At 36.2% G+C, this 57671-nt stretch carries 38 protein-coding genes (1 of these 38 running past the window's edge); 16 read left to right on the forward strand and 22 right to left on the reverse strand.

Features of this window, described 5'->3' with window-relative positions; translation table 11 throughout:
• The 3 genes from ACXR6G_RS19630 to ACXR6G_RS19640 form a co-directional block, all read right to left on the reverse strand.
• Positions 1 to 8043, reverse strand: an 8043-nt coding sequence (locus tag ACXR6G_RS19630; RefSeq protein WP_458363154.1) for a C25 family cysteine peptidase, incomplete at its 3' end; no start/stop codon positions are given.
• Positions 8044 to 8659: 616 nt separating this feature from the next.
• Positions 8660 to 10900, reverse strand: a complete 2241-nt coding sequence (locus tag ACXR6G_RS19635) for a TonB-dependent receptor domain-containing protein (protein ID WP_458363155.1) — start codon at positions 10898 to 10900, stop codon at positions 8660 to 8662.
• A gap of 253 nt (positions 10901 to 11153) precedes the next feature.
• Positions 11154 to 11519: a hypothetical protein gene (locus tag ACXR6G_RS19640; protein ID WP_458363156.1), complete on the reverse strand. Its 366-nt coding sequence runs from the start codon at positions 11517 to 11519 to the stop codon at positions 11154 to 11156.
• Positions 11520 to 11789: 270 nt separating this feature from the next.
• On the opposite strand from ACXR6G_RS19640, the gene ACXR6G_RS19645 reads away from it, so the two are divergent.
• A complete protein-coding gene (locus ACXR6G_RS19645) occupies positions 11790 to 13013 on the forward strand; it encodes a class 1 isoprenoid biosynthesis enzyme (protein ID WP_458363157.1) in 1224 nt (407 codons plus the stop codon).
• Here ACXR6G_RS19645 and ACXR6G_RS19650 read toward each other — a convergent pair.
• Positions 13008 to 13484: an RNA methyltransferase gene (locus ACXR6G_RS19650; protein WP_458363158.1), complete on the reverse strand. Its 477-nt coding sequence runs from the start codon at positions 13482 to 13484 to the stop codon at positions 13008 to 13010. The two genes, ACXR6G_RS19645 and ACXR6G_RS19650, sit on opposite strands and share 6 nt — an antisense overlap.
• Before the next feature lie 127 nt (positions 13485 to 13611).
• Positions 13612 to 14334, reverse strand: a complete 723-nt coding sequence (locus tag ACXR6G_RS19655) for an RDD family protein (RefSeq protein WP_458363159.1) — start codon at positions 14332 to 14334, stop codon at positions 13612 to 13614.
• 175 nt (positions 14335 to 14509) lie between these two features.
• Here ACXR6G_RS19655 and ACXR6G_RS19660 point away from each other — a divergent pair, with 175 nt between their 5' ends.
• The 6 genes from ACXR6G_RS19660 to ACXR6G_RS19685 all read left to right on the forward strand — a co-directional run bounded on the left by ACXR6G_RS19660 (position 14510) and on the right by ACXR6G_RS19685 (position 20791).
• Complete coding sequence (locus ACXR6G_RS19660; protein ID WP_458363160.1) at positions 14510 to 15487, forward strand: stage II sporulation protein M; 978 nt, start codon at positions 14510 to 14512, stop codon at positions 15485 to 15487.
• Positions 15488 to 15514: 27 nt separating this feature from the next.
• Positions 15515 to 16363 (forward strand): hypothetical protein, encoded by an 849-nt coding sequence (locus ACXR6G_RS19665; RefSeq protein ID WP_458363161.1) that lies wholly within the window; start codon positions 15515 to 15517, stop codon positions 16361 to 16363.
• Positions 16356 to 17108 carry a DUF4129 domain-containing protein gene (locus tag ACXR6G_RS19670; protein ID WP_458363162.1) on the forward strand — a complete coding sequence of 251 codons (753 nt, stop codon included), beginning with the start codon at positions 16356 to 16358 and terminating at the stop codon, positions 17106 to 17108. Before ACXR6G_RS19665 ends, ACXR6G_RS19670 begins: the two co-directional genes overlap by 8 nt.
• An 80-nt stretch (positions 17109 to 17188) precedes the next feature.
• A complete protein-coding gene (locus ACXR6G_RS19675) occupies positions 17189 to 18388 on the forward strand; it encodes a hypothetical protein (RefSeq protein ID WP_458363163.1) in 1200 nt (399 codons plus the stop codon).
• A gap of 18 nt (positions 18389 to 18406) precedes the next feature.
• On the forward strand, positions 18407 to 19387 hold the full coding sequence (locus ACXR6G_RS19680) for an AAA family ATPase (protein WP_458363164.1): 981 nt from the start codon (positions 18407 to 18409) through the stop codon (positions 19385 to 19387).
• A gap of 72 nt (positions 19388 to 19459) precedes the next feature.
• Positions 19460 to 20791, forward strand: a complete 1332-nt coding sequence (locus ACXR6G_RS19685) for a DUF58 domain-containing protein (RefSeq protein WP_458363165.1) — start codon at positions 19460 to 19462, stop codon at positions 20789 to 20791.
• Between the two features lie 192 nt (positions 20792 to 20983).
• Here ACXR6G_RS19685 and ACXR6G_RS19690 read toward each other — a convergent pair whose 3' ends face one another.
• The 5 genes from ACXR6G_RS19690 to ACXR6G_RS19710 all read right to left on the reverse strand — a co-directional run bounded on the left by ACXR6G_RS19690 (position 20984) and on the right by ACXR6G_RS19710 (position 27344).
• Positions 20984 to 22387, reverse strand: coding sequence for a 4Fe-4S binding protein (locus ACXR6G_RS19690; protein WP_458363166.1), 1404 nt, complete (start codon positions 22385 to 22387; stop codon positions 20984 to 20986).
• Between the two features lie 102 nt (positions 22388 to 22489).
• Complete coding sequence (locus ACXR6G_RS19695; RefSeq protein WP_458363167.1) at positions 22490 to 23767, reverse strand: multiheme c-type cytochrome; 1278 nt, start codon at positions 23765 to 23767, stop codon at positions 22490 to 22492.
• A gap of 104 nt (positions 23768 to 23871) precedes the next feature.
• Positions 23872 to 24522 carry a response regulator gene (locus tag ACXR6G_RS19700; RefSeq protein ID WP_458363168.1) on the reverse strand — a complete coding sequence of 217 codons (651 nt, stop codon included), beginning with the start codon at positions 24520 to 24522 and terminating at the stop codon, positions 23872 to 23874.
• Positions 24523 to 24529: 7 nt separating this feature from the next.
• Positions 24530 to 26329: a HAMP domain-containing protein gene (locus ACXR6G_RS19705; protein WP_458363169.1), complete on the reverse strand. Its 1800-nt coding sequence runs from the start codon at positions 26327 to 26329 to the stop codon at positions 24530 to 24532.
• 343 nt (positions 26330 to 26672) lie between these two features.
• Complete coding sequence (locus ACXR6G_RS19710) at positions 26673 to 27344, reverse strand: MBL fold metallo-hydrolase (protein WP_458363170.1); 672 nt, start codon at positions 27342 to 27344, stop codon at positions 26673 to 26675.
• 225 nt (positions 27345 to 27569) lie between these two features.
• Between ACXR6G_RS19710 and ACXR6G_RS19715 the strand changes: the two genes are divergently transcribed.
• Positions 27570 to 30464, forward strand: a complete 2895-nt coding sequence (locus ACXR6G_RS19715; RefSeq protein WP_458363171.1) for an ATP-binding protein — start codon at positions 27570 to 27572, stop codon at positions 30462 to 30464.
• Positions 30465 to 30641: 177 nt separating this feature from the next.
• Here ACXR6G_RS19715 and ACXR6G_RS19720 read toward each other — a convergent pair whose 3' ends face one another.
• Positions 30642 to 31499 carry a restriction endonuclease gene (locus ACXR6G_RS19720; RefSeq protein WP_458363172.1) on the reverse strand — a complete coding sequence of 286 codons (858 nt, stop codon included), beginning with the start codon at positions 31497 to 31499 and terminating at the stop codon, positions 30642 to 30644.
• 256 nt (positions 31500 to 31755) lie between these two features.
• Here ACXR6G_RS19720 and ACXR6G_RS19725 point away from each other — a divergent pair, with 256 nt between their 5' ends.
• Positions 31756 to 32319: a DUF4251 domain-containing protein gene (locus tag ACXR6G_RS19725; protein WP_458363173.1), complete on the forward strand. Its 564-nt coding sequence runs from the start codon at positions 31756 to 31758 to the stop codon at positions 32317 to 32319.
• Positions 32320 to 32413: 94 nt separating this feature from the next.
• On the opposite strand, the gene ACXR6G_RS19730 is transcribed toward ACXR6G_RS19725, so the two are convergent.
• From ACXR6G_RS19730 to ACXR6G_RS19745, 4 genes are all read right to left on the reverse strand, one after another.
• Positions 32414 to 33073 carry a hypothetical protein gene (locus ACXR6G_RS19730; RefSeq protein WP_458363174.1) on the reverse strand — a complete coding sequence of 220 codons (660 nt, stop codon included), beginning with the start codon at positions 33071 to 33073 and terminating at the stop codon, positions 32414 to 32416.
• Between the two features lie 362 nt (positions 33074 to 33435).
• On the reverse strand, positions 33436 to 33636 hold the full coding sequence (locus ACXR6G_RS19735; RefSeq protein WP_458363175.1) for a DUF5320 family protein: 201 nt from the start codon (positions 33634 to 33636) through the stop codon (positions 33436 to 33438).
• Positions 33637 to 33671: 35 nt separating this feature from the next.
• Positions 33672 to 33941, reverse strand: a complete 270-nt coding sequence (locus ACXR6G_RS19740; protein ID WP_458363176.1) for a hypothetical protein — start codon at positions 33939 to 33941, stop codon at positions 33672 to 33674.
• A 419-nt stretch (positions 33942 to 34360) separates the two neighbouring features.
• The gene (locus ACXR6G_RS19745; RefSeq protein ID WP_458363177.1) at positions 34361 to 38572 is read right to left on the reverse strand and encodes a GEVED domain-containing protein; all 4212 of its coding nucleotides are present in this window, start codon (positions 38570 to 38572) and stop codon (positions 34361 to 34363) included.
• 913 nt (positions 38573 to 39485) lie between these two features.
• Between ACXR6G_RS19745 and ACXR6G_RS19750 the strand changes: the two genes are divergently transcribed.
• From ACXR6G_RS19750 to ACXR6G_RS19775, 6 genes are all read left to right on the forward strand, one after another.
• Entirely contained in the window at positions 39486 to 41027 is a 1542-nt protein-coding gene (locus ACXR6G_RS19750; RefSeq protein ID WP_458363178.1) for a hypothetical protein, read from the forward strand.
• 15 nt (positions 41028 to 41042) lie between these two features.
• Positions 41043 to 41762, forward strand: a complete 720-nt coding sequence (locus ACXR6G_RS19755) for a 3-oxoacid CoA-transferase subunit A (protein ID WP_458363179.1) — start codon at positions 41043 to 41045, stop codon at positions 41760 to 41762.
• Complete coding sequence (locus ACXR6G_RS19760) at positions 41753 to 42412, forward strand: 3-oxoacid CoA-transferase subunit B (protein WP_458363180.1); 660 nt, start codon at positions 41753 to 41755, stop codon at positions 42410 to 42412. The genes ACXR6G_RS19755 and ACXR6G_RS19760 overlap by 10 nt, the downstream gene beginning before the upstream one ends.
• A gap of 35 nt (positions 42413 to 42447) precedes the next feature.
• Positions 42448 to 43803 (forward strand): aspartate aminotransferase family protein, encoded by a 1356-nt coding sequence (locus tag ACXR6G_RS19765; RefSeq protein ID WP_458363181.1) that lies wholly within the window; start codon positions 42448 to 42450, stop codon positions 43801 to 43803.
• A 13-nt stretch (positions 43804 to 43816) separates the two neighbouring features.
• Entirely contained in the window at positions 43817 to 45019 is a 1203-nt protein-coding gene (pcaF, locus tag ACXR6G_RS19770; RefSeq protein ID WP_458363182.1) for a 3-oxoadipyl-CoA thiolase, read from the forward strand.
• A gap of 63 nt (positions 45020 to 45082) precedes the next feature.
• On the forward strand, positions 45083 to 45574 hold the full coding sequence (locus ACXR6G_RS19775) for a GNAT family N-acetyltransferase (RefSeq protein ID WP_458363183.1): 492 nt from the start codon (positions 45083 to 45085) through the stop codon (positions 45572 to 45574).
• 168 nt (positions 45575 to 45742) lie between these two features.
• On the opposite strand, the gene ACXR6G_RS19780 is transcribed toward ACXR6G_RS19775, so the two are convergent.
• Positions 45743 to 49447 carry a M1 family aminopeptidase gene (locus tag ACXR6G_RS19780; protein WP_458363184.1) on the reverse strand — a complete coding sequence of 1235 codons (3705 nt, stop codon included), beginning with the start codon at positions 49445 to 49447 and terminating at the stop codon, positions 45743 to 45745.
• Positions 49448 to 49449: 2 nt separating this feature from the next.
• The gene (locus ACXR6G_RS19785; RefSeq protein ID WP_458363185.1) at positions 49450 to 50325 is read right to left on the reverse strand and encodes an ABC transporter ATP-binding protein; all 876 of its coding nucleotides are present in this window, start codon (positions 50323 to 50325) and stop codon (positions 49450 to 49452) included.
• Positions 50326 to 50755: 430 nt separating this feature from the next.
• Between ACXR6G_RS19785 and ACXR6G_RS19790 the strand changes: the two genes are divergently transcribed.
• Complete coding sequence (locus ACXR6G_RS19790) at positions 50756 to 51145, forward strand: FKBP-type peptidyl-prolyl cis-trans isomerase (protein ID WP_458363186.1); 390 nt, start codon at positions 50756 to 50758, stop codon at positions 51143 to 51145.
• A gap of 90 nt (positions 51146 to 51235) precedes the next feature.
• Here ACXR6G_RS19790 and ACXR6G_RS19795 read toward each other — a convergent pair whose 3' ends face one another.
• From ACXR6G_RS19795 to ACXR6G_RS19815, 5 genes are all read right to left on the reverse strand, one after another.
• A complete protein-coding gene (locus ACXR6G_RS19795) occupies positions 51236 to 51751 on the reverse strand; it encodes a hypothetical protein (protein WP_458363187.1) in 516 nt (171 codons plus the stop codon).
• A gap of 568 nt (positions 51752 to 52319) precedes the next feature.
• Positions 52320 to 52634 (reverse strand): hypothetical protein, encoded by a 315-nt coding sequence (locus ACXR6G_RS19800; protein ID WP_458363188.1) that lies wholly within the window; start codon positions 52632 to 52634, stop codon positions 52320 to 52322.
• An 825-nt stretch (positions 52635 to 53459) separates the two neighbouring features.
• Positions 53460 to 55925: a DUF294 nucleotidyltransferase-like domain-containing protein gene (locus ACXR6G_RS19805; RefSeq protein ID WP_458363189.1), complete on the reverse strand. Its 2466-nt coding sequence runs from the start codon at positions 55923 to 55925 to the stop codon at positions 53460 to 53462.
• A gap of 51 nt (positions 55926 to 55976) precedes the next feature.
• A complete protein-coding gene (locus ACXR6G_RS19810) occupies positions 55977 to 56606 on the reverse strand; it encodes a metallophosphatase domain-containing protein (protein ID WP_458363190.1) in 630 nt (209 codons plus the stop codon).
• A gap of 330 nt (positions 56607 to 56936) precedes the next feature.
• On the reverse strand, positions 56937 to 57671 hold the 3' portion of the coding sequence (locus ACXR6G_RS19815) for a CsgG/HfaB family protein (RefSeq protein WP_458363191.1). It continues 192 nt past the right edge of the window; only the last 735 of its 927 coding nucleotides appear in the window; its start codon lies beyond the right edge, outside the window — the gene reads right to left on this strand; it ends in the stop codon at positions 56937 to 56939.

Raw genomic sequence — 57671 nt, forward strand, 5'->3', positions numbered from 1 at the left:
TGGAGCAACATTTACATTCTTAACTGTAATAACAACTGTTGATGTTGATGTCAAATCACCATCGCTAACTGTTAACTCAAATGTATAAGCTTTGTCTGCAACCACTTCAGGAGCAGTAAAGCTTGGTTTTGCAGTGTTTGCATTGGTAAGGGTAATTCCCTCATCGCAAACCCATGCGAAAGTCAAAGTAGTTTGAGCATCAACATCCGAAGAAGCACTCGCATCAAGATTAACTACATCACCTTCGTTTACGGTTTGTGGATTTCCTGCATTTGCTACCGGAGCAACATTTACATTCTTCACAGTGATAACAACTATTGATGTTGATTTCAAATCACCATCGCAAACTGTTAATTCAAAAGTATAAGCTTTGTCTGCAACCACTGCTGGTGCAGTGAAACTTGGATTTACTGTTTTAGATCCTGTTAAATTAAGATTTTCTACAGATGTCCAAGAATAAGTCATTGTTGTGTTAGCGTCGACATCACTAGAAGCACTTCCATCCAATGTTACAACATCACCTTCGTTTACTGTTTGCGCATCACCTGCGTTAGCAACTGGAGCTTTGTTTACATGATTTACCGTAACCACAACAGTGGCTTTCTCCTCAACAAAGCCATCACTAACCGTCACCTCAAAGTGGTAAGCTGTAGCAACCTCCACCTCAGGTGCTATAAAGCTTGGATTGGCAGAGTTCATATCGGTTAATTTAACACCTTCCTGACAATACCAAGAGAATGCTAATGCTTGTCCATCAACATCTGAGGATTGGCTTGCATCAAGACTTACTACATCCCCTTCGTTGATCGATTGAGCTTCGCCGGCATCAGCAACAGGATTATGATTCACTGCAGGTATATGGTTTATGGTAACCACAACTTCAGCAGTAGCTTCCAATGTGCCATCGCTAACGGTCACAACAAAATGATATGGGATTGGGGCATCCACATCAGGTGCTGTAAAGCTTGGTGTGGCGGTTTCAACTCCTGTTAATGCGAGACCTTCTTTTGATGTCCAAGAATAAGTCAATGTTGTATTAGCATCAGGATCTGTGGATGCACTTGCATCCAATACTACCACATCGCCTTCTTTCACAATTTTTGCATCACCAGCATTGGCTATAGGAACATCATTTACATCTTTTACTGTAATAGTAAAAGTATCTTCCTCGAATAAACCAGCCTTATCCGTTACTTTAGCAGTAATACTGTACTTAGCTTTTTCTTCGAAATCAAGTACTCTTGTAGTGTGAATTATTCCATCTACAATTTTGAAAGTTCCATTGGCATTGTCAAGCAGCTCAATAGTAAGTTCATCTCCACGGTCAGAATCATAAGTGTCAAGTAATCCGACTTCTGAATCAGCAGCTTTGTTTTCATCAATCTCCAAAACTTCGCCATACATAGAAAAAGATGGGGCTTCATTCACATCTACAGCTACAAAAGTTAGGGGCTGATTAAATGTATAACCACTCTCCACTTCTGTTACTTTAAATATTAAATGGAAATTATTGGACGAGTAAGATGATACATATATAGAATAAGTATTCAATAATAAATTACTTCCTTCTAAACGTACATCAGCATTCTGTTTATCTTTGCCTTCTCTGATACATGAAACCAACTCGTAGGTAAACGTATTTAAAAGGTCAGCCTTATCTTCATCTGTAACACTAAGTGTTGCAATTACATCATCTTTTCCTAAATCATCAGGAATCTCCAATGAAGAAGCAATTAATTCTGTTGGAATGTCATTAACATCCGTCACAGTAATTTCAAACTCATTAGAGATAAACAAACTACCCTTATCTGTCGATTTAATCTTAAGAGAGTAAGAATCTTTCACCTCAAAGTTAGCGCTAGCTTTTAAGTATAAGCCATCATTTATAATTGTAAACATGGCGTTATCCAATACATCTCCATCTAAAGAATAAATGAATTTCTCAGTTGATTTTGTATCTGGATCAGTCGTAGAAAGTGTTGCAATTTTTGCATCTACGCTAGTGTTCTCAACAACATTACTATTATCAAGTGCTATCGATATAGGAGCTTCATTTACATCCAATACATGAATGGTATAAGAACGGGAATCCATTCCTTTTACATCCATCTGGATTTTATAAATACTCTTTGATTCAAAATCGAAACCTGCCTTGGCAAACAATTGTTTATCCTTAATAGAAAACATATCATTATCCTCAGTTCCATCAGCTAAAGAATATTTACAAACTGCCAAATCAGTTGTAGCACCCAATACCTTAATATCGGCAACTAAAGCGTCAGCTCCTTTGTTTTCTTCAATCTCATACTTAGAAAGAATGATATCAAAATCAATTTTAGATTCTGTATCTAAATCTCCTGTCGATAAAGATTCGATAGCTGTAGCTGTTGCTTTAGTACGAACCTCAAAAGTATTATCTCCATTCAAATAAATGGTCATAGCCGCATAGCAGTCTTTCCATTCTGTTAAATTGTATAAGTATTCCATTGTTTCGTCAGCACCTACAACGCTTGCTGGCTTTCCCGAAGCATCAGAAACCGTAACAGCTGGCGCATCCGCTTTAGTCATAGCCGTAATAGTTGCTACAGGACTATCTAAAGAAAAACTAAATGGTTTTGCTGATTCAACAGCTGAAATCGTATTCCAAACATTTGTTTTATAAGCCCAGAAGTAAGTTTCTGCACTGAAAGCAAAACCACTAAAAGAACATGCAACATCAACAGGAATTGCTTTCATGATATCATCCCCATCAATCTTCCAATTTCCATTTAGTGCTGCTGCAGCAGTTACTCCTTCAGCTTGTTTATTCTCATAAGAGAAAAACAAAGAAGCATCTTTCGAAGGCATTTCTGATAGACTTGCAGTCACTACAGAACTAACAGCTCCTTTTCCAATAGGAAGTTCAAAGCTTTGGTCTGCTATTGATCCAGCAAATTGCTTTTCTACCTTAGCATTGTTAATCGTTTCAACATGCTTAGTTCCGGTTGCAGCCAATTCACAATCTTTTGCAAGGAATAAGTTACAAGCATCAACAACGAAATTGTTACTCACCAAACTAAGTTTACTTGCTATAGATATATCATTCTTAACAAGGACATTTGCATCACCTTCACATGACAAGTCAAACAAGTTTGCATTAAGATCCAAAGTCTGATCACCAAGAGCATTTAATACCAAAGAACCATCAGTTTGAACCAAAGATCCTTTACCGATAGCATTCCCTTTAATGGAACTTGAAGTAGAACTGATATCCAAACTTGCACCATCAGCAATCTCCAACTCATTAATAGAAAGCGTAGATAAAGCTATAGCCTTATTCTTACACATAACAGTACCTGCAATGATATTTAATTTATCAGTTACTGTGAAGTTTTTCGCCGTTTCCTGCTCATCAGTAATCAAATATACCGTTTCGCCTGGCGTATTTACCGTTAAGTTTTTAAATTGCATATCGACATTGGAAGCAGAAGCTAATATTGTATGAACAGGCTTACCTGCTAAAATATTCACCTGCCCTAGAACGCGATCTGCCCATCCAGTAATACTCATTGCAAGATCTCCACTCACATTCATTACAAAGCCTTCGGCCATGGCACCCGTTACACCAGAACTTGAAAACTTAGCATCTCCAGTAGTGATTACACCAGCATTTAAATTAATGGTTCCCCTTACCCATGCACTGGTTGCTTCACGCCCCCAATAGCTCATACTTAAGTTACCGCCATTAATATCAACCTGACTGCTTGCAAGCGTATTGAAAGCTCCTGTCACAGCAATATCACCACCGTTAATAATAACAGTTCCTGCAATATCAATATTTTCATCAACATTAAATGTAACACCATCTTCTATTGTAAAGCTGGCCTCATCATCTACTGTCACCGATTTAACATGAGATTCGCTACTCAGTACTGGGTAATTTATATCCCCAGCTTGAATCATTACAGCTGTCGTTACAGAAGGAAGTTTCCCTTCATCCCAGTTACCTGCATCTTCCCAGACAGTTGAATTCTTACCTGTCCAAAGACCTGGAACAACTGCGTTGATATCAACATTGATTCCATAATCTTCAACAGAATAATAGCTAACACTCCCTCTTGATTTTGGTAATGTTTTACCATATCCATAAGCCAAACGCAGAGTGGTCGCTCCCATTAACGCATCCGCTGGTACAGTAACCATTTTCGATAAAGTACCTGCTCCCGAATGAGCTCCAAAATCTACAACTTCACTTTCACTATCGAACCAACCATCATGATTCCAATCAATCCATGCGCCCAAATAATACTCGTAGTTTCCACCTGGATCGAAAGACACTGTCACCTTATACGACTGATTCGGTTTTAGATCAGTTGAAATATTGGTAAAATCATTGTATCCAGCTTCAGGACGTTCGGTAGTGTTATTTATGGTATTTAAATGGAAAGCCGTAATACCTTTTTCACCACTCTTAATAGTATAAGGCAGATATTCTCCAAATGGAAGCGTATTCGCATCAATCACGGGTACATCACCATCAGTATAGTAATCGATACTTATCCCGTCGTTGGTATAAGGATAGATCTTATAGAAATAATGAGTGTCATAATCAAGCTCTGTGGCTACAGCAAATTCCTCTGCAGGATCGACATACATACAATTTGCCTCTTCTACAACACCATCAACTGGCGCTACAATATTTGCAGCATCGTCTTTTGCCCATTTAATCATATATCCCCAAGGCTTAATGCTACTTTTGGAATCTAACCAAGAAATAGCCTGCCAAGTACTTAATGATAACTCTGCAGCAAATTTAGTAACATGAGCATCTGGTTCCCCAAAAAATGTTTCGAAACTAAGTTCCTCTCCATAAGAAACACCATATTCATTAGCAATAAAGGCTCTATATGAATAACTTGTCCCTTTATCCAGACCTTTTGCTTCTATAACAAACTCTTCTGTCGAGCTATTATCTACTAGCTTTATGTCTTCCACTGTAGGTAGAGAATGTTTCGAAAGAACAATTCCTCTCTCTGTTACTGTACCTCTACCATCAGAAATAAATTTAGCTTTCAATTTCGCGAAATCGAATCCACGTTCTGTAAACTCTAAAGTTTTAATTGTTGCTAAACCAGGCTTTATCAAAACTGCATAATCCTCAGTCTGTCCATTTTCAGCAGCATAACAAGCATCAGTAATAGCATTACCTGTATAATCAGAAATCACACGTAAACGCAACATTTTATTTAACTCCGCATCATATGGCACAGTTAAATCAAACTGATTCTCACCTTTCAGATCTTCAAGTTCAATTAACTCCTCACTTACATCAAGAGTACCATCACCATTTTTATCCAAATAAACTTTTACTCGTTCAGGATTTGTTCCACCAACGGTAACTTTAGCTTTATATGTCTTACCAGGGATCAAAGTAGTATAATGAATCCCAGAGAAATCTTTATAACCTTTATCTTGAACAGCAGAACCAGAACTTGAGTTAATCGTATTTAAGGCAAAAGCCTTGATACCAATACCGTAATTATTATCTAGATTTGTTGTTTGTCCAAAACAAGAAACTTCTTGTGTACTTGCATACACATTGATTGCTTTTTCTTCTTCAAATTCTGAATTTCCATTCTCATTTGTTGCAGTCAATTTCACATCATAAACCCCTTTAGCTGAAAATTTAACCACAGGATTCTGAGATGTAGCAGATGTTTCATCTTCAAATTCAATTTCAGTTGTACCAAAATCCCACAACCATGAAGTAGGTGTGTAAGTTGATAAATCTGTAAATTTAACAGCTAGGTTATTATCACCTAAAACAAGCATTGATTTTGATACTGAAAAGCTAGCTACAGGTGAGCTAGTACAACCTTCTACTACATATTCCTTATACACAGGACGGTGATTTGGAGCACTTATAGTAATTACTAGCTTATCGATATTATCAACAGCAGCAAAGTTAATTTCAGCAGCACCATTCACAACACTTGCCTTAGCCAATAGTTTGTCACCTTGTACTACAGTAACTAAAGCATCAGGATTACTAATCTTTAACACTGTTAGTGAAGTTGCACCACACTCAACACTTGCTGGTAAATCAGCAGTAAGAACCTGAGGAGCTTGCGTCCACATTTTCATTGCTGGATCACCAAAAAGGTGGAATAAACGATAGGTATACAATCTATTCGCTTCACCTGGCGCCCAGGTTTGATCCATTCGCATCAGCCCCATATTCAAAACATCACCTAGTGAAGTTACCGAATTTTCAAATCCTGATGGATCTGGATTAGTAACACCTGCTCCAGTACCAAAAGATGGATTAATACCTGGATTAGGCCAAATAGCTTCTACCATTCCAAGTGACAAACCATCATTAGGACCTGATAAAGAATAATATGCAGCTCCAAAAACAGCTACAGCACCACCATCTTTTTGTCTTAAGAATTTCTCTGCAAAACATTCAGGTAATTGATATTCACCTGTATGACAGTTAATAGAAAAAACCACTGGCAGTTTGTTACCATTTTTAAGGTCGCCAATATGATCCGTTAAAAATTCAGGGTGAGCCCAACCAGTACCTCCAGCATAACCATGATCACGATGGAATAAATAAAAGCGACCATCGTTTATTGCTGTAGCGATATCGTCAGCTCCTCCATCCCAGGCAAAGCCATTCTCACGCAATAGCTCATCAGGCAAAGCCTCGCCATTTGAGAAATAACCATTATCAAAATGGGTAGGAGTATTCTTAGAATCGGTATAATAAATTCGATCTACATCGTAGCCTTGAGCTGTAACATAATCACGAATATCTTCACTTGTGTGACAAAATCTACGAGCGGCAAAACCATCTGGAGCCTCCCCATCGTATACATCCTGAAATTGAGCACAATTCAAACCTTTATGATAAAAACTCGCATCATCGACAGGGTTTTTCTCATAATTTATAATTTTGTCAATAGTAACCTCAGATTGTTCAACTGTTGCTACAGAAATACGTCCATGAGCAATATCCGGCGTATAATCATCTGCACCATCCATACATGAATAGTATAAATCTGAAGCATATGTTTCACCTTTAGATGTCTGCAAATTCATCCCAGGAACCTGCTCATTATCACCAATTAAAACAAAATAACTTGGTTTAGGAATCCATGTATTATACCTACTATGAATAGCCTCTTTAATTTCATCAGTTGTCCATGAATCTTTGGATACAATTTCTACTTTATAACCAAGACTAGCTTTCCATGATGCCAATTTTTTAGCCGCATGATCAAACATGGAATGGGTGATGATAATATAGTCTTTAGAAGCATCATCACCTTCTGAATCCATTTGTAGATTCCTAGTTTCCTGTTGAACATTCTCAGGGTTAATAACCATTCTCTTAAGAATATTCAAATCACCCGTCGTGGTATTCACACGAGTTTTATCGGTCCCAGTATGTATTTGGTAAACCATTTTTGAATAAACTCTCAAGGTCTTGGTCACCGGGTTAAACTGAACCGGACAAACTTGTACGCGAAGCATACGAGCATCCTTCATAATTTGATCAGAAACAATACTGACCACATTATCAGGAAAAAAAGCATCCTTTTCGTACACCGAAGCATCCTTTTCAAATTTGGGTGAAGGAGCACCCTGTGTATCCATTGGCAATTCCAATGCCGGATGAACATTATAACCCGAATAGTCGATATATTCAGAATCAACAAGTTCAACCGAAGGGCGAATATTCTTTGATACAGCAATCATATCGTTACGCATTGGTAAAGCCGGGGCTCCCACCTGTCCTAATTTTCCAAATTGGTCGATATGTAAAAAATTATACATTTCCCCCTTTTCTGCTTTTTCTGCAAGCATGGCGCCAGGAAAAGTATACGAGATTTGCAAATACCCTGCACGCATTGATTCCAATGTTCGACTGGGTTTAATGGATTGTAGCGCATCAACAGATTGTTGATTGCTTTGGGTAAATGGCAGAAATTTATTCTGACCAAAAGCCGAGCTACAAAGGATCATTAATAAGATCCCTAAATAGTAATGTTTCTTCATGTAATTGTTTAATTAAGTTAGTTAATCGGTTTATTTAATATGAATCATCACAACTCACACTAAAGCAAACATAAAAGAACAAAATTGATAACACAAAAAAAACATACCAAATAACATAAGAACAATTAGATTCAAAAGATAACAAAACATAACACACAGTACACAACAAGGCATAAACACTCAAAACACAAGTATACCGCAGTCTTCAATATTCAATCAGACTCAAGCTTGTAATCCAATTAGAACAGGCTCTCAACAATGTAGAATCATTAAAAACTACACTCTCTGGATGCAATAAACATCCTAAATACTGACCCTCAATCCAATATGATCAAGATCAGGCAAACAAACAAAGTAATTGTAATTTATAAATAAAATAAATAGAACATAAGCTAGGAAAATAAAATAACAACAACAGTAGTCTACAACTACATAATTCACAAAACAATACACAAAATAAGAACATTCACATTAACAATTTTCATTAGTTATGCATAACAAAGACAATAGATTCATAATCTATATAAAGGTCTAGTATTATTCATATAAAAGCATTCACTTAAATCGATATAGCTATAATTTAGCTATCGCGGTATTTATTTTATCACAATCCTATTTACAATAGACCAATTAATAATGTCAGGTAAAAGCTTCTTCCGGGTGCGTAAATAGATTGTTGACTACTTTTTACCGATCGGTTAAGATGTTCGTAATACGCCTCATCAAAAATATTACGCACGCCTGCAATCATTTGCATTTTATCATTAAATGAATAGGAGGCTTTAAAATCTAACAAACTAAAGGCAGGACTAACCGTTTCACCAAAATCTGAAGAAATCCGGTTTTGTTTGATGACATGACGCAGCATGAACTCTGAATGGAATTTATCTTTATAGAAATGTCCTCCTAGTGCATATCTCAAATCAAGAGGTGGTATTTCTGCTAGGGCCTGATTCCTATCCTTATTCTTGCCATAGGTATAGGCCACATTCGCTTTGTGATAAACCACAGAACAAATCTTTTGATACCACGAAAGTTCAAAACCTCGCATAATCGCTTTATCGATATTAACGTATTGCTTTACGCCAGGAGCAGTCGCCAATAAAGGGGTTAATTCCTCTCTTATTTCAGAGCTCACATAGTCACGTAAATAAGATGTGAATAAATTGACTGAGAGTTCTGAATTCTCCCTCTTCCAAGTGAAATTATAGTCAAGCTGATAATTCACTTCCGACTTTAGTTTCGTATTCCCAATTCTTTCATAGGGATCTCTATCGACAGGCAGATAGTTTATAAACCGTTCAGTTAAACTACCGCTTCGCTCTGCCCGACCTAACCATAAACCCATTCTAACTTCTTTAGAAATGTCATAACTAGCGCCCAAACTAAGCGATATGTTTAACTTATCTGATGGATCATCCTTATTGGTATCAATAAACTTTGTCGCTTTATCACGGCTTTCTGCCTGATTAAACTCCAAGCGTGTTGAAGCAACAAAATAGACCTCATCCCATGAAAAATGAGATTCTCCAAATAAGCCAAACTTTCTAATGCGGCTATCTTGCCAGATATTATCCCAAATGGTGTTGCCAGCCATTGGCCCCATTAACATTTCACGAGAACGATTACCTTCTGATTCTTCCGATTTAAAATCAAATCCAGCAAAAAGAGAACTCTTCTTAAATTCAAAACTGGCTTCGGAACGAGCTCCATAATTCTTAGTTTTTGCTTTGGTAATAGCATTTACCATACGTGGGCTTAAATTTTTCCCCAAATTATCCATCGTATGATCAACAAAAGAGCCATAAAATGAGGTGGAGAGAGAATTTAGTACTGAATTTTTAAAATTAATCTTGTGTTGAATATTCATCAGCCAGGTATCATCCTCACGTAAGTCCATATTCAATGCTGGAAAGTCTACATCTTCAGCATAGTTATTATTAGCAGTAAGTTTCAAGCTTTGTCGGCTTGATAACTTAAAGACCGAACTCAAACCTATATTTCGACGATTGAAACTAGAAGGAATCTTATTCCCATCACCGTCCTCATAGTCATCCCCCTCATTGTAAGCTGCCAATAAATTTATATTATAGAAATCCCCTTTTATACCAGCAAGCGCTTCTGTACGCTTAATATTACCATTACTCTCATAACTTCCACTAGTCCTTCCATACAGCCTAGTTGTATCAGTAAAACTAGCTGGTGAGGATTTAAAATGAATCGTCCCACCCAAGGCGTTCCCAAAACGAAGAGAATGTGGGCCCCTAATAATTTCGACTTGTTCAACCATTGCCAATGGAATCTGACTGGCCGGAGGATCCATACGATTTGGACAAGCAGCTGTAGCTGACAAACCATTATCCATGACAATATTCAACTGATCGTATTTAAAGCCACGCATAACCGGGTCGAAGCCATAACTACCACTCTTTCGTATGCCACCGATAAAAGCATTCTGATTCAAAAAATCACCTGCATCATGTGAAAGCTTATCGCTATTATTCACCTTTACAACATGACTATCGCCTTTTCGATTGCTTCTGGCAATTACTGTAGCTGGCATTAAAGAAATATAGGATTCCCTTAAGTTAAGTACACCTGATTTGAGCGCACTAAGTACAGCTTTATTACCAATTTCAATTTTCCCATAATTGACATGAGATATCAGCAAAGTGGCATCAGCAATGGGCTGAATAGAAATGAGCCCCTTTTCACTAGATATCCCTTTCTGATTGTGATATAAAAAATGAGCATTAGCAATTGAATGACCTGTCGTCTTATCTTGAAGTCTTATTGACTTTTGTGCATAAGCTTGCATACCTATAATAAGGAAGCAAAGGATTATAATATTTTTCATTTGTTTTAGATTTTTAAACTTTGGTCAGATGGTAGTCGCCATAACAGTTAGACTTTTATGTATAGAAGAATTCTGAATGGCTCGTTTCATCTTCGATTTATTTCATCCACAACATAACACTCGAGCATACAAATTCTAAGAATCAATAAAACGGATAGCATTAATTACGAGGCTATGGAAGGTTTTATCAAATAAAATTGAGTTTAAATGGAGGTCTAGATTAAGATAGATCTCATTTCAGAATTTTCTAAAATTAAATTTGTGGAGGATGAAAAATATCATAATAATACAGAGAAGGACAGAACTGGTTATATACTAGATAATCATTCTCCATAACTTTTAAATCGGGTCTCGGAGTATCCAGTATATCATTAGGTATAATGAGTTCAAATACCTTCTTAACTAATATTTTTTCATTAGATGACTTCTCTTCTTCATTTTGCTCTAACTGTTTTTCTAAATGACAGCATCCATTACATTCCAATTCTGGTTTATCCTTATTTGTACAGATTGAAGCATAATAATCTTGATTCAAGCGAAAGTTCAAGCGAATGATAATTTGCTCAAAGCTTTGTATCGAGAATAGAACAACAAATAGATATACAAGTAGCTGTTTCAAAAGAAATTTTGAATGATTGAATAATTAAAGATACAAAGCTTTCTTTTGAACAAAAAAAATATTCATTCATATTCCAATAGAATAATTCTTTTAAGATATTGATAAACTAGATAGAGTTATATTAGGTTTAAATCAATCAGTATGATTCTAATCATTAGAAATGTTAACTTGAACTTGTAAATTGACTTTTACAGCGATATTAATTTTCTACTCCATCATTTTTTATTCTATTTGTTATAAGTCGAATCTCAGAATCAAAAAAAACACATCATGACCTTTCATTCAGCCCTGCGCAATAGAATACAAAATGAATACACGGCCCAATGGTTGAATTGTCCTGATCATTTCCCTGAGTCTAAGAGACAATTCTCATATATCGAAAAGCGAATTTGGGAGATCAAATTCAATCATTTTTTGCGTGTTATAAAAAAGGAATTTAAGTATCAGAAACCCAACAAAACGAAGATACTAGAGCGATCTAAGGTCTTTTTTGAAGAGAATTTAGCTTATCCTCATGAGCAATTAACGCTCATCTTCTCTAATGAGATGCTTAATGCCACAAAAGACTTTATTCGAAAGGCCTGGGAGTTTGACAAGGAACTAAGTCAGAGTGAGATTTTCCAAGCCCTGCGTAACGTATGGGTTATGCTTGGTTTGCAATCCTTCTTTGGGAAAGAAATCAAGATTACACCTTCACTTTTGGCATATAGCTTACTCTATCCCTACACAGATAACCTAATTGATACGCCAACGATAAGTAAGAATGAAAAACTAGATTTCTGCGAACGTTTTGCACTTCGATTAGATGGCAAACCTGTTGACGCTATGTCTCTAATAGAAAGTCGAATTTTCGATTTAGTTGGAATGATAGAAAGTGAGTTTGAACGAAAAACACATCCTGAACTATTCGAAAGTTTGTTAGCCATTCACCATGCGCAAACCCAAAGCTTAAAACTGGTGAATACAAAAACAGATTTGTCAGAAGATGAGCGTTTTCAAATTTGCATAGACAAGGGAGCCACCTCGGTTATTGCTGATGGCTTTTTGGTTATGGGTAATCTGGATGAAAATCAATACCATTTTCTCTACGAATATGGAGCTTATCTTCAAATTCTGGATGATTTGCAAGATGCCCGGGATGATTATGAAGAAGGTATCATGACCTATTTTTCTAATAATCTATCAACAACTAAGTTAGACCACTTGCTTTGTAAAACTTATTATTTGGGAAAAACCTTCTATCAAAATATTGAGAAATGGTACCCTAATGAACTTTCTTTTAAAGGCCTTATCCAGCGCAGTTTTGGTTTCTTACTTTTGGCTTCTGTCTATCAGAATCAAGCCGATTTTAGTGAAGCCTTTGTTCAAAACATTGAAAAACATGCCCCATTCCGCTTTTCATTTCTTCAAAAGAAAAAAGTAGAATTGGACCCGCTTCGTCATCACCTAATAAATAAGGTAGAAGCTTATAGAGCCAAAGAATTTGCTTTATAATTTTAACTCAAGACTTCCGAACTTCTGCTTCAAGTTTCTATCGTACATGATAATACTACCTGCAACTGATACATTCACACTCAAAGGCGTATCAAACTTCACCAAATGATGCGATTTATCAATGGCATTCTTAGTTAGGCCATTATCCTCAGCACCTAACAAATAAACACAGCGACGAGGGTGCTTAAATTCTTCCAAGGCAACTGCCTTTTCATCAAGTTCAACACCTACTAAAACAGCCCCTTTAGGAAGGTGCTTGTAAAAATCGTCGAAATTCTCGTAATGAAAATATGGCATGGCTCCCACAGCCTTGTGGGTATCGCAAGCTTGCTTTGCATAGCGTTTACCTACTGTAAATATAAAGCTAGCACCCATATTCTGAGCCGATCGCCAAAGCACACCCAAATTCTCAGGTGTTTTTCCATTCTGTATGCCTATTCCAAAAAATCCTTGTTCTAGAGTATCTATCATGAGTTTCTTCAATGTCTATATTATCGCGCAAATATAAAGTTATTCATGCATAGAGCAAATAATAAAAGCTGCACTTTTCAGTACAGCTTTATATATATTTACAATTCCTCATTATGATTCATATATATTACATTTTTTTTGTACGATACAAATAATTATAATCTCTTAATAAGCATACAAAAAACAAATCGGGTTTCATCTGAGTTACAATCTCTAACTGTTCCATCACCCTTTTACGAGCACGTAAACCAAATTGAACTTTCTCCACTGGATCATCAAGGCTTTCTAGCTGTATTATAACTTTTCTAATTAAACGCAGATCCTTTTCTGTTAATCGACTTGCCTCAGGAAAACTCAAGTCATAATCTTCCGGTATCTCCTCGAGTATCGTATTCTCCAATTGAATTTTCTTTCCAATACGAATGACACATGTTTCAGCAAGTAAATCACCCAAACGTTGTCCTTTTCCTCCTATTACAACTGTAAGTATAGCACAGACATAAGAGGTTAGTAACATATCTACAAAACGAAACAGCCATCTAACAAAATAATGACTAAATCTAGGAGCACCACCATCAATTCGGCTTACCTTAATTTTCATAATTTTTTTTCCTGGACTTTGTCCATCCATAAAGGTTTCAAATAGCAAGGAATAAAACATGGGAACAATGAGAAATACAATTAAGTATGGTGACGAACCTCCCGCAGAACCTAAAATAAATGCCAATATCATAAATAAAACACCCAAAAATAATCCATCTAATAAGGATGCTACAATTCTTTCTCCTACGCTGGCAACCTTATAACTTATCTGTACGTTTTGAGAAGTTTCTACTCTTATGTTTTCCATTCTAATAATATTTTTTACTTTTGCTAAGATAGTTATCATAAAGAAAAATCAAAGCATATATTCTTCCAGATCATAAAATAAAAGAATAAAACTCTTGATTTCAAGCTCCTATGATAACTAACAAATATGTTTCTTTATTAATGATAATGGGAATGCTAATACAAATTAAGAAAGTATGAAGGAAGTTGTGTTTTTAGATATCAACGCTAATCGATGGAAAACATTTGAAGACATGTTAAACAATCCAAAGAAAATGGAGAGTGATAATATAGCTGACCTGTACATTCAACTTACCGATGATCTATCATATGCCCAAACCTACTATCCTGAATCAGAAACAACGATCTATCTGAATCAGCTTTCTGCCAGAGTTCATCAACATATATACAAAAATAAGAAAATGAAAACCGGACGTCTTAAAACGTTCTGGACAAGAGAATTGCCTTTAATCATGTACGGTGCCAGGAAACAGTTGCTTTATGCTTTCTTAATCTTTGTTGTATCTATGCTTATAGGTATAATATCTGCTAAAAATGATTTGAATTTTGTTCGCATCATTATGGGAGATAATTACGTGAATATGACAATCGAAAACATTAAGAAAGGAGATCCTTTAGCAGTTTACAAACAAAGTGGAGAAACAATGATGTTTCTTCAAATTACAATTAATAATGTAAAAGTAGCCTTTATCGCATTTCTCTTTGGCATATTTACTGCATTTGGAACCGGTTTCATGCTCTTTAAAAATGGGGTGATGTTAGGTAGTTTTCAATACTTTTTCGTTCAACATGATCTATTTTGGGAATCAACTCGTGTTATTTGGATACATGGTGCTCTCGAAATATCAGCAATCATTTTAGCTGGTTGTGCAGGTATGGTCATGGGCAACAGTTTAATTTTCACAAAAACCCTTCCGCGAAAAACATCACTTAATATCGGCGTAAAAAAAGGATTAAAAATAGTCGTTGGAACAGTCCCTCTATTTATAGTGGCTGGCTTTCTTGAAGGCTTTGTTACTCGACATACCGAAATGCCAATCACTATAAGTTGGATCATCATTCTACTTTCTTTTACATTTATAGTTTGGTATTTTATTATATACCCCTACCAATTGATAAAAGCAGACAAAAAGCTGCTAAACACTGGAAACTAATTTTAACTATCTATTAAAACTTAATTTATGAACGAAAACTATCTTAATCTGCATGAGAAGCGTGAATTTGGTGATGTTATAAGCGCTATATTCTTGTTTCTAAAGCAGAATCTTGGACGTATTTTTAAAATTTTAATCATCTATGCTGCACCTTTCGCACTATTATTCGGTATTAGCTCTTCTATAGCGAACTATAAGCTTTTATCTTCATTGGGAAGTGGAAACGCTCTTGATCCATTCGCAAGTTTCAGTTCTGCTATGCTATTAAGTTACTTCTTTATGTTCTTATCATATACCATGGTTTATGGTGTTATTTTGGAGTATATGAAATTATACCAAGCCGAAGGATCTCAATTCGATTTAGCACGCGTGGGAACAGAATTGATAAAGGATATCCGTAAAATTTTATGGACCAGTTTTATTGTAGGTTTGCTAACAGTGGTAGGCTGTATGTTTTTCCTAATACCGGGTATTTTCTTAGGTGTATGCTTTGGTTTGGTATTACCTATGCGTGTTTTCGAAAACATATCCTTAGGCGATGCTTTAGGCCGTAGTTTTAAACTAATTAAGAGTAATTGGTGGTGGACATTTCTTATTCTGTTTATCGTTTGTTTGATTGCAGGTGTATTACAAATGCTTTTTGGAATTCCTGTAACAATTTACCAAGGTATTTCTACTCTACATATGTCACAAAACGGAGGTATGGAACTTAACCAGCCTTTAATGATATTACTTTATACAATAGCATCACTCGGGGCAGTAATGCTTCAAACACTCCCTATAATTGGCATAGCATTCCAATACTTCAACCTCGTGGAAGAAAAAGAGAGTGCTAATCTTCTAAAAGAGCTTGAAACCATAGGTGGAAATGAATAATAACTTTCGATACATATTATTGGTATTCTGGTTCCTCTTAACTGCAGGAACTGGAATTACTTTTGCCCAGCAAAATCAAACTGCTGATACTCTTAATTTCGATCATGGACAAGAATCAATTTGGAAGAAGGAAATTGGTCATGGTCTTATTGAAGAATATCGTCAGATGCCAGAATATATCTACGATTTGGAGCCTGTAGAACAAGAAACACCTTGGCAACGATTTAAAAGGTGGGTTTCTCGACTCATTTCAAGCTTTGCTAAAACGCTTAGTTTTCTATGGTTTCTACGTTATATTTTGATTGGAGGTTTATTTGTTTTCTTTATCGTCGTGCTTATGAGAGGTACCCTAACGGGATTGTTTCGCCCAAAAAAAGCTGTATTACCAATGTCTTATAGTTTAAGCGAAGATCCAACTCGAACCGATTGGGAAAAAATGATTGCCGAAGCTCTTGGGAATAAAGCATACCGCCTCGCTACTCGATTTCATTTTTTGCAAATACTGAAACTACTTAGCGATTCGGGCTGGATCCATTGGAAACCGGAAAAAACCAACCGCGATTACCAATATGAGATAAAAGATCAAGATCTTAATAAACATTTCAAGGATCTTACTCGTCTTTACGAAGCTATTTGGTATGGTAATTTCCCCATTTTAGAAGGTGATTATATACAAATTCAAAATGATTTTACTGATATGAAAAAAGTCATGCAAAACAAGGATAAACCAGTTGCTTCGGCTTAAAATTAGAAATATCACTTTGCGTATTAAGATGAAAACGAGCTAATTTATTTGCACAAAAAACGATCACAATCCCAAAAGATATGAAGCTTCACTTCTCCAAAAACATGATTCCTGCTTTAATACTGCTTATTCTTGTCGTATTACTGGAGCTGTTTGCCCCTAAACCTCTCGATTGGACACCTAATTTTAACAAAGATGACCAAAGGCCTTTTGGAGACAAGATTTTAGTTGAACTTATCGAAAAAGATATATTTCCCCAACAAGAAATTGGAATTCGATCTGTGCCCATCTATAACTATTCTGCAGAGGATAGTCTTAATGCAGGTAAAAACTACATCTATATTACAAAAAATCTGACTTTAGCCCCTTGGGATGGTAAAAGATTACTTCACATGGCCGAAATAGGTAATCAGATTTTCATAGCTGCCGACTTTATTGGAGATTACCTTGCTGATACTCTAAAGCTAAAGATCGAGGATAACTTAAATTGGAAAAATATAGCAAAGCTTAAAGAGCAGAAACAACATTTTGAGCGCTCAGAACTCAATAACAAACAACCGTATTTATATAAAAGAGGACACGGACGAAGCCGAATTGTAGGCTTTCCAAAAGAAAAAGTTGTCGTTTTAGGACGAGACAATAAAAACAATATTCAATTCATTAAAATTCCTTTTGGAAAAGGGAATATATTTTACCACACTCAACCTCTCGCATTTACAAACTACAATTTACTCCTAAATAACAATGCAGAATTGGTTTATAAAGCTTTTAGTTACTTGCCCCAACAAACAGCAATTTGGGATGAGTATTACAAACCTTTATCACAAAATGCTAACCAATCTCCTCTATCATATATCCTTAGTAGCCCTCCCATAAAATTGGCCTACTATTTACTTATTATTAGCTTGATTCTTTTTATGTACTTCAATGGCAAACGCCAACAACGAAGCATCCCCATAATCAAGGCACTTAAAAACAGTAGTCTGGACTTTATTCATACCGTGGGGCGCCTCTATTATAATAGAAAGAATCATAAGGATATTGCACAAAAAAAATTTCTGTATTTAAAGGAATATCTACGAAGTAAATATCATATAGAACTGCATGGTGATAAAGAAAAATACCTGCATCAACTCAGTTTGCGCTCAAGCATATCGGAACGAACACTAATTTTACTGTTTGAGCAGGCAGATTTGCTATTAAAAAAAGAACAAATTAATGACGAGGATCTCGAAAACTTCCACGCCAAAATAGAATACATTTACGAAAATTGTCAATAAGATTAAACCACATAACAAATGGAAAGTAAAACACTATTTCAAAATAGAATCGACCTTGAGGATCTAAACCAAAAAGTAAATCAGATAAAGCAGGAGATTGGAAAAGTAATCATAGGTCAGGAGAAAATGCTCGACCTTTTAATAGTATGTCTTCTTTCCAAAGGACATGTCCTGATTGAAGGTATACCAGGAGTGGCAAAAACACTTACTGCAAAATTAATGGCAAAATGTGTTTCTGCCGATTTTTCGCGTCTTCAATTCACCCCCGACCTGATGCCTTCCGATGTTCTAGGAACCACAATATTTAATATGGCCAAATCGGAATTTGAATTCAATAAAGGTCCTATTTTCTCAAATATTGTCCTAATTGATGAGATCAACCGTGCCCCTGCTAAAACACAGGCAGCATTATTCGAAGTTATGCAGGAGAATCAGGTTAGTATGGATGGAACAACCTATCAACTGGATGATCCATTCTGGGTTCTAGCAACTCAAAATCCTATCGATCAGGAAGGAACTTATCGTCTTCCTGAAGCACAACTTGATCGATTTCTGATGAAAATCGAAGTGGGCTACCCAAGTATTGAAGAAGAGTTGGAGATTCTCAACACCAAGCACGACAGAAAAGGGAGATGTGATATGGAAGAAGTAAGTTCTCTAATAAGTGTAAATGAGATATGCAATTTTAGAGATCGCATACAGGCTTTGCATATTGATGAGAATCTTCGCAAATACATCGCTACGATTGTTCACAAGACAAGGAATCACCCAGCCCTGCTTTTAGGTGCATCACCTCGAGCTTCTCTAGCTGTAATGATTGCTTCCAAAGCTTTTGCAGCCATGCAGGGACGCGATTTTGTGACACCTGAAGATATACTTGAAATGGCCATACCATGTCTGCACCATCGCTTAATTCTAACTCCTGAGAAAGAAATGGAAGGTGTCAGTTCTGCTCAAGTCATGTCTCAAATTATCGAAGGCATTGAAGTTCCTCGTTAACACTAAAGATCAATTAATTCAAATCGAAAAGAGCTTCACCTCTATTTCATTGTAGCATACAAAAGAAAGCAGATGAATTTCATCAAATCACTATATCTAACCGAACGGTTCTATCTGAGTATGATCGGCATTATCGTTCTAGCTCTCCTTGGGCATTTTATCCCACTACTTTTCCCATTTGCTAAAATCATTCTTCTTTTGTTTTTGGCATTAGTTGTTGTGGATAGTTTAATGCTATATCGTAGCAAAAAAGGACTATCCGGGAAGAGAATTTGCCCTGAAAAGTTATCAAATGGAGATGAAAATCCAATAGATATAAATATTGAGAACAACTACCCCTTTACTGTAAACATAAAGGTGATAGATGAAGTACCCCTTCAGTTTCAAATGAGGGATTTTGAATCGATTATCAGATTGAAAGCAGGACATGGAAAAACCATTAGCTATAATCTTCGACCGGTAGAAAGAGGCGAATATCAATTTGGGCATATCAATTTGTTTGCTGCGACAACATTGGGTTTCCTCGAACGCAGATATCAGGAAGAACAAAAGAGGACTCTACCTGTTTACCCATCCTTTATGCAAATGCGACAGTATGAACTTTTAGCTATTTCGAATAGATTAAGTGAAGTAGGCGTAAAAAAGGTTCGCCGAATTGGGCATCAAATGGAATTCGATCAGATACGTGAATACGTCAGAGGTGATGACTTTCGAACGATCAACTGGAAAGCTACAGCTCGAAAAAGCCAGTTAATGGCAAATCAGTATCAGGATGAGAAATCACAACCCGTATACTCAATTATAGACATGGGTCGATCGATGAAAATGCCTTTTAATGGCTTATCTCTTTTAGATTACGCTATTAATGCCAGTTTGGTTATCTCAAACACAGCCAGTCTAAAACAAGATAAAACAGGATTGATAACCTTCAATAAGGAGATTGAAGCTATTGTGCCAGCAAACAGCCAGCGCACCCATATTCTAAAAATTATGGAAGTACTCTACAATCAGAAAACGTCCTATTCTGAACCTAATTTCGAATTGTTACATGCTACTGTTCGTCGTCGTATACCGCAACGAAGTCTTTTAATCCTGTTCACCAATTTTGAGAGTTTAGAGTCGATGAAACGACAACTTCCTTATCTAACAGCTTTATCGCGTCATCATTTGCTTGTCGTTATTTTCTTCTCTAACTCCGAAATTAAAGAATTGATCAAAGAACCAGCTAAGACACAGGAAGAAATTTATATCAAAACCATTGGTGAAAAATTCATTTATGACAAAAAACAAATTGTAAAAGAATTAGAAAAATATGGTATTCATTCGCTAATGAGCGATCCACAAAATGTCACGATCAATACGCTCAATAAATATCTGGAATTGAAAGCCAGAGGGCTTATTTAATAAATGGTGAAATATTAAAACAAAGAAAGCTGTTCATTTAGGAACAGCTTTCTTTGTTTTACTTGATCAAATTATTTAGTTTAAATGTGTAAACTAGCATTAAGAATCTGAAAAAAAGGAAAGTTCCTAAACCTCTTTAATTTATTTCCAATAGATACAAAAGCACCAGTTAGTTATATTTATAATATCCTTTTATTGAAATCTCCATTGAAGAATGGTTGCTAAAAATATCAAGCCGTAAACAGTAGGAATCAAATACATGACAGCTTTGTTTTTAATATTTAAAGTGCTATTGAGTTTCTTAATCGTAATACTACTGACAAATATGCCTAATCCAATTAATAAGACTAAAAGAACCGATATCATTAATTGAGGCTGTTGCCCCAATGTAAACATGCTAATTTGTCCCTTAAGAAATAGTTGCGTGTTTTGTAGGCCGTCTATATTCGAAAACACATGTTCAAAATACGGAATTCGAGATGTCATTTTTAACACAGCCTTACACAAATGAGCGGCAGCCATAATAGGGAGAAATCCGGCAGCAAATGATTTTAAATACTGAAGAAATGAAATTTTCTCTCTGAATATTTTACTGATAATGTAAGGAATAGTCCAAATGATAAAAGGGAAAATAACAAACAATACGACAGACTTTAAAAAGCCAGCGACAAAATGATTTGAAATATCTAAGCTGTTGTTTAAAGCTTTTGGGGTAAACATTAAAATAGATTTAGTTACCGACCACTCACTTAATATTTCGTAAATCACAAAACCAGAAATAATCATGGTAAAAGCCAGTTCGGCCGCTGTCAATTCTAATTTCGAAAACAAACTTTCCTTAAGCTTCAGTTTTACAAACCCTGGATTTGGACGCGTCGAAAAATTCTCAGAATTGTTTTTATCACAAACTTTACGGCAGCCTCCACACAAAATACATTCCGCGTTATCAGCAATATTCTTCGGAAATAAATCAACACCACAACTCTTTTCATTAACTCTGTACAAATGCGTTTTACTAACACATGATTTATCTTTACAGGATACACAGCTATCGTTAGCTTTTACTCGCCATCCCAAAAATGAAAAACGAGAATACAAGCCTAAAAGAATCCCTATGGGGCAAACATATTTACAGAAAGTATTCTTCTTATAAATTAAGCCGATCAAAATAGAAAGCCCTACAATTACCGAAAGATAAATAGCCATATACATGGGACTACGGTGAATCGCAAAGCCATTGATTCCTACAAACAGAATTAGAACGTAAAAAATAGTGATCATCCAGCCTGACTTTAACCATGCTGGTCTTTCTTTTTTTAATCCGATTAGTGATGCAAATGAAGTTATCATTTCTATAGGACAGATCATACACCAAATTCTACCGAAAAAGATAGAAGAGATTACCAAAAATGGCCACCAATACGACCATACAATCAGGTTAGCCAAATTGAAATTTCTGAGTTGCTTTAAAAAACCAGCTTCAGTCGCGTGAGCAGAAAAACCTATATATATCAATGAAAACAGAACAAAAAGAACCAAAGTCTTAATAAGTAAGCTAAAATATTTAAGAGAGATTAATTGATTCAGAATCTTCATAAGGAGTGTTCTTTGTTATAAAAAAAAGAGGGATAGCTCCCTCTTTTTTATCTTTCATTATGCAAATATATCAATATAGTAATTGACTATTTCAAGTTTTGTTTACTTATGCATATCTTTTGCTGCACTTAAAGCTTTCTCTAAAGTTATGTTAGGAATATTATCAGGTATCTTTCTATTATGACATCCAAGACAAGCATACTCAAGAGCTAGTGAAGCAGGTCTGGTTTCATCATCACGAACCCATTTACCATCTTCAGTAAACATAGACTCATCCTTAACTGTAATTTTCATTAAGTGTGAACGAACATCACCTTCGTATCCACTATCACCTGTTTTTGCACCAGATTTAGCAGCAAGTGGCATATGACAGTCAATACAGTTAGCCAAAGCACTATGATTAGTAGTTTCTGTTTGAGTGTCATGACAAGATGTACACGTTTTCTTAATACCATCACCATCCCAAATAACACGTTTATGAGGGTCGTGACAAGTCGTACAACTCATTCCACCATCGATATGCTTCGTTGTTGTAAGCTCATCCCACTGCTCATGGTGCTTAATAAATCCACCACTTGCATTAATAGGACTCTTGTAATCTCTGTTATGACATGTACCACATAAGAAGTTAACATCATTTCCAGCAGCGTCAGGCTTTTGAATAATACCGTCAACTTCTAATCCACCCATTGAGTTATCAAGATGAGCCATTTCATATACTTTATCAATATTTAATTTTGTTGGTCCTTCGATATGTGCGCTACCGGGTCCGTGACATGACTCACAACCAATGCCGCTTTCAGTAAAAGTTCCTAAACCTTCAACACCAGCAAGCCATGTTCCCTCTTGTGTTCCACCAGTTGTGTGGCACTTAAAACAACTGTAGTTATATGTTTTTTTATCTCCAGGATGATAATTAGACCAGCCATGGTCTTCGCCACCATAAAAGTTAAATTGATTGTGCCCCATACCTGGGTTAAACTGACTGTCTTTAGTTCCAATAATTTCTCCGTCAACACCAACGAATCTAACTTTCCAGCCATATCCACCAACTACACCAGCAATATTATCCCAAGTTACATTACCATCAGTTAAATTAGTTAACCAAGCAGACTGAAAGTTATCAGCTACATCAGGATAAACCGGACCTAGGCTACCAGGAGTAAGAGAAAATTTATAAGGGTGTCCGGAATCTTTCCAGTCTTCAAAATGGTCAGAGTGACATGTTTTACATGATTCAGATCCAACATAAGACATTTCACTAGGATCTGGAATAGGATTAACATCAATATCATCATCGTCGTTGCTACAACTTGAAAAGCCAAGTCCAAAGACAAACAGACAGGCGACCATATAGAATAAATAATTTCTTGATTTCATAACAGAAAGGTTTAGGTTTTTTGATGATATAAACTTAGTGCTTCTGTTATTTGTGTACAATCGCAAGTTTTACGTAATTTGGATACCATAAACTACGTAGTTTTCTACAAATCAATCATATTATGCTTGATTGCAAAGCGTACCAATGCAACTGCTGATTTAAGATTCAGCTTTTGCATTAAATTTCTTCTATGTGTTTCAACAGTTCTAAGACTTATATTTAATTCATCCGAAACCTGATGATTCGAGAGGTCATTGGCAAGTAGTTTAATGATTTCAATTTCTCTCTTAGTCAAATTCTGTTCTGGCTTTTCATTATCATTGTCTTTCACAGAATCATCCAGTATTTCATCGAGCATGAGTGCTGATATTCTGTTTCCTAGATGTTTTTTTCCAGACGTAACGGCATTAATAGCATTTAATAGCTCTTCTTTTTTCGAATTCTTCAATAAATAACCATCAGCACCTGCTTTCATTACTTGTAGAACATATTCCTTCGACTCATGTTGAGTGAGCATTAAAATTTTAGTATCCTGATATTCTTTTTTTATTGACTTGGTTGCTTCTATTCCATTAAGTTCTGGCATGGAAATATCCATTAACACAATGTCTGGCTTAAGGCTCTGAACTTTTTCAATGGCTTCTATCCCATTATTTGCCTCACCGACTATCTTAATATCCTTTTCTTTCTCCAGCATGGCCTTAATACCATCAATAATAATCTCATGATCGTCAACCAATAAAATTGTCTGCATAGTAAACTTAGTTTAAGGGGATTTCAATTAATACTTCGGTTCCATTTCCTATTTCTGAGCTCAAGGAAAATAAACCATCAAAAGCGGCAATTCGTTCCCTCATACTTATCAATCCAATGCCACGGTTAGTAGTCTCCTTTATTTTTGCCTCATAATCAAAACCGACACCATTATCAACAATTATTAGTGAAACAAAACCCTCATTCTTAATCAACTGGATATTCGTTTCAGTTGCATGTGCATGTTTTAATATGTTATTAGTTGTTTCCTGTACAATTCTATAGAGTACGTTTTCTATTTTCTCATCAAGCCTAGCATTTATATTAAATTTTGTGAATTTAAAAAGTCCAGGATATTGCTTATTTAATTCATCAGTCAGATTTTCGATAGCAACTGCAAGTCCAAAATCTTTTAACAGAATAGGTACTAAATCGTGTGCAATACTTTTCGACTCATTTATTGCCTCATCGATCTTATCTTGAATTGTATTAATATGTTGATTCAATTCGCAATTATTCTTCAAGTCTGGCGGAAAGTTATTATCCAGATAATAGGATATTCCTGTAAGAATCACCCCCAAGCCATCATGAATATCTCGAGCAATTCGTAAGCGTTCTTTCTCCTGAGCTTCGTTAATGTCAATTAGATGTTTTTTTCGGATTCTATCCAATTGATAATTCATCTCCTTTTGTTCTCGTATATCGCGGGCTACATAAACGACTCCTACTAAATCCCCTGCTTTATTTTTAAGAGTTGAACAAGAAAAAAGGACTGGAATTCTCTCATTTGAACTGCTAATATAAACCCTCTCTTTATTACAATCACAGTCTTGTTCACAAAGGGTGCTACTATTAAAATCAATTAGTTTATTTTCTTTTCCCATTAATACTTGATTAATGTGTTTTCCATTTAACTCGCTTTTTGTATAGTGTAATAAATTTCGTGTGGCTGTATTGCTTAAACTAACTAGACCATTGGTATCAGTTACAATTATTGACTCTGACATACTTTTCAGAATATCATTAAAATAGTTTTTTGAAATTGTGGTTTTATTTAACTCATCTACCATTAAATTAAACGATTCCCCAAGAATTTCAAGCTCATCATTTGTTTTCATATAGGTTTTAACGGACAGGTCGCCTTTGGATATTCTCTTGGTACTCTGAACAAGTTCTTTTAAGGGAAGGGTGATTCGTTTGATAAATTTAGCAACAGATACATATCCTATGACAGTAATCAGAATTAAGAGTGAAAGAATTGTTATTGTACAATGAACTGCAGCGGTGGAATTTATTTCAATATACTCATCAATTTCATTCTTAGTTTCTTTTAATAAGGATTCAATTTCTTTGTCTACCTGTACTAGCATTAAATTAATTTGTTCTACTAATTCCTGATGGGTTGATGTGTTAACACCAATAATATGAGATTTGCTGATGATGTGTTCAAAACGATCCAGATAGTTATCAAATCCAGAAAACAAGGCTTTATTGTGAGAACTTGACAATAGTTTATTGCAATTAGTTAAAGTTTTTCTTGCAGAATCTAACTTGGTATGAAAGTCTTTCAAATCAGATTCTTTATGATACAGCATATAGGTGTAGGCAGGTGTAATCGTTTTATTGAAGGAATCACGAAGATCGTGCACTGCATCCAATTCGATATATTCAAAAACAATTTTTTCTGAGGTCGTATTAAGTACTCTAATACTTATTAGACCAGCTATTCCTATCAGAATAATAAACAGAATAAGGAGGGTGAATTTTTGGGAAAGACGGCTACCTATTTTGTGCTTTGCTTGTTCCATCAATGACGTTTGTTAATTAATAGAAAACCGTAAACTGGGGACTGGTTTTCATTATAGATTAGATTTTATTCTGAAGCGAATAAGTTGATTATTCCCTCCTAAGATAATAATCATTTGGACTTTTAGCTGATTTAGAGAAAATTAAAAGCTAGCATCTCTTTTAGGCACATGAAATATTCATACTTGAAAATACGAGTCCTTAGGGGCAAATAATGATTACTTGAGTAGAATAATACTGGCACAGAAAAAAAAGACAAGTTTATAACTCATCCATTTTATTGAAAAATTCCAATTAAATAATATCCTTTTAGCTGACTAAATAAAATGCTTTATCGAAAAGCATTTATTGCAACCATCCATTATTCTCTCTTTCGTGTCCTATACTCGACTCATATCCATGACCAGGATAAATCAGAGTACTATCTGGAAGAATCATCAATTTGGTTTTGATGCTATTGAGCTCCATTTGCGTGTATTTTTCATCCTCCTCATCGGTCTTTCCAGGAGTACTGCCTATACCTTCCTTTTGAAGTGTATCACCTGTTATCAGAATATTTGCAATGTGCAAAGCGATGCTCCCTTTTGTGTGTCCAGGAATATGATAAACCTTCAAATTCTCGAAACCTGAAATATTGGGTATAACAGCCTCATCGAGAAATGTGATTGCAGTCTTATCCCGATACATATAAGCTTCTTTGCTATAAGCATAAATTGGCACCTTGTACAGATTCTGATAATGTGTATTCCCTCCCACATGGTCACCATGTCCGTGCGTGTTGAAAATGCCCTGCACCTTAAGCTTATTCTTATTAATAAAATCTTCTATTTGCTGATCAATTTTACCAGGATCAACAATAAGAGCTTCTCGTGTATCAGTATTGTATAAAACATAGCCATTTTGCCAGAAACCATTACCATGATCAATATCAATCATTTGTATCTTATACTGATCACCAGCTAAAGAACTCACCGAGAGAGTTAGTGCAAATAAAATGATAATAAATACCTTCTTCATAGCTTAAAATTTATTATTGTTAGGATCAACCTAAACAATTCAGACACATCAATATAGGTAGTAAATGTGGAATATTGAAAAAAAAATACTTTTTGAGAAATAAACCATGGCCTAATAGAAGAACTGAGAAATCTGTATATTATTAACATTTCCCCAATTTATTATGCTAATTATTTACTATATTGATAGACCGCTTAAAGTTCCTTTTAAACTATTCATAATACGATGAAAAAACGTCCAGAATCAGAACTTATCACCACCAATTCAAACGACTTAGCTGATACAGTACGTATCATTTTTGAAAAAACGACTTCTGAATATGGTAAAGAATATTTTAGCCAAATGGTTCTTCAACTAGCTAATTCACTTGGGGCAGATTATACTTTCATTGGAGAACTTGATAAGGATAAAGTTGATTCAATCTATACCCTCGCATTTTGTAGAAAAGGAGAAATTATTGAGAATAGATCTTTTCAACTTGAAAATACCCCTTGTGAAAATGTTATCTGTAAATCACACCATGTCTATACCTCAAATGTAGCCCGTCAGTTCCCGCAGAATGAATTTCTTAGCCAAAATAGCATCGAAGCCTATCTGGGCATTCCGCTTTTCAATTCCCAAAATGACACAATTGGCGTAGTCGTCTGCATGTTTGAACATGCTGCAGAATCATCGCAATTTGTACAGGATGTTATTCAGGTATTTTCTTCCCGAATTTCCTCAGAAATTGAACGTATCCACTTAGAGGATGAGTTACGAAGAAGTGAGAATCGCTTTCAGCATATTGCTGATAATTCGGCCGCTTGGAACTGGGAAGTAGATCAACATGGAAAATTTACATACACAAGTAACAAAATAAAAGAAATTCTAGGCTATCATCCCTCAGAACTCGTAGGTAAAAGATATTTTTATGAATTCTATTCTGAACTAAATTTGAAGGACTATAAGAATTTTGTTTTTACAACATTTCAAAAGAAAGAATCCTTTATAGGATTTGAAAATCAAAAATTAAATAAAAATGGCGAAACAGTTTGGTTTAAAACCTTTGGAGTACCTATTATCAAACATACCGGGGATTTATTAGGATACAGAGGAACCTCCATCGACATAAGCGAGCAGAAAAAAACGGAATTTCAGATTCAAAAGCAGAACGAATTTTTAAGGACAGTTTTAAATTCTCTTAATTACCCTTTCTATGTTATTAACGTGAAGGACTATACTATCTCACATTCAAATTACGCTGGTGCAAGTTTAAACATGGCACAAAAAACAAGCTGTTATCAAGTTTCTCACAATAGGGATACTCCATGCTGTGGCACAGAGTATCCTTGTCCCCTAAAAATAACAGTAAAGTCTGGGAAATCGTGTATGGTCGAACACATTCATACCAATAAGAATGGTATTGAATACCCTTGCGAAGTCCATTGCCATCCCATATTTGAAAAAGAAGGCAATGTCTCTCAAGTGATTGTATACAGTATTGACAGAACGGAAAGAGAGCAGGCTAACTGGACAATCAAACAGAGAGTTAAAGAATTACAATGTATACATCAACTGACTCAGGTTATAGAAAAAGACAGAAGCTGTTCTGAAGAAAAACGCAATGAAATAATCAAGATTATTCCTTTAGGTTTTCAATACCCTGAACATACAGGCTGTTCCATTATATTCTATGGCGAAGTATTTAAAACGGAGAACAACACTTCTAGCCCCTGGATGCTTGAGAATCCCCTTTACAATGGAAATAAATTGGTCGGTTATATTCAAGTTTGTTTCAATAAAAAATCGAAAAAAAATCCTTTCCTTAAGGAAGAAAAAGAGTTACTCAATACAATTAGTCAACAGTTGTCTGCGTTTATCGAACAACAACACAATGAAAAACTCCGAGAAGTTATTTACAAAATTTCTGAGGCTTCAAATACGACAGACAATCTTACAGAATTGATCAATCTAATTCATCAGCAATTAAGTCAACTGATCGATACCAGTAATTTTTATGTGGCCCTGTACAACGAACAGATTGATCACTTTACGGTTCCTTATTCTGTTGATCAGAAAGTCGATATACTTTCCTTTCCAGCAGGAAAAAGCCTAACCAAATATGTGGTTCAAAAACAATGTTCACTATTAGTAACAAGCGATATATTGGACAAGCTTGAAAATGATGGTGAAGTTATTTCAGTCGGGATGCGTTCTAAAACGTGGCTCGGAGTTCCACTGATGCATAAAGAAAAGGCTATTGGGGTCCTTTCAGTACAAAACTATCATGACAAAAAAGCTTATGATCTCAAAGATCTTGAAATACTGGAATTCGTTTCTCATCAAATTAGCATTTCTGTCCAAAGAAAAATGGCCGATGATGATCTTAAAGAAGCTCTTTTGAAAGCACAGGAATCTGATCGATTAAAAACAGCTTTTCTATCTACTATTTCTCATGAGTTACGAACTCCCTTAAATGCTATTATTGGATTCTCGGAACTGATTAGTAATGAATGGAATAAAGAACAAACCGTTGAATTCTCAAAATTAATCAATCAAAGTGGTCTGGATCTGCTGGGTATAGTCGATAATATTCTAAATATAAATCAACTGGAAGGTCAAAATATAAAAATTAACAGAACTAATTTTCAGGTACAAGTCTTATGTTTAAATCTATTAGACAAAATTCGTAGTGAAGAAGATCAAAACAATCACCAAAAACTAATTTTAAATTTTAAACCATCACTACCCTCTCAAGATATCAGAATTGTGACCGATCATGATAAATTATTCAAAATTCTCTATAACATTCTTAGTAATGCGATGAAATTTACTCCTGAAGGTGAAATTACATTGGGTTACCTAATAGAAAACAGGGAAAATACACCTCATGTGAAATTTTCCGTAAAAGATTCTGGAATAGGCATCTCACAAGACAACCAGAATATTATTTTTAATATCTTCAGACAAGAGGATGATTCTCAATCCAGAAAATTTGGAGGGGCAGGTATCGGCTTATCAGTTGCAAAAAAATTCACCGAACAACTTAATGGCCATATTGAGGTACAATCAGAATTAGGTAAAGGCTCAGAGTTTACTGTTTGGATTCCATTAAAACCAGATCTTATACTATCAAATTAATAGTCCTTTATCTTGAATTAAGAGATAAGAATTTTATAATAAACTACCTCTAAAATCAAAATAACTAAAGACTAAAAATTGAATAAGTTTACATTGTAAACATCAAGTAAAAACTAACATTCGGCTTCAGATCTAGATCACAAACTTTATTCCATAAAAAAAAATCTAGCATTATAATTAAATACAAACATCCATTAACTCTTGATGTAAAGCCGTTTCCTTTTTCTTAGTCAGATTCAATTTTTCCACATGTGACATATCATTAAGAAGTTGGGAACAAGTTACAATACCTTGTTTCATCAGAACCTGTTTTTCCTTTCTAGTTAGCTTGTGTAAAATAGTAATAGGGTATAACTTAAGATCTTCTACAAGAAACTTTAAGCCCTTATTTTGAGGATAATTCCAGGCTAAAAGCTGCAAATCGTTGTATTTGGCATATTGCATTGAATCAGAAGTGAAACGTGTATTGGTCACCACCCAGCCCTTAAAAGACAAGTCTTGATATTCAGGCATTTTTTCTCGTTTGCGAATAATATCATTCACCCGAGAACGCACATATAACGGAACCTGCACACTCACCTGCTTACCTTGATCTTTATGATACTTACACTCAACTAAATTCTGAACACTTTCTTTATTAGCAATCACATCCATTTCGTGAGTCACAGAGTAACCATCAACCACTATACCGACCTCTATCTTATGCCCTTGTTTTTCGAAAAGCTGACCAATAAACTGCTCAAATGGATACCCCGTTGGCCCCAAAGCAAAAATGGCTTCTTTCAATCGGTATCTCATGGCAGCATGAGCTCTTTCACGACGCAGAATCTTGAAGGCACGTGAATAAATCTGCTTGGTTGTAACTCCTGAATATATCCAATCCTTTATATCGGTAATTATCATTAAAACGGTCTCTTTCTCAGCTCCAGCATTATGAAGCGATCGTTTTAATTTTTCAATAGCAAAAGGTTCAGAATCACCCGATGCTTTTCTAACAAGAATAAGATTATTATTGTGTAATGTAGTTGTATCCATGTGACTATGACTAATAAAATTCTGATTCAGTAACTTTGCGTTTTTGACAGATTTATATGCTAATAAAAGCAAACATGATCTAAATTTATATAATATTTTGATCAATTGATCCTCCCAAGTGTTTTAATTAACACCTATCAAATTTCACAGCATCCTATATCGATAAAAACAAGCTACCTTCTTTTAGCATTGTCATTTTTTTTGGCATAGAGTTTGAACATACGACAGTATATTACTTGATTCTAAAACTATAACGATGAAAAAGTTCATATTAGTACTAATCCTTGTTAGCTTCATATTGGGGCTATATGCCCAAGAAAAGGCCGTTAATTTAACGCGAAAGGAAAAAAAAGAAATTAGAAAACAAGAACAAAAAAAGATTGATAAAGCAATGAGTGAAGCCGTGGCTATCAGTCTTAACAAACAACAATGGGTATTGGAAGCCACTCAATTATCAAATAGAAAAGGATATTCAAAATTTGTTGATAACACACTCAATTTTATTGCTATTGATGGTAACAAAGCCTTTATTCAGCTAGGTTCAAATTCCAGATTAGGTCCTAATGGTGTTGGTGGTATTTCTGTTGAGGCCCAAGTGAGTAAGTACGAGCTTATTAAAAATGACAAGAGTGGCACTTACTTCCTTCATATATATCTTGCATCAAATCTGGGTTCGTTTGATATTCAACTCAATAGCAATCCCAATGGAAGAATAGCATCTGCAACAATTAGGGGTAACACAGCCAGAAAACTCAAATACAAAGGTCAATTGGTTCCTCTAAGTGCTTCAATGGTATTTAAAGGCACACCTTTCTTTTAAGATGAAATCATAAGCAATAAGATCGCTCAGCAATGATCGATCTTTTTTTATACTCATACTGTGTTAAGCCATCACAATTTTGGCAAAAATGAATTCAATTTCCCTTTTTAATTTTTTCGAATCGCCATTCGCAGAGCTGCTTAAAGCGATGCATGACATTCAAGGTGACTCTATCGTGTATCGCTTCCCACATTCTATTGATTAAATTTCTATTAGACCATTTTTCCTTACCATAAAAGTTAAAACCTACCATCAGAAATAATTGGGTTTGTTCGGTTTCTTGTTGATCAGGAATTGAAGATCGTACATACATTGAAAAAACACCAATAGGGTAACCTCCTCTGCTCTTATACAACAAATAGCGGGCATTATCAGTTCCCACCGGATCAGGAGTCGTCTTTATCTTAATCGCATTGAGACTAAACAGGGGAATAAAACTTCGTCCCAACAGACTTTTTTTAATCCAGGAGGGAAAATTTATCCAGCCAAATAAATAGATGGAAAGATTTTCCAGACTATTGTTCCTATTAATAACTTTTGCGATATGATTTGGCCAACAACTTGAATCTCCATCCCATTTAAGTAATTCCTCAAAAATATATTTTGCAGGTGCATTTATGCCTATTTTATGAATATTCAATATTTTAAAAGAGCTTACTTCCACGCCAAGTCGTTGTAAAATTCGATACGTATAATTCTCCCTTTCAGCTTGACTATCGAAGTGTATTAAAGTGGCTTTATTTGGTTTGTTCATTAAAAAACACCTGATATCTGAAAAAATATGCTTGCTTTTATTGGGAGGTTTCAGAGTCATAGATTGGTTTTCTTTGTTGATCAATTGAGAAAATAAAGTTTCCCTTTCAATTGAGTATCTATCTTAAGTTACAAAACTACAACTCGCATTCCCAGTTTTCTATCATATTTTGTTTTAGCAATTCATTTCTTTCTGCGACTCATTTTATCACCAACTATTTCAAAAGCTGCATATAAGCATCAAAAACCAACAGATGATAAGCCGACACATATAGAACTTTAGAAAAAAGTATCACTTTCGTAGAACACAAAATGACCAAATTGATCATCAACTTGGTCATTACTTGTAAAAGGATATTAGTATTAACTCATTTCATAAACTTTCAAATTGTATTTTAATCTTTTACCTCTACCTTTTCCACCCCCAGAATGCCTGCGTTCTCCTTTCCCCTTACCGAGCTCACCTGTTGCTTTGATATCTTTTTCATTCTTTCGGCATTTCCCCAATTTTCTTCCCGCTTTGGAACCTAAATTTTCAGGACCTTTATAATCTAAATGTGCCATAATTACCGAATTAAAAATTACTAATTCATTGGATTCTAACTTGTGTAATTCTTCCTCTTTTTTGTATCCGTAGAATTCTTAAATTCCTGGAAAAATCTTTTGATATCAGGTAAAAGAAGAAGTAAAAAGAAAATCGCTGACAAGCCTAAAATTAGCTTTCCAAAAATACAATAGGGACCACAATAAAAATCATCTCCAAATCCAAACAAGCAGGTTGAGCAACCTATCAATATCATCAAGACATAATCAACAAACAGCAATAATGGAAGGACGATGAATACCTTAAAATTTACTGAAGCTTTCATAATTTACAGATTTTAAAAAAACATCCATTCTAAACAAAAAACCACATCTACAGTAAAGATAATGAACATAGGTTCACAATGCAAGCGTTTTGAATATATAATCTGAAACAAAGGCCCCAAATCCGTAGATTGTAGGTGGACTTTTCGCTGGTCGCATTTTTAAATGCATTATCTTATCAGTTTTCCGCCATTACTCAGTCTCTAGGCTTATTTTGGGAGAATACTTGTATCTTTTCTTATCCGATTTAAGTAGATTTAATTGTGTCCATACCTAGTTGAACGAATTTGGTAAAACTGAAAAGTTATAAAATTTGTCATGTCTTAAGAGTTATGGAAGTAATAAGGCAGAGAGGATGTAAATAAAGAAAAGAGGTTACCTCTTACCGGGCAACCTCTTTTATCTTGCATAGAACTATGTTCTACTTTTTGATCAGTTTTTTAACGATACCATCTCGTACGCCATCCAAAACAATAAGATAGGTTCCTGATGGAAGACCGGATACATCCAGTTCAGTTCTGTCGCTGTTGATCTGCATACTGCGAATCAAATGACCGTTAATGCTTATAAGTTTCAACTTGCTGTTGATATCCTGATTGGTCGTAATCGTTACCAGATGTTCAGCAGGGTTTGGACTTATTGTAATCAATTCCTTAGGTATTTCATTACCCAGACTTTCTGACTGAACGAAAGTATTAATACCAGATGTGCCAGTATTGGTAATGTTTACCGTGTAGTCTTCAACTTCGCCATATGAGAAGGTCTCGCAAGCTGTACCAGCATAATTATATTTCATACTAACACGCATACGGGTTGTTCCCAAATTCGCATCTGAAGGAACAGTAAAATCACCTGAAAGTGTTCCACTACTGCTTGAAGATCCACTTACCATTTTTTCCGAAGCATCAAAATTGCCATCATGGTTATAGTCAATCCAAACATTCCAGAATTCGGTGTAGCTTGAACTATTGAAACCGACACTGAAATAGATTGTTTGTGAACTTCCCTGTGCCAGATTGGTTGTCATGCTGGTATAATCGGCATAGCCACCATCATTTCCAGTACTGTTGTCAATGCTGCCCAGTTGTATTAGATCGATCCATTCGTAGCTTGAATTATTGCCCTTTGAATCGCAATAAACAACGGCTGCTGAATTGGTGGTTAAATTCGATGTTGCCGAAAAGGCGCTTGAACCGTTATTATTTGTGGCTCTTACCTGGTATTCGTAAGTGGTTTGTTCGCTGGCACCTGTATAATCATAGGTGGTCGATCCGATAGTTATGGTATTCCAACTGCCTCCCTGCTCACGAATTTGCAAATCGTAAGAAGTGGCAGTGCTTACTGCATTCCAAGCTATAGTAAATGAATTTGTTGTAATATTACTGGCAGTTAAACCATCGGGAGTTACCGGTGGCTCCTGGCTTGCGGCCTGTATGCTAACCGTGTAATCTTCAACTTCACCATAGGAAAAAGCCTCACAGGCAGTTTGGACACCATTGTATTTCATACTGACGCGCATTCTGGTGCTTCCTACTGCATTGGCAGGAATTGTCATATTACCTGTTACAGTGGTCTTACTCATCGAACCTGCATCAAATGCCAACTCTTCGGCATCGTTAAAAATGCCATCCTTATTGTAATCGATCCAGATTTTCCAGTATTCATTATAGGTTGAGCTTGAGAAACCAGGCGTTAATGAAACGACATATTGACTTCCAGCAGTTAAATCAATAACTTCAGATGTGAAATCTGAATAGCCTGCAGCTTCAGAACTCTTGGTGAAATTGCCTATGCCTACTTCTGCAATCCATTCCGAATTGGCGTTGTTCCCTTTTGATTCGCAATAAACAACTGCTGCTGAATTGGTGGTTACATTCGATGTTGCCGAATAGGCACTTGAACCGTTATTATTTGTGGCTCTTACCTGGTATTCGTAAGTAGTTTGTTCGCTGGCACCTGTATAATCATAGGTGGTCGATCCGTTAGTTATGGTATTCCAACTGCCTCCTTGCTCACGAATTTGCAAATCGTAAGAAGTGGCAGTGCTTACTGCATTCCAAGCTATGGTAAATGAATTTGTTGTAATATTACTGGCAGTTAAACCATCGGGAGTTACCGGTGGCTCCTGGCTTGCGGCTTGTATACTAACCGTGTAATCTTCAACTTCACCATAGGAAAAAGCCTCACAGGCAGTTTGGACACCGTTGTATTTCATACTGACGCGCATTCTGGTGCTTCCTACTGCATTGGCAGGAATTGTCATATTACCTGTTACGGTGGTCTTACTCATCGAACCTGCATCAAATGCCAACTCTTCGGCATCGTTAAAAATGCCATCCTTATTGTAATCGATCCAAATTTTCCAGTATTCATTATAGGTTGAGCTTGAGAAACCAGGCGTTAATGAAACGGCATATTGACTTCCCGCTGTTAAATCAATAACTTCAGATGTGAAATCTGAATAGCCTGCAGCTTCAGAACTCTTGGTGAAATTGCCTATGCCTACTTCTGCAATCCATTCCGAATTGGCGTTGTTCCCTTTTGATTCGCAATAGATCACTTGGGCTTCTGCTGTTGTTGCCAATCCAAGTGTTGAATAGTCGCTACTGCCACTGGTATTGTTTGCACGTATCTGGTAGTCATAGCCTGTGTTCGCAAGCAAGCCTGATACGACCAAACTGTTGGTACTTGTGTTATAGTCAGTCCAACTACCTCCTTGTGGACGAAGCTGTACATCGTAATCGTCAGCATTGGCAACTGTGTTCCAATTTAATGTAAAACCATCTGCTGTGATACTGTTGGCTGTTATATTTGTCGGAATTGCCGGTATTGGAGGCATTGCTAGTGTAGTTACATTTCCAATGGCAGTGTAATCACTGTTTCCGGCACTGTTCACTGCTCTCAACTGGAACTCATAATTGGTCTCGGGTGTGGCTCCAGTATAGGAGTAGTTATTGGTTGAGATACTGAATGTGCTCCACACTCCACTGTTTTCACGAATTTGAACATCGTATGAGGATGCTCCACCTGTTGCGTTCCACTGAAGATCAAAGGCATTTGCTAAAATATTGGTCGCCACAAGTCCGCTAGGAATTGCAGGAGGATTGCCATCGTCAAGTGCTGCAAAGGCGTTCATTCGCCCGCTACCTAACTTGCCAAGATAAGTTGGAATGGTAGCGTCAATATTATCGGTGGTGTTGACCAACTTATCCCAAGCTTGCTGTGCGGTAATATTTCCGTAGTTTTTTGAAACGATTAATGCCGCCACTCCTGAAACATGAGGACATGCCATTGAAGTTCCCTGCATCACACCATATTGGTTGTTGGGTAAAGTTGAGTGTATGGCTGTTGGGTCATTGTTGGTGGAGATCAATTCTCCCCCTGGAGCTGAAATATCGACCCAGCTGTCATAATTGGAATACCATGATTTTTCATCTTTGCAATTCGTTGCGCCAACCGCCAGGGCACTGTCGTAGCAACCAGGATACCATAAACCGGATGAATCATCGTTTCCTGCTGCGATAATAACAAGTCCGCCATTCATAGCTTCGCCTGGTCCACCCGCATTGGCTACAAAATAATCTATGGCATCAAGACAGGCTTGGTCATATACACCTTTATTACTATATCCCCAAGAGTTCTGGGAAATAACGGCTCCGTTATCGGCTGCATAGATAAATGCCTCTTCGAAACCTCCACTGGAAATGTCAGTGAACACATTACAGGACATCAAGCGTACGCCATCATTATTCCCATTTCCTCCAGCTACACCAGCTACGCCAATGCCATTGTTTGTCTCGGCTGCTACAGTACCTGCAACATGTGTTCCATGATCTCCAACGGAAATGGTTCCTGTGTTATCTACAAAATTGTAGCCATAAATGTCATCAACATAACCATTGTTGTCATCATCCACACCATTGCCAGCGATTTCTCCAGGATTCACCCACATGTTACCGGCTAGATCTTCATGATCCCAATCGATTCCACCATCTTCAATGGCTACAACTACATTTGAATTTCCGGTTTCAAGAGTCCATGCCTCTAAAAGACTGATGTCTGATCCTGGTGTTCCGCCGTTTTGACCTGTGTTCTCGTAATGCCACTGATCCACAAATCGCGGATCATTGGGGGCACCATTTAATGAACTTGGGCTAGCGCTGGCTTCAGGAGCTTGGGTAGGACTCACTGAATAATCCACTAGCTTTGCTTCCGGTATGGCTTGTGCCATTGAAACCTCAGCCAGATTTTCGTAGGTCGAGATCAGTTGTTCCACCGATGTTTTAGAGCTAAACTCAATCTCGTACCAAAGATGAAGACCATATTGGCGGTGTTTCGCCTCATGCTTTCCTGATTCACGAAATACACGCTTCATTTTCTTTGCAATAAACCTTTCGTTCAGTTTGTCAACTGCTTTCATTTGGGTTACAACAAAGCCCTTTTGGGGGCGAGACTTTAGTTTATGCCCTCTCTCCAGTGTACTGGAAAGGACATCAACTTTTTGAACAAAACTGTTGTTGAATTTTACGCGAATAACACCCTTATAATTTCCTTGGGAGTTAACAACACGCTGTTGTGCCATTGCTGCTTGAAATAGAAACAGAAGAACAATCAAAAATGTAAAATGCTTCATAGGTAATAGGTTTAAAATGATTTAATTAGTATTAAATACATAATTAAATTACTCTTTTTTTATTACTTAAAAACAAACATATCTCCGTAATTAATAATATGTTACACATCAATGCTCGTGCATCATAATGTAATTATCATGACATGGGTGTTTGCTTGACAAATGAAAAATAAGAAATAAATCAAGGTTAAACTTAGATATTGTATGTCAGGCAGATATATAGTATTCGGAAACGAAGAGTCACATGAGAAAAGTGTATAAAAAGAGATTCGCGTGTCATGATTCAGTCTCTAATTCATAAAATGGATTTGCTATGCGGCTGAAGCCAGAAATCTTAAAGAAATGATTCACATAAATCTTAAAATTGACTGAAGAACATTCAATTTAAAATATGTGTATTCTGGGAATTCTGTCAATCTCGAGATAGTTTTAATACAGCTATGCTTATCGGGGTGATGGTATTAATGTAAATCAAGAATCAGCTCATTTTCTCCTGAATGTTGTTAGAACTGTTTATCATTCCAATAATATTTAGCGAATAAGGATGTGAAGAACTTGAGGGTTTTGAATGCAAAGAAGCTAGAGTAAAGTTTGATTATACTTCTGATTTGCATAAATTTATAGGAGGTAGATTTTATTTCTGAATTGGGCGGGAGGCTTATGAACTAATAAAGCCAGTTGATGACATTTCATCCGACTCACTGTAATATGCCTTCTTGGCATGATTTGATGACTGAGCAAGACGAATCATTTAAGGATATTAGAGAATTGACTGTACCATTATTGTTGATACACACACACCTTAGGTTTTGTGCGAAAATAAGAACCTTAATTCAATGGATAAACTGCAAATTGAAACAAAATGGAAAGCCAACCCACAAACAACACTGCACATCAATAAAAACAAGTGGATATGGAAGATACATTAAAAAACATATTAAAGAGGCATCACTTTACTAATGAAGCATCTTCAATTATTGAAGAAGAAAACCTCTTGCCTTTAGGCTTATTAAACCGTTTACATTCCAATTATCCCGAAAATTCCGGAATTATGGAATCGTCAGCATTCATGTTTACAACAAAAGATCATTATAGTGGATTAAATGGGTTTAAAGAAATTACTAAGGTGCTCAATAAACATGGCATTGATATTGGTTTTATTCAAGAGCGGGAGCTTTTCATACTTGTTTATCGTTTTTTGGCAACCAAGTTTGTCTTGAATGCCATAAACTGGCAAAATTTTGAAAATGATTCTCTTTTTCATCTCGTCTTTCCACAGCATGGGATGATAAATCCACTAACAGTAATAGCTTATAATGAGGCTAAAACAGAAGATGTCAGACAATCATTAATCACAGATTATATCCGGAGAAATACAAACCCACACGATGGAAAACAACAATTAAACAAGCCTTGGTTTGAAAATGAAGAAGGTGAACTCGTCATTTTGGAAGGTAGTCAGCATAAATACCCTCAGTGCCAGTTAATTTTTGATCAAACAACACAATCTTGTTTTTCCTTCTGTACCTACTGTTTTCGTCATGCGCAGGTAAGAGGTGACGAAGATATGTTTAACCAGCTTGATATCAAACCGGTACACGACTACTTGAAAAAACATAAAGAAGTAACTGATATGCTACTTACCGGTGGGGATGCTGGTTATATGCCCTATGAAAGACTAAGAGATTATGCTCTGCCTTTAATCGATGATCCGGAGCTTACTCATATTAAAAGCTTACGAATTGGATCGAGAGCCTTAAGCTATCAGCCTGAAATGTTTTTAACAAAGGATTACAAAAGAGTTCTGGAGTTATTCAAAATCTTAACAGACCATGGTGTGCAAGTCGTATGGATGTCACATTTTTCGACACCCCGAGAAGTTTTAAATCCAGCAAGCATTGCTGCAATACGCAGACTGCGCCTATATGGAGCTGTAGTAAAAAGTCAAAGTCCAATGATGAACCACATCAGTTTATTTACTGATGAAAATGGTAAAGTGGACATAGATCGCTCTGCACAAAACTGGATTGATCTTGGAAATGTGTTTGCTATGTTATCAGTGGGTTTCCACTCAATCTACTGTGCACGACCAACAGGCGAGCACCACTATTTTACGGTTCCACTTTCTGAAATAAATAAGGTGTTCAGTAAAGTTTACCGTTCGTTAGCATCAATCAATCGCCCTTCCCGCTACATTACAATGACATCGTCAGCAGGTAAAACGTCAATTCTTGGCACTGTTGAGATTAATGGACAAAAAGCCTTTGCCTTAAAATTCAACGAATCGAGAAATATGGAATGGATGGATCAGGTGTTTCTAGCCAAATACGATGAACATGAAAATACTATTGAAAACCTTATCCCCTTTGAGGGAGAGAAACATTTCTACGAGGATGATCTGCGACGAATAGAAAACGACAAACAGGAAACTCTCCTAAAAAGAATGAAAGAATAATGATTAACTCCATAGATGATGATAAACAAGATTGTAAAATCAACAACTGAAGCAGTAGCTGATATATTTGACGGAGCCGTCATCATGATTAGCGGGTTTGGTAATGCTGGTAGTCCTATTGAGCTCATCCATGCTCTTATTGATCAAGGCGCAAAAGATCTTACGATTGTTAGTAATAATACGGGAAGTGGCAATGTAGGGCTTGCAGCGCTAATCGCACATAAACGGGTTAAGAAGATGATTTGTTCTTTCCCCAGAACAGCCAATTCAACTGTATTCCCCAATTTATATACTAAAGGAGAAATCGAATTGGAACTCGTACCACAGGGTACATTAGCCGAAAGAATAAGAGCTGGAGGTGCAGGTATACCGGCCTTTTACACACCAACATCGGTAAATACCCCATTGGCAGAAGGTAAGGAAAGTCGAACTTTTGAAAGCAAAAGCTGTGTGATGGAATATGCCATTAAGGCTGATTTTTCTTTGGTAAAATGTGAAGCTGCAGATCGGTATGGCAATTTAATTTACAATAAGACGGCTCGTAATTTTGGTCCTATCATGTGTACGGCTGCCAACAATACCATCGTGCAGACAAGAAAAATAGTAGAACTGGGCGAAATCGATCCTGAATGCGTTGTGACGCCAGGCATTTTTGTAAAAAAGCTTGTGGAAGTCAATCATCCAGCCGATGAAGCAAAACTTGTATCAGAAAATAGGAGGTATCCATGGAGTTAGAAAATAACAAAAAGGGTTGGAACAGGAACGAGATGGCCCAAAAGGTAGCTCTAGATATTCCTGATGGCGCCTATGTTAATCTTGGCATAGGTCTGCCCGAATTGGTAGCTGACTACGTTCCCAAAGGCAGAGAGGTGATTTATCATACCGAGAATGGACTACTTGGAATGGGACCTGTGCCCGAAGCAGGGAAAGAAGATCCTGAACTCATAAATGCAGGGAAAAAAAATATTACAACGATAAAAGGCGCCTGTTTTTTTCACCATGCCGATAGTTTTACAATGATTAGAGGCCAGCATATTGACATCTGTGTTCTTGGAACCTTACAGGTTTCAGAAACAGGAGACCTTGCCAACTGGTCTACCGGCAAGCCTGGTTCAGTCCCTGCAGTAGGTGGGGCGATGGATTTGGTTTCTGGTGTAAAAACCATATTGGTAATTACAAACCATTGTTCAAAAGATGGGAAACCAAAAATAGTTAAAAACTGCACCTACCCACTAACAGGTAAAGCTGTTGTTGACCGCATTTATACTGATTTAGCAATAATTGATGTCTGCAATAATAGCCTTTTTGTTAGAGAACTTGCACCAGGCATAAGCTTCGACTACTTGCAAGAAAAAACAGGAGCAAAACTCAATCAGTACGAATAATAGAAAAATTCAGCCAAACTCAATTCATTACGACTATGGATACTGATCACATCGATTCGGGAAATCATAAAAGAACCAGCGAAGAAATTTACAAGCAAGCTTGTAAAATTATACCTGGTGGGGTTAGCCGAAACACCATTTTCCACCACCCCTACCCTCATTATATCAGTCATGCTATTGGCTGTTATGCCACAGATATTAACGACATCCAAAGATTGGATTTTGGAAACAATATGGCTGCCTTAATACATGGACATGCGCATCCTGATATTGTAGATGCGGTTATCAAACAAATTCGAAAAGGAACAGCATTCACCATGGCTACTGAAGCTGAAGTGCTTTATGCTCAATTGCTGTGCGACAGGGCTCCATCCTTTGAGAAAATACGATTCGTCAATTCAGGAACAGAAGCCGTAATGGCTATGATAAAAACCGCACGAGCCTATACTGGCAGACCTAAAATAGCCAAAGCCGAAGGTGCCTATCACGGTACTTACGATTTTGCTGAAGTCAGCCAAACGGCCAATCCATCAAACTGGGGTGATATCAACCAGCCTAATTCTGTCCCTGTAGCAAATGGGACACCACAATCTGTCTTGAATGATGTTATTATTTTCCCATACAATGATATTGAAAAAACATTAGCAATACTGGATCAAAACGCCAGCGAAATAGCCTGTGTTATAATTGACCCTATACCACATCGTGTTGGACTGATGAAAGGGAAACCTGATTTTATTGAGGCCATTTATGAATGGACCCGAAAAAATGGAGCCCTACTCGCTTTTGACGAGGTCGTATCATTTCGTGTTGATTATGGCGGTGCTCAGCAAACTTATTCTATAAAACCCGACCTCACGGCTTTGGGGAAAATAATTGGTGGCGGGTTTCCCGTCGGGGCCTTTATCGGACGTTCTGATATCATGAAAGTTCTGGATCCGAGAGAAAGTAAGCTTCTATTTCCACATTCCGGAACATTTTCGGCAAATCCTGTAACAATGATCGCAGGTCGTATTGCCATGGAGATGTTTGATAAAGACGCTATTTTGAAACTAAATATCTTAACACAAAAGGCCATTGACCAAATAAAAGAAGCTATAAAAATTGCTGATGTTCCTGTTTCCATAACTGGAACCGGATCGATGTTTCGATTGCATTTAAAGGCAAGTGCTCCGAAAAACTATCGTGAAGCATATCAAGCCATGGACACACGACTATTAATCAATGAAATGCTGGATTATCTCTTCTTAGATGAAAAAATAATGATGATAAACACACTAACCTGTATGTTTTCGACAGTGATGACACAAAAAGAAATTGATATGATATCTCAGGCTCTTTTAAATACGTTTAAACGTTTTAAATCACAATTACACTCATTAGATAAATAAACAAGAAAACGCTATGACAGATGTCTATATTTGCGATGCTGTAAGAACTCCCGTAGGTAAATACGGTGGTTGTCTATCGTCTTTACGCGCCGACGATCTTGCAGCAATCCCCTTGAAGGCTTTAATGGAACGAAACCAAAATATCAACTTTTCAGATATCGATGATGTTCTTATGGGCTGTGCCAATCAGGCAGGAGAAGATAATCGAAATGTAGCCCGCATGGCTTTATTACTTGCTGGCTATCCGGAAACTGTGTCAGGAGTCACAATCAATCGCTTGTGTGGTTCAGGTATGGATGCCATTGGAACAGCTGCCAGAGCCATAAAGGCCGGAGAAGCTGAACTTATCATTGCTGGTGGTGTAGAAAGTATGTCGCGCGCCCCATTTGTTATAGCTAAAGCTCCAAATGCTTTTTCCCGATCGCAAAAATTTTACGATACCACCTTAGGCTGGAGATTTGTGAATCCTGCATTTGATAAAAAGTACGGAACAGAATCGATGATAGAAACGGCCGAAAATATTGCTACTGATTTTAATATCAGCCGGGAAGATCAGGACAAATTTGCACAATGGAGCCAGGAAAAAGCGCATGCTGCTCAATACAAAGGCTTTCTTGCTGACGAAATCATTCCCGTACTTATTCCTCAACATAAAAGTGCCCCTTTAAGAGTAGACAAAGACGAACACCCACGATTAAGCTCTCTGGAAAAATTGGCTTCTTTAAAAACACTCATTAGTAAAAATGGAAGTATTACAGCTGGAAATGCCTCGGGCGTGAACGATGGCGCAGCAGCTTTAATTATTGCATCAGAAAAGGCCGTGAAGAAATATGGATTAAAAGCCAAGGCTAAAATTATAGGCATGAAAACTGCAGGTGTGCCTCCAAGAATTATGGGAATGGGCCCCGTGCCAGCGACCAATAGTCTCTTAAAACATTTGGGTTTGGAGCTAACTGAAATGGATATTATCGAACTTAACGAAGCTTTCTCAGCTCAAGCTCTTGCCTGTATTCGTGAGTTTGGACTTACTGATCAGGATCGCCGGATCAACCCAATGGGCGGCGCAATAGCTTTAGGCCATCCACTGGGAATGAGTGGTGCCAGAATTGTGATATCGGCACTCTATCAGCTTCAGCGCTCGAAATCAAAAAAAGCCCTCTGTACCATGTGTATAGGCGTTGGTCAGGGGATTTCTATGGTTCTTGAAAAGGTTTAAGAGACTAATTATCTTGTCCAATAAACCACAAATGACTGCAAAAACACAACAAACTAAGGAACTATGACTAAAATAAATATCGCAAATACCGAATCTGATTTTAATACGATCGCTGAATTGTCTTCAATCATTTGGAAAGAGCATTACACAGATATTATTGGTTACCGTCAAGTTGATTATATGCTTAAAAAATATCAATCGGTAGAAGCCATAAAAGATCAGATTGAAGAGGGAGCTTTATATTACCTCATCACACACCAAGGCTCAACAGTGGGTTACCTCTCCTATTATAAAAAAACAGATTGCTTGTTTTTAAACAAAATTTATATTTTAAAAGAATCGAGAGGCAAAGGCATCGGTAAAAAAGCCATGCACTTTCTTGAAACGACAGCAGAACATCTGGGCTACAAAACCCTATCGCTGACCGTTAATAAAAATAATAAAGAAACAATTAAAGCTTACGTAAAAATGGGATTTAAGCAGGTAAGGGATATTGTGATTGATATTGGTAATAATTTTGTGATGGACGATTACATAATGGAAAAAGAGCTTTGATTATAAAATCAAAACTTAATCATATGTTATGTACAAATTCACAAAACATGAGTCTTATATGCAAAAATAAATCCCCAAGATAAATCTTGGGGATTTTGCTGTTTTAAAAGAACTAAGAAGTAAATAATGAACTTCCTTTATTCGCTAGAGTCAATATTATTAGAAAGACTATAAGCTCGTAATTTTTTCCTCAGCTTTATTATCGTCTTTTTCCTTTAACTTTTCTGAATTGTCAGAAGTTTTTCTGTCAATTAATTTATGATAAGGATCAATAGCAACGCTGTGTGGTTTTTTATCGACAACAAAGGAGAATGAATTTTCTTTAGCTGTAATATGAACCTTCTTAAAGAATATTTCCTGCTCATCTTTATTTTCATCTTCAATAAAAATAGCCAAATCAATCCAGTCGTTCATATCAACATACTCTTTGTCCTCTTTTTTGTTATCATTACTAAAAGAAATTTTAACAGCACCTTCAGCACTTTCGACCTCAGCTGATTCATCTTTTATTGTTTTAACAACTCTGTATTTTTCTGCCTCAACAATAAAATCAACTCTGAATTTCCCATCCTCAGTTTTGCTAACATAGGCACTATCTACTTTATTATCGAACAAAGTGATGGTCTCCAACATATCAGTAATCACATAATCCAAAGAATCCGGCATATGATGTTTCATCAAATCAACAAACTCAAGCGAAGTGGTATAAGGTGGCTCCTGAAAACCAACATCAGAAATATACTCACTCAGTGCTGTATTCAAATTATCCTCGCCCATATAGTCAGATATGGCATACATGGCTACAGCACCTTTGTTGTAATGAATGTATTGCTGATTTTCGTTATACATCAATGGTTGCTCTTTAACTTTCTCAGCTCCCCTTCCTCTTAGATAACGATTAAGCTCTTCTTTCATGAACTTACGGATTTTACTTTTCGGATATTTCTGCTCCAACACCTTAATGGCTGAATATTCAGATAAACTCTCCGACATTAAAGTCGCTCCCTGAACATTTGCTCCAATAACCTGATGTGCCCACCATTGATGTGCCATTTCGTGTGCTGTTACATGATATGCATAGTTAACAGCGCCTTTGTCAGATTTATCTTCCTTTGCTATAAAACCAATGGCTTCAGAAAAAGGAATGGTATTAGGAAAGGATTGTGCAAAAGTCCCAATGGTACGAGGGAATTCAATGACACGTACCTGTTTATGTTGATAAGGACTATAATTGTCTCCATAATATTTAAGTGATGCTTTTAAGGCATCAACCATATCGACTATATTATAATCGTGACCTTTATGGTAATATATTTCGATATTTACATCCTCATATTTATCGGTATAAACTTCGTATTCTGCTGATACCCATGAATAAAAATTGAGGATTGGCGCATCCATTTTATAATGGAAAAAAGCCCTATCACCATCAATCCATTTCTTCTGCAAATAACCAGGTGCAATTGCAATTTGATCGGCAGCTGTACTCACAGTCGTTTCGAAATTCACCCAGTCGGCACATTCCGAAATATAAGTATTGCCTAAAGAAACTGTGTCGGTTGGTGCTGCCATACGATCTCGCTTTGGCAGATCATATTTTTCACGAACAGTATTGTCCTGTAACTCTCCATCTCGGGAATAACCAATAGTCAAAAACCTTCCATTATTAAAAAAGGTCCCATTGGCCAACACTGGCGAATTATTTCTTAAGAAATGATTCTCTTGATTACTTAATGTCAAATTAATTAGCATTGTATCACCTGGCAAAAGCGGCTTTTCGAGCTTGTAAATATCATATTGGAATAAGGTATCCTTACTCACCAAATCAGCAGTACGCGAAAACTTAACTGCAGCATTTTTATAGCTATAGTTGATATGTACTGAGTCTATTGTCTCATTGGATTTATTCTTGACAATATATTGTCCTCTAACTTTTAAATCGCGAGTTGCAGGATACAAATCTACATCAAGATTAACATCAGTAATACGTGGCTGAGCAATATTGAAATACTTAGAATATTTGTTTTCATACTCAACACTCTCAAGCTCGTTCTCTTGTGCAGACTTGTGCTCGTTCTCTATATTATTGAACCAATAGATATAGCCACCAACAGAAATAAAACCTAGAGTACAAACAATTAGAGAAGTATACAATGTACGGGTCCAATTTTCTTTTGCTCTACGGAAACGAATCTTAACCGTTTCGCGTACACCACGTCGCCAAATGGCCAAACCAGCAATTAACAATACCGATGAGAATAGAAACCAATACAATCGATAAAACATATAGGCAGGAATACTGCTACCATATCCATTCATATCGGAATATTTAAAACCACTATCGACATTGAATATAAATATTCGTTGTTCGATACCCAGCTCTGATAACATGGGACTAGCAATAGAAAATATAAACAGTGCAAAAAAGCCAATGTAAAAATTAGATAAGAGCGATTGTACAAATAGAGACAATGCAGCATACACAATATATACTGGCAATTTTAATATAAATAGCTCAAAGAAATAATGCAACGGTTCAATTTCGTAGTAGCCTTCTGAAATCTGAATAGCAATACACGAAAACATTACAACCACTAATAAAAGGATCTGTACTTTTATCAAGGCTATAAATTTTGAGAAATATTGTACCCAGTTTGGGGTGTGAGTCACATCAACCAACTCGAACATTTTTGCACGACGCTCGCGCTGCACAAGCATGCCTGAGTATAAAAAGGTAATCAGTAAAAGAAACAGATTAAACATGGTGCTTGGAACCATCAACATTTTCCAGGTTGTAGGATGTGTTGTTGTTCCAAAAATTGTTCCTGTTACACTGTTTCCAACAATTAAAAATAGAATACCGAAAGCCACAAGTACCATAAAAGGAACCGACTTAATAACGTACTTAAAGTTCATAACAGACATATTCCACATCAATCTGAGATTCCAAGAGTAACTGTTATCAATAGTCACCCTAGGAAGGTTTATATCTCTCAAGTTGTTAAAATTGTCTTTTACCACAACAGCGCTCTTTTTAGAGAACCATCGAAAAGTCAGAGCATTTTGAGTGAACTGAAACTTAAAGTAAGTTCCTGCAAATATAATTGCTGCAACGGACATCCATATTAATCGGTTGATTAAAACCAAGCCTCCCATTGGTAAAAGGTTTGTATTTCGTTCAGCAACATTCCAATATTCGGTAGCATGGCTTATGGCTGACATACCAAATGGATCGAGCAAGGCAGAAAGCGTCTTGCTCTCAAGATCACTCATTAAGCCCTGCGACATACTCTGTAGAAAAAACAGAATAATCATCGTGATAAAACCCGCACCTAAATTTCTGGTGAAAGTGATAACAGCAAAAACGATAGCACCAAAAAGAAGAATATTGGGCAAAATAATTAAGCCATATATCTGTAAAAAAGCCAATGGACGGAAAGGTCCAAGCATTTCGGGATTTACACCTGGTAATAAGGGCGCAATGATTAAGCCTAAGCCAAATACCAAGAAAATTGCCAAAGAGATAACAATTGAGCTAAGGAATTTAGCTGGAATATAAGCCGATTTTTTAAAGGGATATGAATACAAAATAGAATGCATCTCGGAGCTGAAATCTCTATTAACAGAACCGCCCACAATGGATGGCAGAAGGAAATATGCCAAGATCAGTAATCCAAAACTACCGAATAATGCAATGGGTGAATTGGCTAAACGTACCGAAGCTGTTGTGGCTGTATTACTATCGAACACGCCAATATTACCAGCCATTATCAATGTTGAGATAACAAGCAGCACTGCTGCATACACATAGGTAGCAGGGTTCTTGAGCCAGTATTTTAATTCGAATTTAAATAGAGTTATAAATTTACCCATGATTAGTTTACATTTTTTAGTGCAACAAAGTAAACATCCTCTAAATCGGCCTCTTTTTGAATAAATAATTCACCGGGCTGTGTTTCAGAGTAAACATTAATATTCATGCTATTGTCGTCGTTGAATTTACTCGACAGAATTTCAAAATTATCTTTGTGCTCGTTAAGCTCACTACGTTCAATTCGCTTCGCCCACATTTTTCCTTTGATCTGCTGAACAGATTCTCTAGGGGTTTGATGAGTCAGAATTGCACCGCCATTCATAATAGCCATATCGGTACACAACTCTTTAACATCCTCTACAATGTGAGTAGAGAAAATAACAATGTGATTGGTTCCAATCTCGCGCAAAACATTAAGAAAGCGACTTCGTTCTGCAGGATCTAATCCAGCAGTTGGTTCATCAACAATAATTAGTTTTGGGTTATTAAGTAAAAGCTGAGCAATACCAAAACGTTGTTTCATACCACCTGAATAGCCAGCCACATGTTTCTTACGGGCTTCAGTCAAGTTAGTCTGTTCTAGCACTGCCTCAACAATAGCTTTTCGTTCTTGCTTATTTGAAATCCCCTTAAGTTCTGCAAAATGCATCAATAAATCTTCTGCCGACATTTTAGGATAAACACCAAATGATTGTGGTAAATAACCAAGCGAATTGCGAAGGGTCATTTTATCTTCCATGATATTAACGCCATCAAATAATATGCTTCCAGAATCACCTTCCTGAAGGGTCGCTATGGTACGCATAAGTGTTGACTTACCTGCACCATTGGGTCCCAAAAGGCCAAACATACCAGTTCCAATTTTTATATTGACATCGTTTAATGCCTTAACACCATTACTATAGGTCTTAGTAAGATTCTCGATAATTAATTCCATTTATTTAATATTTAGGGTTATTTTTTATTCTTACTCAACATCAATTTCTTTTATACAACATTAGTATTCGATTGCTTTTAAATCCCTGATAATTGAATTATAAAGTCTCAAAATTGATCTCTAACAAACCTATACAATATATACTAATATTAATACTGTCAAGTTTGTCAACATAAATAATTTCGACAAAGACCTTGTTCTTACACTTGAGTATGTGTTATTACACTTTAAAATTGAATGATATCTTGTATATACCACTTTGATCATTTTACAACACCAACCGATCATCATAATTATAATAGAACTTAAATATTTTCGAATTTTTGCGCATTAATTGCAACTACGCCTTTTGAAATTGCACTTATTATGGATAAAATCATGAACTTTACACAAATTTAGAAACCATTGAAAACTTTATAAACCAAAGAATATGAAAAAGTACAGGTATAAACATCAAAATGAAGAAGAAACAAAGGCTTATATCAAAAAAAATAAGCTGGATGCTAAGAAAAGTGATTCTGGTTTATATTACGTCGTATCCAAAGAGGGTGAAGGGAAACAGCCAAGTCCTGATTCGAATATAACAATTGCTTACTTGGGCTATCTAACCAATGGCAATACCTTCGATCAAAACGAAAGGTTCGAGGTTAATCTTTCAGAGGTTGTTGCTGGCTGGACAGAAGGTATTCAATATTTTAAAGAAGGTGGCGAAGGTATTCTACTGATCCCTGCTCATTTGGCTTATGGGAATGACGACTATGGCTCAATCCCTGGCGGATCGGTTCTAATCTTCGATATTCAACTCATTAAAGTTCATTAGTAAATTAGACTTATTCCCTTGACCTTAAAAAAAAGACCTAACAGATTTAAAATCTGTTAGGTCTAAATATATATTATAAACTACGAAAACTTAGATACGTTTCATCATAGCTTCAATTTCTCTAACCTGAGCTGATAGATGTTTCTGCTTATCTAGCTTTTTTGCTTCTGTTAAGTAATGTCTAGCCAGCGTCTTATTTCTCTGAGCCAAAGCAATACCAGAAAGATTCAATTTAGCAACTGCCTGATCCGTTTTTACCCTAAGACCCGTTTTAAGTGCTTTCTTGAAAGCTTTATCAGCCTTGGAATTGTTTTGTTTTTGTGATTCGATCAATCCAGAAAGATAATAGTGATATGCTTCCTGACCTTTAATCATTCTTTCAGGATGTTTCACACGAGCTAATATACTTGCAGCTTTATCGAACTTATTTTTTCTTACAAAATAAAAGGCAATCAGGTTAATTATATTCTTAAAGTGGAATAAAACGAATAAACCTGAAACTAAAAGTGACCAAATGCCCGATGACACCATTCCTTGAACAAAAAGGAAAATAGATCCTAAAAACAAAATTCCGGCAACAATCAACCGAAGGTATTTTCTTATCATGATAGATATTTTAATATTTAATAATACAAAACAAACCATTTTTTGATATAAACTAGCATGTTAGACTCGTATTTTTTCGAATAAATCCTCTCTTTTCTAAAGGTTCTTTCATTTAATAAGTATAATCCATTCAATTCAATTGACTTGCAGAATAAAATAAAACCTGAACGATTTTTGAAAACCAGTCAGGTCTGAATATGTAATATATGCTTTAAGAAGCCCTATTGCTGATTCTCCGAGACTTTAAAGGATCTCTATAAATCATCCTGAAGTTTTGAAATTTCTCTATCTATTGTTTTTTAAGGATTGCTTAACGATATCAGTTAAGTTTTTCAGTCATATAGAATTATCAGGCAAATCATTATCAAAAAGGAGGTCAAGCTCTCATTTGATGCCTAAATAGCTGGATGTTATGAAGACATCCAATAATCTAAAGAAGATGGTAACGGATTTTTATTATCCAAATAAAAACAGCGAAACAAGAATTGAAAAAGCTCTATTATAAGCTGTAAAACAGAGCCTTTTCGAATGCAATTTGCTGTAGCATTAAAGAATTTATTGCCGAATTTTACAAGATTCCCAGCGGATCATTTATCACGGGATCAAATATATCAGCACTCACTAAAGATATGCCATAACTCAAATTAATTAAAGAATGCAGTTTATAACAAGAAGGACACATGGGAACAATTTTCGCCCCATTAACTTTATCATTAATTACATGAGCACCTAAAGTTGGTTCATTAGAGCATGAAGCAACCGAGCACTTTTTAGGCCATGATCTTCCAGTAGAATCCATCCAATGTTGTTTCCAAGATTCACTATCAAAATCATTTACTGCTATTCCATTTGTGTTTTTCCAATTTCTGGGAGTAACTGACATAATCACTTTCTTTTTTTGTTAATAATCTGAATATATAAATCGAAATAAATTAAAAAATAATATCGAATCAGTCCTTATTACTCAAGCACGACTAACACCCACATCAGCTTATACTTATTTCCTTTTTTTTGTTTTCTTCTACATCAATCTAAAAGTATCACTTAGTATTTCTATTTATGAAATTCTCAATGAATTTTAAGAGTAGAACACGACAGATATATTTAATTCACAATTAAGCCTCTAGTTTTCTAATATTACCATTTTAAAACACTCCTTTTAGACTTAAATCGTGAGCAAAGCTAACAGCATTTATGAAAAAACATGCTTGTCAAATCTGTCAAGTTTGTCAAGTTGAATCACTTACGAAAACACAAAAGAAATTCATCTAAATAGATAATCATTTTTCCAAATTAGATCTTGTGTGGATGAGTTCAAAAAAAACTAGCCTTCAATATTGCAAATCGAGCTCTCTGCTCAAGCCATCCCGCAGCCTGGAGAGATTGATGAACGCCTTTTTTGCGGATAGGATTCACGCCCAATAGTTGAATGGCTCCGGATATATTTAAAACTATTATGTGAAGAAAACTAAAGAGTGAGTTTTCGTTAATTTTTGTCCTCTTAAGATAGAATGTGTTTTTAGCATATTTCATACTATCACAAAGATCTAATCTCATTTTTTTTCACAATTTAAAGTGCGTATAGAACAAAAAGTATAGGCTTTCATTTTTGAGAATACTGAAGTAAACACCAGGTAGCCAGATCTAATAAAAGCCCTATTTTATCTAGTAAAACAGAGCTTTTATTATGTGATTTATATTCGGAATCTTATTGCTGGTACTCTGAAACTTTAAAGGATCTCAGTAAATCATCCTGAAGTTTCGAAATTTCGATGCCTATTGTTTTTAAGGTTTGTTTGTCGATATCTGTTAAGTTCTTCAACAAAACAGAATTATCAGGTAAGTCATTATCAAGAAGGAGATCAACCTGCCACTTAATGCGTAAATGCATCAGGAAGTTGTAACTCTTTTCAATCTCCTCACCCCTCTTTTCAGGAATAACATCAAGTGCCATCAACTGATTCAGACGTAATAAACTATTGGTTTCAGATAGGGCATGATAAAGGGCCTGAATTCTTAAATAACCAATAATGGGTAGCAGAAATTGCTTAATGTCAACCTTTTTCTTACCGATACTCGGTTTATGTCGAATCAAGGTCTTAGCAAGTTGATTAAAAAAGGTGGTATTCCCATCCAAAGTAGAATACACATGATCAAACAGCTGCTTAATCAAGCGATCATTCCCATAAATTAAACGCAAGTCAAAGAAAATTGAACTATCCAAAACATTTGACATATCCGGATTGTTGATCCAATTTGAAAAGTACTCTTTCCAAACATCAAGTGCATTGCACCATTCGGGATTGCCAGCCATTAAATCACCCTTACATCGAGAATAACCTATGGCATGCAGGTTTTCATTAACAATCTCCGATAAACGTAAAAAGTAATCTTTATTTTCTTCTGTATGAACTTCAAAAATAATAGCATTGTCCTGGTCAGCTTTTAGAGTTTGCTCACCACGGCCTTCACTTCCCATGGCCACAAAAGCAAATTCACAGGGAGCCTCACCTACTTCTTTCAAGGCCATTTCGATTATTCTTGTGTTAATGGCATCGGCTATGGAGGTAATGGTACGCGAAATACTATTGATATTATCGGTACTGGTAAAAATAGCCTGAATTAATACAGGGAGCTTATCGTAAATGCGTTTCAGATCACTAATCATGAAACAAGCGTTAATCTCACGAATTAGGTAACTTAAGGAATTGCGCTGCATTTCCAAACATTGCTTATTACTGATATTCCCAATAATAGCCCCGAAGTTGTTTTCAACCAACAAATGCGTAATGTCTTTTTGTTCGAAGAGTAAAACCGCCTCGTACAAGAGTGCATCCTGATTAATGGTTTTTACGGGTGAGGTCATCACCGAATAAATTGGCTTATCAGCCGCAACTTTTTTCGCCAAAACCCGACTTCTCAAATCCGTATCGGTAACAACACCAATAATTTCGTCCTTTTCCTTAACACAAATCAGCTTCGATCGATTATCGGTCATGATTCTGGCAGCATCGCTAACCGAATCACTAAGGCTACAAGTCACATTCTTGTTGATCAAATTGTGAACAGGCTGATTCATCAACTGCAAGGACAATTGAATATCATCCGATAATTTTTGAGCGTCCAATCTTAGACGTTTATGCTCCGTTACATTTCTAACGGCAATAATATAGCCAATTTGTCCCGATTGTGTAATCTGAGTCGCTGAAACCACAACATTCTCCATACCTGCTTTTGCATTGAGCAATTCAGTTTCGAAGGTATAGGTCATTTGGGGGTTAGCTATCATTGCCACCATTTCGTCCCAGCTCTTTCTAAATAGCTTTGAAAAATCAGTTCCAATCAAAGCATCGTTCTCATCCTGTAAAAGACTGATGAATCTGATATTTGTGAACACCACTTTACCCTTAACCAGCATCAAAGTCCCCTCCGTTGAAGCATCAACCAAACTCTTGTATTTTTGAATCGATAACCTCAATTGCTCCTCAGCCTTAACTCGTTTATCCTCTATAGCCTTAGACTGTCGTAGAATGTAAAAGAAGATAATGACCATTAAGAGTACGATAACGAAAGAGACCTTCAATAAGGACTTCTTTAAATTCTTTATTTCAAGTCTGACATCTTCGAGATAAATCCCCGTTCCTATCACCCAATTCCATGCCTCAAAACCTTTCACATACGAAAGTTTTGGAACTATTTTAGACGCATCATCCTTCCATTGCCAATAATATTCAAGCGTACCTTCTCCCTTTTCTCTTACCAATTGAGCCGCATCCACAAAAAGCTTATTTTCGTGATTATCTGCAAAATTAGACATATCCTTACCATTCAAGTCCGATCGATAGGGATGCATAATCATAACGGGACTCGACGATGTAATCCAAAAGTAATCCTTCTGCTCCTTCCCATACCTCATCTTTCCAACCTGCCCGGCAGCGGCCTTTTTCGCTTCTTCCAGTGTTAAGGATCCACTCTTATAAGCCTCCTGATATTCCGCCAAAACACTCCATGCCGTATTGGTTAATTCCAAAATCGTTTCCTTTTTTCTATCCATCATGCTTTGCTCAAACAAAGGGATGATAATCACATAAAACGATACTATAAACATGCTTACAGCAAGTAGTGTCGGTACAACGATGCTATAAATAAACTTATTGGGTTTTAGATCCTTCATACTAAGGCGTGTCTTATAGATATTAATTTGAACTTGAATATAAGATGTTTATTATGGATTAACATCAATTATGATGGGTTGATTTGCATATTCGTATAAATTATCCAGATTACTCGAATTGACATAAATCGTCCCATTATTTTCAATCATCCCATAACTTTCGTGAATGTGACCAAAGATATGATATTGTGGCTTCACCTCTTTAACTCTTGCTGTTAAATGTGGACAACCACATGACTCTGCTCTCCTATTTTTATCCAAAATATGCTGCGGAGGGACATGGGTAATTAAAATATCGGTATCATCAGGTATCTCATTCCAATGTATACGAATACTTTTTTCACTACGATTAAAAGCCCAATTACGAAACCAGGGCTGAACTGGTGATCCCCATATTTTCAGGCCTTCAATTTCAATACCAGAATCAATCAAATAAATTACCCCCTCGGGTATCAACTTTTTTATTTCTTTCGATGTGGCAAGCTCGAAAAAGAAATCATGGTTACCAGCAATCAACACTTTATACTGATAATCAAGAGTTGAGAACCAATTTATAAAATCGATAATTTGCTCTTTAGTCCCCATCTCACTCATGTCTCCTGCATGAATAATCATATCAGCTGGGGCCAACTTTACATCTTGATGCTTACCATGTGTATCCGAGATACAGATTATTTTCATAGTCTTTCTTTATCCTTTTATACCAATTTAATTTCAAAAGTATCTTTAAATAAAATAGAATTATTTTTAGCTAGATCAAGGCAGAAAAGTAAAACATAGTTGAGTTACGTTGCATCTTTTTTAACGAAGATATAGCTGAAAAAAAATATTTTATAAGATAGGTTTTGATGTTAATTTGGTATTTATTAGCTCTTGAAGATATTCATTTCATTTATGATTCAAAAATAAAGGTGATCCACATTGTGAACCACCTCGAATAAATAAAAATAAGTTATTCCTTATAAGACTAATAAAGACTTGATTGTAATGCTGCCTTGGAACTGCACACATTCACTCTAAGCGAACAAAATTCCCTTTAGTGAAGCCTGAGCCTTCAACAATCGCGCATTTAGAGGCTTTTCCATTACCAATGCTGGCATCCGTGATCTTAATGACTCCAATTTTGGAATCAACACTTCCAAGAGAAATACCAGTATCCGGGTCAATTAAGTCCTCTCCCTTGCTATAAACTGCAAATGAATCTCCGACTTTTAAACCATCAGCTTCTCCGGAATTAATAAAAACCACCCCGGCTTTTTCGATGATCACTTTAGCTTGCCAGGGAATATCATCTGCACTGCTATTAATCATGCTTACGATGGATTCTATAGCCTCGCGGGCAGCTTTACCCACTAACGATTCATCAAATGACTTTTGGCTCTTAAAAGCTAGTTTTCTGGTGCGTAGCTTTAAACCTTTAGATGCTTTTTGCTTTCTAACATTTTCGGCAGTAACAATTTCCCCCGTAGACGTATTCACCATCCTAACATCGATACCAACAGTAGCAGACTGGCTGGAAACTCCAATCCCAATCCCTTTTATGGCCCCTCCGGTTTCTCCTTTTTTATAACCAAATTCCGATACCGAACCCATTACGGCAAGTTCTACACCCAATACCTGACCAACTTTCGCTGCGCTTTGAGCTGTGATTCTACCAGTCTGTCCAAAATCCTGTTCATTAAGGATCTTATCCAGTTCCATTCGTTCAATGACCCTGTAATTCCCTGACTTAACCAATGCAGTGGT

The organism is Ancylomarina sp. YFZ004 (genome assembly GCF_054254355.1).

Excerpts from the sequence above, each read along its gene's own strand:
- ACXR6G_RS19635 (WP_458363155.1), bottom strand. The coding sequence starts at position 10,900 with ATGAAAAATATTATAATCCTTTGCTTCCTTATTATAGGTATGCAAGCT.
- ACXR6G_RS19645 (WP_458363157.1), top strand. The coding sequence starts at position 11,790 with ATGACCTTTCATTCAGCCCTGCGCAATAGAATACAAAATGAATACACG.
- ACXR6G_RS19650 (WP_458363158.1), bottom strand. The coding sequence starts at position 13,484 with ATGATAGATACTCTAGAACAAGGATTTTTTGGAATAGGCATACAGAAT.
- ACXR6G_RS19655 (WP_458363159.1), bottom strand. The coding sequence starts at position 14,334 with ATGGAAAACATAAGAGTAGAAACTTCTCAAAACGTACAGATAAGTTAT.
- ACXR6G_RS19660 (WP_458363160.1), top strand. The coding sequence starts at position 14,510 with ATGAAGGAAGTTGTGTTTTTAGATATCAACGCTAATCGATGGAAAACA.
- ACXR6G_RS19665 (WP_458363161.1), top strand. The coding sequence starts at position 15,515 with ATGAACGAAAACTATCTTAATCTGCATGAGAAGCGTGAATTTGGTGAT.
- ACXR6G_RS19670 (WP_458363162.1), top strand. The coding sequence starts at position 16,356 with ATGAATAATAACTTTCGATACATATTATTGGTATTCTGGTTCCTCTTA.
- ACXR6G_RS19675 (WP_458363163.1), top strand. The coding sequence starts at position 17,189 with ATGAAGCTTCACTTCTCCAAAAACATGATTCCTGCTTTAATACTGCTT.
- ACXR6G_RS19680 (WP_458363164.1), top strand. The coding sequence starts at position 18,407 with ATGGAAAGTAAAACACTATTTCAAAATAGAATCGACCTTGAGGATCTA.
- ACXR6G_RS19685 (WP_458363165.1), top strand. The coding sequence starts at position 19,460 with ATGAATTTCATCAAATCACTATATCTAACCGAACGGTTCTATCTGAGT.
- ACXR6G_RS19690 (WP_458363166.1), bottom strand. The coding sequence starts at position 22,387 with ATGAAGATTCTGAATCAATTAATCTCTCTTAAATATTTTAGCTTACTT.
- ACXR6G_RS19695 (WP_458363167.1), bottom strand. The coding sequence starts at position 23,767 with ATGAAATCAAGAAATTATTTATTCTATATGGTCGCCTGTCTGTTTGTC.
- ACXR6G_RS19700 (WP_458363168.1), bottom strand. The coding sequence starts at position 24,522 with ATGCAGACAATTTTATTGGTTGACGATCATGAGATTATTATTGATGGT.
- ACXR6G_RS19705 (WP_458363169.1), bottom strand. The coding sequence starts at position 26,329 with ATGGAACAAGCAAAGCACAAAATAGGTAGCCGTCTTTCCCAAAAATTC.
- ACXR6G_RS19710 (WP_458363170.1), bottom strand. The coding sequence starts at position 27,344 with ATGAAGAAGGTATTTATTATCATTTTATTTGCACTAACTCTCTCGGTG.
- ACXR6G_RS19715 (WP_458363171.1), top strand. The coding sequence starts at position 27,570 with ATGAAAAAACGTCCAGAATCAGAACTTATCACCACCAATTCAAACGAC.
- ACXR6G_RS19720 (WP_458363172.1), bottom strand. The coding sequence starts at position 31,499 with ATGGATACAACTACATTACACAATAATAATCTTATTCTTGTTAGAAAA.
- ACXR6G_RS19725 (WP_458363173.1), top strand. The coding sequence starts at position 31,756 with ATGAAAAAGTTCATATTAGTACTAATCCTTGTTAGCTTCATATTGGGG.
- ACXR6G_RS19730 (WP_458363174.1), bottom strand. The coding sequence starts at position 33,073 with ATGAACAAACCAAATAAAGCCACTTTAATACACTTCGATAGTCAAGCT.
- ACXR6G_RS19735 (WP_458363175.1), bottom strand. The coding sequence starts at position 33,636 with ATGGCACATTTAGATTATAAAGGTCCTGAAAATTTAGGTTCCAAAGCG.
- ACXR6G_RS19740 (WP_458363176.1), bottom strand. The coding sequence starts at position 33,941 with ATGAAAGCTTCAGTAAATTTTAAGGTATTCATCGTCCTTCCATTATTG.
- ACXR6G_RS19745 (WP_458363177.1), bottom strand. The coding sequence starts at position 38,572 with ATGAAGCATTTTACATTTTTGATTGTTCTTCTGTTTCTATTTCAAGCA.
- ACXR6G_RS19750 (WP_458363178.1), top strand. The coding sequence starts at position 39,486 with ATGGAAGATACATTAAAAAACATATTAAAGAGGCATCACTTTACTAAT.
- ACXR6G_RS19755 (WP_458363179.1), top strand. The coding sequence starts at position 41,043 with ATGATGATAAACAAGATTGTAAAATCAACAACTGAAGCAGTAGCTGAT.
- ACXR6G_RS19760 (WP_458363180.1), top strand. The coding sequence starts at position 41,753 with ATGGAGTTAGAAAATAACAAAAAGGGTTGGAACAGGAACGAGATGGCC.
- ACXR6G_RS19765 (WP_458363181.1), top strand. The coding sequence starts at position 42,448 with ATGGATACTGATCACATCGATTCGGGAAATCATAAAAGAACCAGCGAA.
- pcaF (WP_458363182.1), top strand. The coding sequence starts at position 43,817 with ATGACAGATGTCTATATTTGCGATGCTGTAAGAACTCCCGTAGGTAAA.
- ACXR6G_RS19775 (WP_458363183.1), top strand. The coding sequence starts at position 45,083 with ATGACTAAAATAAATATCGCAAATACCGAATCTGATTTTAATACGATC.
- ACXR6G_RS19780 (WP_458363184.1), bottom strand. The coding sequence starts at position 49,447 with ATGGGTAAATTTATAACTCTATTTAAATTCGAATTAAAATACTGGCTC.
- ACXR6G_RS19785 (WP_458363185.1), bottom strand. The coding sequence starts at position 50,325 with ATGGAATTAATTATCGAGAATCTTACTAAGACCTATAGTAATGGTGTT.
- ACXR6G_RS19790 (WP_458363186.1), top strand. The coding sequence starts at position 50,756 with ATGAAAAAGTACAGGTATAAACATCAAAATGAAGAAGAAACAAAGGCT.
- ACXR6G_RS19795 (WP_458363187.1), bottom strand. The coding sequence starts at position 51,751 with ATGATAAGAAAATACCTTCGGTTGATTGTTGCCGGAATTTTGTTTTTA.
- ACXR6G_RS19800 (WP_458363188.1), bottom strand. The coding sequence starts at position 52,634 with ATGTCAGTTACTCCCAGAAATTGGAAAAACACAAATGGAATAGCAGTA.
- ACXR6G_RS19805 (WP_458363189.1), bottom strand. The coding sequence starts at position 55,925 with ATGAAGGATCTAAAACCCAATAAGTTTATTTATAGCATCGTTGTACCG.
- ACXR6G_RS19810 (WP_458363190.1), bottom strand. The coding sequence starts at position 56,606 with ATGAAAATAATCTGTATCTCGGATACACATGGTAAGCATCAAGATGTA.